The organism is Pseudomonas sp. BIGb0176 (assembly GCF_024810175.1).
GTDB lineage: Bacteria > Pseudomonadota > Gammaproteobacteria > Pseudomonadales > Pseudomonadaceae > Aquipseudomonas > Aquipseudomonas protegens.
On sequence record NZ_JANUEC010000002.1, the window covers coordinates 1421856 to 1476860 of the forward strand.

At 63.8% G+C, this 55005-nt stretch carries 57 protein-coding genes, 1 other RNA gene and 1 pseudogene (2 of these 59 running past the window's edge); 36 read left to right on the plus strand and 23 right to left on the minus strand.

All coding sequences use genetic code 11. The annotated features are described in order from the left end of the window. Window positions 1-446, plus strand: the 3' portion of a protein-coding gene (locus M2395_RS17535; RefSeq protein ID WP_011059184.1) for an outer membrane protein assembly factor BamE. Its footprint begins 82 nt before the window's first position; the window shows 446 of its 528 coding nt (coding positions 83-528); the start codon falls outside the window, past its left edge; it ends in the stop codon at window positions 444-446. Window positions 447-506: 60 nt separating this feature from the next. Here the strand turns inward: M2395_RS17535 and M2395_RS17540 are convergent, their stop codons facing one another. The 3 genes from M2395_RS17540 to M2395_RS17550 are packed head-to-tail and all read right to left on the minus strand — an operon-like array spanning window position 507 to window position 2659. Further along, a complete protein-coding gene (locus tag M2395_RS17540; RefSeq protein WP_123430065.1) occupies window positions 507-821 on the minus strand; it encodes an RnfH family protein in 315 nt (104 codons plus the stop codon). Continuing rightward, window positions 814-1248: a type II toxin-antitoxin system RatA family toxin gene (locus M2395_RS17545; protein ID WP_011059182.1), complete on the minus strand. Its 435-nt coding sequence runs from the start codon at window positions 1246-1248 to the stop codon at window positions 814-816. Before M2395_RS17545 ends, M2395_RS17540 begins: the two co-directional genes overlap by 8 nt. Before the next feature lie 7 nt (window positions 1249-1255). Next, window positions 1256-2659 (minus strand): sodium-dependent transporter, encoded by a 1404-nt coding sequence (locus M2395_RS17550; protein WP_123430064.1) that lies wholly within the window; start codon window positions 2657-2659, stop codon window positions 1256-1258. 117 nt (window positions 2660-2776) lie between these two features. Between M2395_RS17550 and smpB the strand changes: the two genes are divergently transcribed. Then, window positions 2777-3259, plus strand: coding sequence for an SsrA-binding protein SmpB (gene smpB, locus M2395_RS17555; protein WP_011059180.1), 483 nt, complete (start codon window positions 2777-2779; stop codon window positions 3257-3259). 81 nt (window positions 3260-3340) lie between these two features. On the opposite strand, the gene M2395_RS17560 is transcribed toward smpB, so the two are convergent. Then, the gene (locus tag M2395_RS17560) at window positions 3341-4108 is read right to left on the minus strand and encodes an FCD domain-containing protein (RefSeq protein WP_015634108.1); all 768 of its coding nucleotides are present in this window, start codon (window positions 4106-4108) and stop codon (window positions 3341-3343) included. Between the two features lie 261 nt (window positions 4109-4369). Between M2395_RS17560 and M2395_RS17565 the strand changes: the two genes are divergently transcribed. The 8 genes from M2395_RS17565 to M2395_RS17600 all read left to right on the plus strand — a co-directional run bounded on the left by M2395_RS17565 (window position 4370) and on the right by M2395_RS17600 (window position 13767). Next, on the plus strand, window positions 4370-6064 hold the full coding sequence (locus tag M2395_RS17565) for a lactate permease LctP family transporter (protein ID WP_123430063.1): 1695 nt from the start codon (window positions 4370-4372) through the stop codon (window positions 6062-6064). A 151-nt stretch (window positions 6065-6215) separates the two neighbouring features. After that, window positions 6216-7040, plus strand: a complete 825-nt coding sequence (locus tag M2395_RS17570) for a (Fe-S)-binding protein (RefSeq protein WP_015634106.1) — start codon at window positions 6216-6218, stop codon at window positions 7038-7040. Continuing rightward, on the plus strand, window positions 7037-8491 hold the full coding sequence (locus tag M2395_RS17575) for a LutB/LldF family L-lactate oxidation iron-sulfur protein (protein ID WP_123430062.1): 1455 nt from the start codon (window positions 7037-7039) through the stop codon (window positions 8489-8491). Before M2395_RS17570 ends, M2395_RS17575 begins: the two co-directional genes overlap by 4 nt. Next, window positions 8491-9162: a lactate utilization protein gene (locus tag M2395_RS17580; RefSeq protein WP_123430061.1), complete on the plus strand. Its 672-nt coding sequence runs from the start codon at window positions 8491-8493 to the stop codon at window positions 9160-9162. The genes M2395_RS17575 and M2395_RS17580 overlap by 1 nt, the downstream gene beginning before the upstream one ends. Beyond that, window positions 9159-11969 carry an FAD-binding and (Fe-S)-binding domain-containing protein gene (locus M2395_RS17585; protein WP_123430060.1) on the plus strand — a complete coding sequence of 937 codons (2811 nt, stop codon included), beginning with the start codon at window positions 9159-9161 and terminating at the stop codon, window positions 11967-11969. The genes M2395_RS17580 and M2395_RS17585 overlap by 4 nt, the downstream gene beginning before the upstream one ends. A 210-nt stretch (window positions 11970-12179) precedes the next feature. Further along, window positions 12180-12467, plus strand: coding sequence for a hypothetical protein (locus tag M2395_RS17590; RefSeq protein ID WP_015634102.1), 288 nt, complete (start codon window positions 12180-12182; stop codon window positions 12465-12467). Window positions 12468-12555: 88 nt separating this feature from the next. Next, window positions 12556-12949: a transfer-messenger RNA gene (ssrA, locus tag M2395_RS17595) on the plus strand. Between the two features lie 431 nt (window positions 12950-13380). Beyond that, window positions 13381-13767, plus strand: a complete 387-nt coding sequence (locus tag M2395_RS17600) for a DUF6124 family protein (protein ID WP_123430059.1) — start codon at window positions 13381-13383, stop codon at window positions 13765-13767. 65 nt (window positions 13768-13832) lie between these two features. Here the strand turns inward: M2395_RS17600 and M2395_RS17605 are convergent, their stop codons facing one another. Together M2395_RS17605 and M2395_RS17610 are read right to left on the minus strand one after the other, a co-directional pair. Continuing rightward, window positions 13833-14357 carry a helix-turn-helix domain-containing protein gene (locus tag M2395_RS17605; protein ID WP_123430058.1) on the minus strand — a complete coding sequence of 175 codons (525 nt, stop codon included), beginning with the start codon at window positions 14355-14357 and terminating at the stop codon, window positions 13833-13835. Between the two features lie 100 nt (window positions 14358-14457). Next, entirely contained in the window at window positions 14458-15312 is an 855-nt protein-coding gene (locus M2395_RS17610; RefSeq protein ID WP_123430057.1) for an AraC family transcriptional regulator, read from the minus strand. A 156-nt stretch (window positions 15313-15468) separates the two neighbouring features. On the opposite strand from M2395_RS17610, the gene M2395_RS17615 reads away from it, so the two are divergent. Next, a complete protein-coding gene (locus M2395_RS17615; protein ID WP_015634094.1) occupies window positions 15469-16017 on the plus strand; it encodes a GNAT family N-acetyltransferase in 549 nt (182 codons plus the stop codon). Window positions 16018-16310: 293 nt separating this feature from the next. Further along, window positions 16311-16748 (plus strand): GNAT family N-acetyltransferase, encoded by a 438-nt coding sequence (locus tag M2395_RS17620; protein WP_053149000.1) that lies wholly within the window; start codon window positions 16311-16313, stop codon window positions 16746-16748. Window positions 16749-16846: 98 nt separating this feature from the next. Here M2395_RS17620 and M2395_RS17625 read toward each other — a convergent pair whose 3' ends face one another. Then, a complete protein-coding gene (locus M2395_RS17625) occupies window positions 16847-17476 on the minus strand; it encodes a helix-turn-helix domain-containing protein (RefSeq protein WP_123430056.1) in 630 nt (209 codons plus the stop codon). Between the two features lie 165 nt (window positions 17477-17641). Here M2395_RS17625 and M2395_RS17630 point away from each other — a divergent pair, with 165 nt between their 5' ends. From M2395_RS17630 to M2395_RS17640, 3 genes are all read left to right on the plus strand, one after another. Continuing rightward, window positions 17642-18778 (plus strand): FAD-binding oxidoreductase, encoded by a 1137-nt coding sequence (locus M2395_RS17630; protein WP_123430055.1) that lies wholly within the window; start codon window positions 17642-17644, stop codon window positions 18776-18778. 26 nt (window positions 18779-18804) lie between these two features. Beyond that, complete coding sequence (locus M2395_RS17635) at window positions 18805-19182, plus strand: RidA family protein (protein WP_015634090.1); 378 nt, start codon at window positions 18805-18807, stop codon at window positions 19180-19182. Between the two features lie 102 nt (window positions 19183-19284). After that, window positions 19285-20340, plus strand: a complete 1056-nt coding sequence (locus M2395_RS17640) for a hypothetical protein (protein WP_123430054.1) — start codon at window positions 19285-19287, stop codon at window positions 20338-20340. 78 nt (window positions 20341-20418) lie between these two features. On the opposite strand, the gene M2395_RS17645 is transcribed toward M2395_RS17640, so the two are convergent. Continuing rightward, window positions 20419-21294: a LysR family transcriptional regulator gene (locus M2395_RS17645; protein WP_011059166.1), complete on the minus strand. Its 876-nt coding sequence runs from the start codon at window positions 21292-21294 to the stop codon at window positions 20419-20421. Window positions 21295-21445: 151 nt separating this feature from the next. Here M2395_RS17645 and M2395_RS17650 point away from each other — a divergent pair, with 151 nt between their 5' ends. From M2395_RS17650 to M2395_RS17675, 6 genes are all read left to right on the plus strand, one after another. Then, window positions 21446-22897 (plus strand): aldehyde dehydrogenase family protein, encoded by a 1452-nt coding sequence (locus M2395_RS17650; RefSeq protein ID WP_123430053.1) that lies wholly within the window; start codon window positions 21446-21448, stop codon window positions 22895-22897. Continuing rightward, the gene (locus M2395_RS17655; protein WP_123430052.1) at window positions 22894-23943 is read left to right on the plus strand and encodes a membrane dipeptidase; all 1050 of its coding nucleotides are present in this window, start codon (window positions 22894-22896) and stop codon (window positions 23941-23943) included. The genes M2395_RS17650 and M2395_RS17655 overlap by 4 nt, the downstream gene beginning before the upstream one ends. A gap of 122 nt (window positions 23944-24065) precedes the next feature. After that, window positions 24066-25625 carry a BCCT family transporter gene (locus tag M2395_RS17660; RefSeq protein WP_019092820.1) on the plus strand — a complete coding sequence of 520 codons (1560 nt, stop codon included), beginning with the start codon at window positions 24066-24068 and terminating at the stop codon, window positions 25623-25625. Next, on the plus strand, window positions 25626-27320 hold the full coding sequence (locus M2395_RS17665) for a hypothetical protein (protein ID WP_077933321.1): 1695 nt from the start codon (window positions 25626-25628) through the stop codon (window positions 27318-27320). Beyond that, entirely contained in the window at window positions 27301-27954 is a 654-nt protein-coding gene (locus M2395_RS17670) for a DUF3726 domain-containing protein (RefSeq protein ID WP_011059161.1), read from the plus strand. Before M2395_RS17665 ends, M2395_RS17670 begins: the two co-directional genes overlap by 20 nt. A 43-nt stretch (window positions 27955-27997) precedes the next feature. Continuing rightward, window positions 27998-28357, plus strand: coding sequence for a RidA family protein (locus M2395_RS17675; protein ID WP_176707075.1), 360 nt, complete (start codon window positions 27998-28000; stop codon window positions 28355-28357). Window position 28358: 1 nt separating this feature from the next. Here the strand turns inward: M2395_RS17675 and M2395_RS17680 are convergent, their stop codons facing one another. From M2395_RS17680 to M2395_RS17690, 3 genes are all read right to left on the minus strand, one after another. Next, on the minus strand, window positions 28359-28838 hold the full coding sequence (locus M2395_RS17680) for a GNAT family N-acetyltransferase (RefSeq protein ID WP_041115866.1): 480 nt from the start codon (window positions 28836-28838) through the stop codon (window positions 28359-28361). A gap of 69 nt (window positions 28839-28907) precedes the next feature. After that, window positions 28908-30548, minus strand: coding sequence for a glycosyltransferase family 39 protein (locus tag M2395_RS17685; RefSeq protein WP_123430051.1), 1641 nt, complete (start codon window positions 30546-30548; stop codon window positions 28908-28910). 267 nt (window positions 30549-30815) lie between these two features. Further along, on the minus strand, window positions 30816-31700 hold the full coding sequence (locus M2395_RS17690) for an EamA family transporter (RefSeq protein WP_053156296.1): 885 nt from the start codon (window positions 31698-31700) through the stop codon (window positions 30816-30818). Window positions 31701-31815: 115 nt separating this feature from the next. Here M2395_RS17690 and M2395_RS17695 point away from each other — a divergent pair, with 115 nt between their 5' ends. Further along, window positions 31816-32598: a helix-turn-helix domain-containing protein gene (locus tag M2395_RS17695; RefSeq protein WP_123430050.1), complete on the plus strand. Its 783-nt coding sequence runs from the start codon at window positions 31816-31818 to the stop codon at window positions 32596-32598. A gap of 50 nt (window positions 32599-32648) precedes the next feature. On the opposite strand, the gene M2395_RS17700 is transcribed toward M2395_RS17695, so the two are convergent. Next, window positions 32649-32966, minus strand: coding sequence for a hypothetical protein (locus tag M2395_RS17700; RefSeq protein ID WP_011059155.1), 318 nt, complete (start codon window positions 32964-32966; stop codon window positions 32649-32651). Window positions 32967-33332: 366 nt separating this feature from the next. Here M2395_RS17700 and M2395_RS17705 point away from each other — a divergent pair, with 366 nt between their 5' ends. Both M2395_RS17705 and M2395_RS17710 read left to right on the plus strand, forming a co-directional pair. Further along, a complete protein-coding gene (locus tag M2395_RS17705; protein ID WP_123430049.1) occupies window positions 33333-33803 on the plus strand; it encodes a hypothetical protein in 471 nt (156 codons plus the stop codon). Between the two features lie 85 nt (window positions 33804-33888). Continuing rightward, window positions 33889-34407: a hypothetical protein gene (locus M2395_RS17710; protein WP_185057755.1), complete on the plus strand. Its 519-nt coding sequence runs from the start codon at window positions 33889-33891 to the stop codon at window positions 34405-34407. A gap of 100 nt (window positions 34408-34507) precedes the next feature. On the opposite strand, the gene M2395_RS17715 is transcribed toward M2395_RS17710, so the two are convergent. Beyond that, window positions 34508-35542 carry a zinc-binding alcohol dehydrogenase family protein gene (locus tag M2395_RS17715; protein WP_123430048.1) on the minus strand — a complete coding sequence of 345 codons (1035 nt, stop codon included), beginning with the start codon at window positions 35540-35542 and terminating at the stop codon, window positions 34508-34510. A gap of 106 nt (window positions 35543-35648) precedes the next feature. On the opposite strand from M2395_RS17715, the gene M2395_RS17720 reads away from it, so the two are divergent. From M2395_RS17720 to M2395_RS17740, 5 genes are all read left to right on the plus strand, one after another. Beyond that, entirely contained in the window at window positions 35649-36002 is a 354-nt protein-coding gene (locus M2395_RS17720) for a helix-turn-helix domain-containing protein (RefSeq protein ID WP_123430047.1), read from the plus strand. A 31-nt stretch (window positions 36003-36033) separates the two neighbouring features. Next, window positions 36034-36399, plus strand: a complete 366-nt coding sequence (locus tag M2395_RS17725) for a hypothetical protein (RefSeq protein ID WP_172621739.1) — start codon at window positions 36034-36036, stop codon at window positions 36397-36399. 133 nt (window positions 36400-36532) lie between these two features. Next, window positions 36533-37999, plus strand: a complete 1467-nt coding sequence (locus M2395_RS17730) for a glycosyltransferase family 39 protein (RefSeq protein WP_123430046.1) — start codon at window positions 36533-36535, stop codon at window positions 37997-37999. A gap of 148 nt (window positions 38000-38147) precedes the next feature. Further along, on the plus strand, window positions 38148-38345 hold the full coding sequence (locus M2395_RS17735) for a hypothetical protein (RefSeq protein WP_015634073.1): 198 nt from the start codon (window positions 38148-38150) through the stop codon (window positions 38343-38345). An 85-nt stretch (window positions 38346-38430) separates the two neighbouring features. Next, entirely contained in the window at window positions 38431-38889 is a 459-nt protein-coding gene (locus M2395_RS17740; RefSeq protein ID WP_015634072.1) for a hypothetical protein, read from the plus strand. Between the two features lie 42 nt (window positions 38890-38931). Here M2395_RS17740 and M2395_RS17745 read toward each other — a convergent pair whose 3' ends face one another. Continuing rightward, window positions 38932-39489 carry a pesticin C-terminus-like muramidase gene (locus tag M2395_RS17745; protein WP_011059147.1) on the minus strand — a complete coding sequence of 186 codons (558 nt, stop codon included), beginning with the start codon at window positions 39487-39489 and terminating at the stop codon, window positions 38932-38934. Between the two features lie 168 nt (window positions 39490-39657). Between M2395_RS17745 and M2395_RS17750 the strand changes: the two genes are divergently transcribed. The 3 genes from M2395_RS17750 (at window position 39658) to M2395_RS17760 (ending at window position 41445) form a co-directional block, all read left to right on the plus strand. Next, complete coding sequence (locus M2395_RS17750) at window positions 39658-40041, plus strand: hypothetical protein (protein WP_011059146.1); 384 nt, start codon at window positions 39658-39660, stop codon at window positions 40039-40041. Window positions 40042-40123: 82 nt separating this feature from the next. Next, on the plus strand, window positions 40124-40783 hold the full coding sequence (locus M2395_RS17755; RefSeq protein ID WP_011059145.1) for a DUF2589 domain-containing protein: 660 nt from the start codon (window positions 40124-40126) through the stop codon (window positions 40781-40783). Between the two features lie 80 nt (window positions 40784-40863). After that, complete coding sequence (locus tag M2395_RS17760) at window positions 40864-41445, plus strand: DUF2589 domain-containing protein (RefSeq protein WP_053148965.1); 582 nt, start codon at window positions 40864-40866, stop codon at window positions 41443-41445. Between the two features lie 50 nt (window positions 41446-41495). Here M2395_RS17760 and M2395_RS17765 read toward each other — a convergent pair whose 3' ends face one another. Beyond that, a complete protein-coding gene (locus M2395_RS17765; protein WP_123430045.1) occupies window positions 41496-42173 on the minus strand; it encodes a histidine phosphatase family protein in 678 nt (225 codons plus the stop codon). Window positions 42174-42207: 34 nt separating this feature from the next. On the opposite strand from M2395_RS17765, the gene M2395_RS17770 reads away from it, so the two are divergent. The 4 genes and pseudogenes from M2395_RS17770 (at window position 42208) to M2395_RS17780 (ending at window position 45654) form a co-directional block, all read left to right on the plus strand. Next, window positions 42208-42537 carry a hypothetical protein gene (locus tag M2395_RS17770; RefSeq protein WP_148077472.1) on the plus strand — a complete coding sequence of 110 codons (330 nt, stop codon included), beginning with the start codon at window positions 42208-42210 and terminating at the stop codon, window positions 42535-42537. Window positions 42538-42668: 131 nt separating this feature from the next. Further along, window positions 42669-43547: pseudogene (locus tag M2395_RS31840) on the plus strand (methyl-accepting chemotaxis protein); the annotation flags it as partial. Between the two features lie 201 nt (window positions 43548-43748). Beyond that, complete coding sequence (locus M2395_RS31845) at window positions 43749-44453, plus strand: methyl-accepting chemotaxis protein (RefSeq protein ID WP_373366100.1); 705 nt, start codon at window positions 43749-43751, stop codon at window positions 44451-44453. A 172-nt stretch (window positions 44454-44625) separates the two neighbouring features. Further along, window positions 44626-45654, plus strand: a complete 1029-nt coding sequence (locus M2395_RS17780) for an AraC family transcriptional regulator (protein ID WP_053156284.1) — start codon at window positions 44626-44628, stop codon at window positions 45652-45654. Window positions 45655-45660: 6 nt separating this feature from the next. Here M2395_RS17780 and M2395_RS17785 read toward each other — a convergent pair whose 3' ends face one another. From M2395_RS17785 to M2395_RS17820, 8 genes are all read right to left on the minus strand, one after another. Continuing rightward, window positions 45661-46029 (minus strand): glyoxalase superfamily protein, encoded by a 369-nt coding sequence (locus M2395_RS17785; protein WP_011059140.1) that lies wholly within the window; start codon window positions 46027-46029, stop codon window positions 45661-45663. Between the two features lie 116 nt (window positions 46030-46145). Then, window positions 46146-47612, minus strand: a complete 1467-nt coding sequence (locus tag M2395_RS17790) for an amidohydrolase family protein (RefSeq protein WP_065364662.1) — start codon at window positions 47610-47612, stop codon at window positions 46146-46148. Between the two features lies 1 nt (window position 47613). Next, window positions 47614-48474, minus strand: a complete 861-nt coding sequence (locus M2395_RS17795; RefSeq protein WP_123430044.1) for a MurR/RpiR family transcriptional regulator — start codon at window positions 48472-48474, stop codon at window positions 47614-47616. Then, the gene (locus M2395_RS17800; protein ID WP_011059137.1) at window positions 48475-49824 is read right to left on the minus strand and encodes a gluconate:H+ symporter; all 1350 of its coding nucleotides are present in this window, start codon (window positions 49822-49824) and stop codon (window positions 48475-48477) included. A 190-nt stretch (window positions 49825-50014) separates the two neighbouring features. Then, window positions 50015-51460, minus strand: coding sequence for a SulP family inorganic anion transporter (locus tag M2395_RS17805; RefSeq protein WP_053156275.1), 1446 nt, complete (start codon window positions 51458-51460; stop codon window positions 50015-50017). A 228-nt stretch (window positions 51461-51688) separates the two neighbouring features. Continuing rightward, complete coding sequence (gene ggt, locus M2395_RS17810) at window positions 51689-53356, minus strand: gamma-glutamyltransferase (protein WP_019095172.1); 1668 nt, start codon at window positions 53354-53356, stop codon at window positions 51689-51691. Window positions 53357-53577: 221 nt separating this feature from the next. After that, a complete protein-coding gene (locus M2395_RS17815; protein WP_011059134.1) occupies window positions 53578-54489 on the minus strand; it encodes a LysR family transcriptional regulator in 912 nt (303 codons plus the stop codon). A gap of 67 nt (window positions 54490-54556) precedes the next feature. Continuing rightward, on the minus strand, window positions 54557-55005 hold the 3' portion of the coding sequence (locus tag M2395_RS17820; RefSeq protein ID WP_015634065.1) for an NAD(P)H-dependent oxidoreductase. 142 nt of this gene lie beyond the right edge of the window; 449 of the gene's 591 nt are visible here — the last part of the coding sequence; the start codon falls outside the window, past its right edge; the stop codon is at window positions 54557-54559.

Below are 55005 nucleotides of genomic sequence, written 5' to 3' on the forward strand. Positions count from 1 at the left end.
ACAAAATCGACATCCAGCAGGGCAATGTCGTCACGCAGGACATGATAGACCAGTTGCGCCCCGGAATGACCCGACGGCAAGTACGGTTTATCATGGGCAACCCTCTGTTGACCGACACGTTCCATGCCGATCGCTGGGATTATCTCTACAGCCTGCAGCCTGGTGGTGGTGAACGCCAACAGGAACGCGTGAGCCTGATCTTCAACGGCAACGACCAGTTGGTCAGCTTGGCCGGTGACTTCATGCCAGGTGTAAGCCGCGACGAAGCCCTGCTGGGCAAGGACAGCGCCAACACCGTGACAGCGCCTGCCGAGAACGTCGAGAAACCAAAAGCCGAGAAACCAGCCAAGCCTGGCTCGCTGCTCGACCAGATCCAGAAGGACGTGGATGGCGTGAAAACCGTGCCAGTTCCTACGCCTGAACCACTGGATACTTCGCCGGAATAATTTGTGCCGAAATAAAAAAGCCCGGGCATGCCCGGGCTTTTTATTGCCTGTCACCATCAATCACGATTCGCGCTTGCGTGCCTCGGCCGCTTTCGCCGCCCGCAGACGCCGAACCTCTTTCGGATCGGCCAGCAATGGGCGATAGACCTCGATCCGATCCCCCGCCTGAATCACATGCTGTTCAGGGTCACTGACCTGCTTGCCGAAGATCCCCACTGGACAAGCCGCCAGATCCAGTTCGGGAAACTGTTGCCCGATGGCTGAGGCCTGCAAGGCTGCACGCAGCGTCGCCCCCTGGGGCACCTGCACACTGATCAACGCCTGGCGATCGACAGCCGCGTAGGCCACCTCAATCGAAATCATCGGCTCAGCCATGCAACTGCTTGGCCCGCTGGCAGAAAGCGTCCACCAGGGTATTCGCCGCCTGGTTGAACAGCGGCCCCAAGGTCGCTCGAACCAAAGGCCCCGCATAATCGAAAGACAGATCAAGGCTGATCTTGCAGGCCTTCTCGCCCAGCGGCTTGAACACCCACACGCCATGCAACTGATTGAATGGCCCCTCCTCCAGATTCATCTCGATCGACTGCCCCGGCACCAGATTGTTGCAGGTCACGAAGCGCTGGCTCATGCCGCCCTTGGCCACCGCCAGGCTCGCGCGCATCCGCTCTTCGCTGCTTTCCAGCACCTCGGCCGACGAACACCAGGGCAGAAACTCCGGGTACCGGGCCACGTCATTGACCAGGTCGTAAAGGAACTGCGCCGGATAGGGCAGAAGGGCCGAACGTTGAATATGGGTCGTCATGTGAGCTTCATTTCCACAACTGGGCGGCAAACACCACAAGAATGCCGACGGGCGCCACATAGCGCATCAAAAACAAGGCCAGAGCGAACAACAGCGGGCTACGTAACGACAGCTCATCACGAACTGCCTCACGGCCCATCACCCAACCTGCAAATACCACGAAGCACAAACCGCCAAGAGGCAACATGATCCGCGAGGTGAAAAAGTCGATCACACCAAAGAAGTCCAGACCGCCGGCCGCGCCCCATTGGTAGAGATGAAAAACGCCGCCTTCGTTCACGAAAAATTTGGCCTGTTGCCAGATGTTGAAAGAGAACACCGTTCCCAATCCCACGAACCAGCAACTGAACGCCAGCCAGAATGTCACCCAGCCGCGGCGGATTTTAGTCCTCTCGACGAGATAAGCCACCATCGGCTCCAACAAGGAAATGGCCGAACTCCAGGCAGCGATCGCCACCAGGATAAAGAACACTACGCCCATAAGCTGGCCGAACGCCACATTCCCGAAGGCAAACGGCAGGCTGATGAACATCAGCCCCGGCCCTTCGCTGGGGTTCAGCCCGGCGGCAAATACAATGGGGAACAGGGCCATCCCAGCCACCAGGGAAACGAAGGTATCCAGCAGCGCCACCCCGACCACAGTGCCAGACAGGGACGAATGCTTGGGCATGTAGGCGCCATAGATCATGATCGAGCCGACCCCCACGCTGAGGGAAAAGAACGCATGCCCCATGGCCGGCAGCAACCCATCCAATAGCCGGTCCAGGCTGAAGTCGAACATGAAATGCAGGCCCTGCATGAAATGCCCGGTGGTCATGCTGTAGCCCAGCAGCACCAACAGCATCACGAACAGCAGCGGCATCATGACCCGCAGGCTGCGCTCAAGCCCGGCCACCACACCCTTGGCAATCACCAGCGCCGACAGCAGCATGAACAGCGTGTGCCACAAGGTCAGGCGCCAGGGATCGGCAGTCACTGCAGCGAAATATGCCCCGACCTGGTCCGCTGCAACCCCTTGGAAGTCGCCACGCCCCATATCGATGATGTAGTCCAGGGACCAACCACCCACCACGCTATAGAAGGAGAGAATCAGCAGCGCCGTGATCATTCCGGCAAAGGCGCCCCAGGACCACTTGGCCGAGTGCCCGGCCTCCAGGGCCAGCACCTTCAGGGCATTCGCCGGACTTTGTCGCGCACGACGGCCAATCAGGGTTTCCGCCAGCATCACCGGCAACCCGATCAGCGCAATACACGCCAGAAACACCAGGACAAAGGCACCACCACCATAGACGCCGACCATGTAGGGGAATTTCCAGATACTCCCCAGGCCCACGGCCGAACCAGTTGCAGCGAGTATAAAGACCCAGCGGCTTGCCCAGCCGCCGTGGACAGAGACCCTGTCTGTCGACATCGTTAACGCGCCCAACCGAAAAAAAAGAGGCCGCATTGTCCGGGATTCAATCAACCTGCTCAAGCACGCTGCGTCACCGTAGCCGACGCGCGCGCAACTCCCTATAATGCCGCCCCTATGGCTAAACAGAAGAAACACCCAACAGGGACCATCGCGCAAAATAAAAAGGCGCGTCACGATTACTTCATCGAACATCGGTTCGAGGCTGGCATGGTCCTGGCCGGCTGGGAAGTAAAGAGTCTGCGTGCAGGCAAGGCACAGCTGGTGGACAGTTATGTGCTGCTCAAGGATGGTGAAGCCTGGTTGCTCGGCAGCCACTTCACGCCATTGACCACCGCCAGCACCCACGTCATTGCCGACCCTACGCGCTCGCGCAAGCTGCTGCTCAACCAGCGCGAGCTGGAAAAGCTGTTTGCCGCCGTGCAACAGAAGGGTTATGCCTGCGTATGCCTTTCGCTCTACTGGAGCAAGCACCTGGTCAAGTGTGAGATCGCACTGGGCAAGGGCAAGAAGGAATACGACAAGCGTCATACCGAACGCGAGCGCGATTCCGATCGCGAACTGCAGCGTGCGGTGCGGACCAAGGGCAAGGAAGACTGATCTTCCTGCCTTGAGGTCGCTTTCGCCGGCAAGCCGGCTCCTACAACACCCAGGTAGGAGCCGGCTTGCCGGCGATTTGCATTACATGCCCTTGCGCCGTTCGGCCCGGGCCACTCGCTGCACTTCCTGACGCACTTCTTCGAGCACTTCCTGCACATAGAGAATGTGCCGGCTGGAGATTTCCCGCGCCTCTTCGGCCCGCCCTTCGATAATTGCCTGGTACAGGTCGCGGTGCTGGCTGATCAGCATGTCGCGGGTTTCCGTGCGCTGCTTGTACATGCCACCGATGTTGGTCACCACGTTGCGTTTGAGCAGGTCGAACAGCCCGCGGATGGTGTGCAGCAGCACGGCGTTGTGGCTGGCCTCGGCAATTGCCAGGTGGAATTTGGCATCCGCCGCGCCTTCTTCGATACGACTGACATCGTCGGAGCGGGAATAACAATCCTGCAGCTCCTCGAAGGCTTGAGTCAGTCGCTCACGATCCACCGCCGTCGCGCGCAACGCCGCGTAATAAGCGCAAGACGCCTCCAGGGTATGACGGAACTCCAGCAGATCGCGCTGGGCATCCGTGTTGTTTTCCAACAGGTGCAGCAAAGGATCGCTGAAGGTCGAGCCCAGGGATTCCACCACGTAGTTGCCGCCACCCTGGCGGCTGATCAGCAGCCCCTTGGCCGTGAGCTTCTGGATCGCCTCGCGCAGTGAGGGCCGGGAGACACCAAACTGCTCGGCCAGGGCGCGCTCGGCCGGCAGCCGCTCGCCGGCCGTCAAGGTGCCTTCAAGAATCATCCCTTCCAGACGCTCGACGATATCGTCGGACAAACGGCGCTGGCGTATCTGATCAAACCCCATAACTCACTCTCCACCCTCCCGACCCTTCGCCGGGGGGCTCTATTCTGGCCTATTCATGGCGCGCCAACACCTGTCAGAACACGGCCATTTGCACCGATCAGATGCCCGCGCCATAGCGCATTCGACAAAAGTTTTAGGGCGGCAAATTGACACACCGAGCACAAGGCTTTTACCCTAGCCAACAGCGATTGTAAATTGGTCTTACCAATTAACCAAGACGCTAGCAGTGCCTGACCAACAACAATTAGGGGCCACCCCATTATGCAAACCTGGCAACAGCTCTATAGCCCGCTTGGCAGCCTCGGCCTGTCCGCCCTCGCCGCCGTTATCCCGATCGTGTTTTTCTTCCTGGCTCTGGCCGTGTTCCGTCTCAAAGGACACGTCGCCGGGAGTATCACCCTGGCCTTGTCGATCCTGGTGGCGATCTTCGCCTTCCAGATGCCCGCCGACATGGCCCTCGCTGCCGCTGGCTATGGATTTGCCTACGGTCTGTGGCCCATCGCCTGGATCATTGTCGCCGCCGTTTTCCTCTACAAGCTGACCGTGAAGAGCGGCCAGTTCGAAATCATCCGCAGCTCGGTGCTGTCGATCACCGACGACCAGCGCCTGCAGGTGCTGCTGATCGGTTTCTGCTTCGGCGCCTTCCTTGAAGGGGCTGCCGGCTTTGGCGCGCCGGTGGCGATCACCGCCGCCCTGCTGGTGGGCCTGGGCTTCAACCCGCTGTACGCCGCCGGCCTGTGCCTGATCGCCAACACCGCGCCCGTGGCCTTCGGCGCCCTGGGGATTCCGATCATCGTCGCCGGCCAGGTGACGGGCATCGACGCCTTCAAGATCGGCGCCATGACCGGCCGCCAACTGCCGCTGCTGTCGCTGTTCGTGCCGTTCTGGCTGGTGTTCATGATGGACGGCATGCGTGGCGTCAAAGAGACCTGGCCGGCCGCTCTGGTGGCAGGCCTGAGCTTCGCCGTCACCCAGTACTTCACCTCGAACTTCATCGGCCCGGAACTGCCGGATATCACCTCGGCCCTGGCCAGCCTGATCTCCCTGACCCTGTTCCTGAAAATCTGGCAGCCCAAGCGCACCGCCGGCGCGCAGATTGCCGGTGCCACCTCCAGCGCGGCCATCACCGCCAGTGCCGGTGGCTTCGGCCAGCCACGCCAAACCCAGGCCTCACCCTACAGCCTGGGCCAGATCTTCAAGGCCTGGTCGCCGTTCCTGATCCTCACCGTGCTGGTGACCATCTGGACCCTCAAGCCCTTCAAGGCGATGTTCGCCGCCGGCGGCTCGATGTACGGCTGGGTGTTCAACTTCGCCATCCCGCATCTGGATCAGCTGGTGATCAAGATGGCGCCGATCGTGACCACGCCAACGGCCATCCCGGCGGTGTTCAAGCTCGACCCGATCTCCGCCACTGGCACGGCGATTTTCTTCTCCGCGCTGATCTCCATGCTGGTGCTGAAGATTAACTTCAAAACTGGTCTGACCACTTTGAAAGAGACCTTCTACGAGCTGCGCTGGCCGATCCTATCCATCGGCATGGTGCTGGCGTTCGCCTTCGTCACCAACTACTCGGGCATGTCTTCGACCATGGCCCTGGTCCTGGCGGCGACGGGGGCAGCATTCCCGTTCTTCTCGCCGTTCCTGGGCTGGCTCGGGGTGTTCCTCACCGGTTCCGATACCTCGTCCAACGCTCTGTTCAGCTCGCTGCAAGCCACCACCGCGCACCAGATCGGGGTCAATGACACCCTGCTGGTCGCGGCCAACACCAGCGGCGGCGTGACCGGCAAAATGATCTCGCCGCAATCGATCGCCGTGGCCTGCGCCGCCACCGGCCTGGTGGGCAAGGAATCGGACCTGTTCCGCTTCACCCTCAAGCACAGTCTGTTCTTTGCCACTATTGTCGGTCTGATCACCCTGGCCCAGGCCTACTGGTTCACCGGCATGCTGGTGCACTAAGCAACACCTGCGACACCGATGGAACCGACGCCGCCCTCACCCGCGGCGTCAGTCATTCACCACCCGGTCTGCAAGGCTGCTGAAAGCTTGCTGGTTTATCTTTCAGCCGCCTCGACGGACGAATAACCGGGACCACCCGGAGACACGCCTGATGAGCGAGCTTTTCTACAACGCCGTGCCCAATGCGACCCGTGTCGCACCGCCGCTGGCCGAACCCCGGCAGTACCCCAGCGCGAAGCCGTCGCGGGTCTACCTGTTCGGCACTTGTGTGGTCGACCTGTTCTATCCCGAAGCCGGGATGGACGCGATTCACCTGCTGGAGCGCGAAGGCATTCGCGTGGAGTACCCGCAAGGGCAAAGCTGCTGCGGACAACCGGCCTACACCTCGGGTTACACCGAGCAGGCGCGCACCGTGGCCCGCTCGCAACTGGCGCTGTTTGCCGGCGACTATCCGGTGGTGGTGCCGTCGGGTTCCTGCGCAGGCATGCTGCGCGAGCATTACGCGGACTTGTTCAAGGACGAGCCCGAGACGTTGCAACAAGTGCAGGCCCTGGCCGCCCGCACCTATGAACTGGCCGAGTTCCTCCTGCACGTGTGCAAGGTGCAGCTCAAGGACAGTGGCGCTCCGGTCAAGGTGGCCTTGCACACCTCCTGCTCGGCACGCCGGGAAATGAACACCCACCTGCACGGCCGTGAGTTGTTGTCACAGCTGAGCAACGTGGAACGGGTAGAACACAGCCACGAAAGCGAATGCTGTGGCTTTGGCGGGACTTTCAGCGTCCGAATGCCGGACATCTCCGGCGCCATGGTCGCGGACAAGACCCGGGCGCTGAAGGAATCCGGCGCGCATCAGGTACTGAGTGCCGACTGCGGCTGCTTGATGAACATCAACGGCGCGCTGGAGAAACAACAAGAGGCATTGCGCGGCCAACACCTGGCGAGTTTCCTCTGGCAACGTACTGGAGGTGCACAATGAGCACCCCAGAGCTGATTCCGACCACCAACGTGGCGGACGATTTCCGAACCCGGGCCCACGAAGCCCTGGGGGACAAACAACTGCGAAACAACTTTCGCAGCGCCATGGACTCACTCATGGCCAAGCGTGCGGCCTCGTTCAGCGATGCCCACGAAAGAGAACACCTACGCGCCCTGGGCAACGCGATTCGCGCCCGGGCGTTATCCAAGCTGCCCGACCTGCTCGAGCGCCTGGAACAGAACCTGACCCGCAACGGTGTGACAGTGCACTGGGCGGAAACGGTGGACGAGGCCAATGGCATCGTCCTCTCGATCATCCGCGCTCACGAGGCGCGGCAAGTGATCAAGGGCAAATCGATGGTCAGCGAAGAGATGGAAATGAACCATGTCCTCGCTGAACAAGGCATTGAATGCCTTGAGTCGGACATGGGCGAGTTCATCGTCCAGCTCGACCACGAGAAGCCTTCACACATCATTATGCCGGCGATCCACAAGAATGCCGGTCAGGTCGCGTCCTTGTTCCACGACAAACTCGGCGTGGAGTACACCAAGGACGTTGACCAACTCATTCAGATCGGTCGCAAGGTCTTGCGGCAGAAATTCTTCGAAGCCGATATCGGCGTCTCCGGCGTCAACTTCGCCGTGGCCGAGACCGGCACCCTGCTGCTGGTGGAAAACGAAGGCAACGGGCGCATGTCCACCACCGTGCCGCCAGTGCACATCGCCGTCACCGGGATCGAGAAAGTCGTCGAGAACCTGCGGGACGTGGTGCCGCTGCTTTCACTGCTGACCCGCTCGGCCCTGGGCCAGCCCATCACCACCTACGTCAACATGATCTCCGGCCCGCGCAAAGAGCATGAGCTCGACGGCCCCCAGGAAGTGCACTTGGTGCTGCTGGACAACGGCCGCAGCCAGGCGTTTGCCGACAGCGAACTGCGCCAGACCCTGAACTGCATCCGCTGCGGCGCCTGCATGAACCACTGCCCGGTCTACACCCGGGTCGGCGGCCACACTTATGGCGAGGTCTACCCGGGGCCGATCGGCAAGATCATCACCCCGCACATGGTCGGTCTGGCCAAGGTGCCGGATCACCCCAGCGCCTCGTCACTGTGCGGCGCCTGTGGCGAAGTCTGCCCGGTGAAGATCCCGATCCCGGCGCTGCTGCGCCGACTGCGGGAAGAAAACGTCAAGCCCCCCGACAGCCCCCATCAAGTAATGCGCGGCCAGGGCAGCAAGTACTCGCGCAAGGAACGTTTCATCTGGAACGCCTGGGCCCGTCTCAACAGCTCACCGCGCCTGTATCGCCTGTTCACCCTGGCCGCCACCCGGCTGCGCGCCCTCACCCCGAGCAAGGTCGGCCCCTGGACGCAGAACCACAGTGCGCCCAAACCCGCCGCCCGGTCGCTGCATGATCTGGCCCGTGAGCACCTGGACACGCAGGGAGACCGCTGATGAGCGCGAAACACAACATCCTCGCCAAGCTGCGCAACAGCCTGAGCGGCACCACGCCGATTGTGGATAACTTCGACGAGGCGCTGGTCACCGAGCCTTACACCTACAGCGCGGAACAACGCATCCCGCAACTGCGCAAACAGATGGAAGCGGTGCACACCGAGATTCACCTGAGCACCGCCGCCGACTGGCCGGAGCTGCTGGCCCGCCTGCTACAGGAACGCCAGTTGCCCAGCCTGCTGATCGCCCCGAGCACGCCCCACGGCCAGCGGGTCACCCAGTACTGGGCCGAGCAGCCGCAACTGCCGGCGCTCAAGGCCTACGACCGCCCGGTGGAAGAATGGAAAGCCGAGCTGTTCAACGACACCCCGGCCAGCCTCACTACCACCCTGGGCGCCATCGCCGCCACCGGCAGCCTGATCCTCTGGCCGACCCGGGAAGAGCCGCGGCTGATGAGCCTGGTGCCGCCGGTGCATTTCGCCCTGCTCAAGGCCAGCGAGATCCGCGACAACTTCTATCAGGTGCAGCAACAGATGAACTGGGCCGCCGGCATGCCGACCAACGCGCTGCTGGTATCCGGCCCGTCGAAGACCGCTGATATCGAGCAAGTCCTGGCTTACGGCGCCCACGGCCCGAAAGACCTGGTGGTGCTGATCCTGGAGGACCAATGAGCCTACCGACCGCTTTTCTGCGTGACGCCCAGCAACTGATCCCCCCGGAGCGGCGCTTCGACGACCCGCTCTCGACCCTGGCCTTCGGCACCGACGCCAGCTTCTACCGACTGATCCCCAAGCTGGTGATCCGCGTCGAATCCGAAGATGAAGTGGTGACCCTGCTCCAGCTGGCCCAGCGCGACCGGGTGCCGGTGACCTTCCGCGCGGCGGGCACCAGCCTTTCCGGGCAAGCCATCAGCGACTCGGTGCTGATCGTTCTGGGGGATAACTGGAACGGCAAGGAGATTCGCCACCAGGGTACGCAGATTCGTCTGCAGCCTGGTGTGATTGGCGCCCAGGCCAATGCCTGGCTGGCACCTTTCGGGCGCAAGATCGGCCCCGATCCGGCCTCGATCAACGCCTGCAAGATCGGTGGCATCGTCGCCAACAACGCCAGCGGCATGTGCTGCGGCACCGCGCAGAACACCTATCACACCCTGGCCGGCATTCGCCTGGTACTGGCCGATGGCACGCGTCTGGATACCGAGGATGAGGTCAGCATCGCCGCCTTCCGCGCCAGCCATGGTCCGTTGCTGGAGCGCCTGGCCGAACTGGGCCGCAGCACCCGTGCCAACAGTGAACTGGCCGCGAAAATCCGCCACAAATACCGGCTGAAAAACACCACCGGCCTGTCCCTCAATGCCCTGGTGGATTTCGACGAGCCGCTGGACATCCTCAGCCACCTGCTGGTGGGCTCCGAGGGCACCCTGGGCTTTATCAGCGCGGTGACCTACGACACGGTGATCGACCACCCGAACAAGGCGTCGGCGCTGATCGTCTTTCCCGATGTGGAAACCTGCTGCAACGCGGTGACCGTGCTCAAGAGCCAGCCGGTGTCGGCGGTGGAACTGCTGGACCGCCGCAGCCTGCGTTCGGTGCAGGACAAGCCCGGCATGCCGGCCTTCGTCCAGCAACTCTCGGCCAACGCCTGCGCGCTGCTGATCGAGTCCCGCGCCGCGTCCTCATCACTGCTGCATGAGCAACTGGCGCAGATCATGAATTCCCTGGCCGCCTTCCCGGTGGAAAAGCAGGTGGACTTCACTGAAGACCCGCAGGAAAACGCCAAGCTCTGGGCGATCCGCAAGGACACCTTCCCGGCGGTAGGCGCGGTGCGCAAGACCGGCACCACAGTGATCATCGAAGACGTGACCTTCCCCGTGGAACAGCTGGCCATCGGCGTCAACCGCCTGATCGAGCTGTTCGACAAGCACCACTACGACGAAGCGATCCTGTTCGGCCACGCCCTGGAGGGCAACCTGCACTTCGTCTTCACCCAGGGCTTCAACAGCAGCGAGGAAGTGAACCGCTACCAGGCGTTCATGGACGACGTGGCGCAACTGGTGGCGGTGGAATTCGGCGGTTCGCTGAAGGCCGAGCACGGCACCGGGCGCAACATGGCACCTTTCGTCGAGCTAGAATGGGGCAGCGATGCCTACCAGCTGATGTGGCAGCTCAAGCGCCTGCTGGACCCCAACGGCATCCTCAACCCGGACGTGGTGCTCAGCGAAGATCCGCAGATCCACCTCAAGCACCTCAAGCCACTGCCGGCGGCCGACGAGATTGTGGATAAGTGCATCGAGTGCGGCTTCTGCGAGCCGGTGTGCCCGTCCAAGGGGCTGACCCTGAGCCCGCGCCAGCGCATCGTCATCTGGCGCGACATCCAGGCACGCAAACGGGCCGGCATCGACACCACGGAACTGGAAGCGGCCTATCAGTACCAGGGCATCGACACCTGCGCCGCCACCGGGCTGTGCGCCCAGCGCTGCCCGGTGGGCATCAACACCGGCGAGTTGGTGAAAAAACTGCGCGGCGAGCACGCCACCCACAGCGGCACCGCCGACTGGCTCGGCTCACACTTCGCCAGCACCTTGCAGGGCGCCCGCTTCACCCTGCACGTGGCCAACGGCGCGCGCATGCTCCTGGGCGCACCGCGCCTGAGCAAGCTGTCGGCCAGCCTGACGCGTCTGTCCAAAGGCCGGGTGCCGCAGTGGAGCAACGCCATGCCGCAGCCGGAGAAGGCCATTCGCTTCAGCCCGACGGTGAGCGATTCGCGTCCACGGGTGGTGTACCTGGCGGCCTGTGTGTCGCGGGTCATGGGGCCGGCGGCGGGGGACAAGGAACAGAGCTCGCTCTACGAGAAAACCCGCGGCCTGCTGGAAAAGGCCGGCTACCAAGTGGTGCTGCCGGACAACCTGGACAACCTGTGCTGCGGCCAGCCGTTCGCCTCCAAGGGCTACGCCACCCAGGCCGAGGACAAGCGCCAGGAACTGATCGGAGCCCTGCTCCACGCCAGCCGTGGCGGCCTCGACCCGATCTACTGCGACACCAGCCCCTGCACCCTGCGCCTGGTGCAAGACCTGGGGGACGTGCGCCTGGACCTCTACGACCCGGTGCGTTTCATCCGCACCCACCTGCTGGAGCGCCTGGAGTTCACCCCCCAGGAAGCGCCGATCGCGGTGCACGTCACCTGCAGCACCCAGCACCTGGGCGAGAGCCAGGCGCTGATCGAACTGGCCCGGCGTTGCAGCAACAACGTGGTGATCCCCGAAGGCATCCACTGCTGTGGTTTCGCCGGCGACAAGGGTTTCACCACCCCGGAACTCAATGCCCACTCCCTACGCAGCCTCAAGGACGCGGTGCAGTATTGCAGCGAAGGCATCTCCACCAGCCGCACCTGTGAAATCGGCCTCAGCCAGCATGGCGGGATCGACTATCACGGGCTGGTCTACCTGGTGGATCGGGTCACCCGGGCCAAGGCGGTCTGAGCCATCGAATCGCGCAACCAAGGGGCGTTTTCGCCCCTTTTTTGTGCCTGGCGGAAGACGCCCCTGGCTTTTTCATTTCTTCGAAAAAAAAACAGAACCCCAGAGCGCGGCTACAGTCCATTTTCTAGGCCCGCAAAAAAGGGCTTAGCCCACTCGGCAGCCGGCCCTGTTGACCGGCAACACCGAGCCCCTGCGATCAAGGAGATAACCATGAAGCGTTCCGCACTGGCTGGACTGTTCATTACCGCCGCGATGCTGGCCTCCCCGGTGTTTGCCGCCGGGCAAGAGGACCTGTGCCAGATCAACCTGCAAAAAATCAAGGATGCCAAGGTCAGCACCGAAGCCATGAGCTCGGACCTGAGCAGCGACATCGACGCCAAGGTCCAGCAAGCCACCGCCGAACACGCCAAAGGCACCGAGGAAGGCACCAAGAACTGCATCTCCCTGACCACCCAGGCCATCCAGCAATTGCAGAACAACACCAAGGGCGATCAGTAGGCCGATGCATTGGGCCAACCTTCGGGTTGGCCTTCTGGCCTCGGTTAGCGTAGAATCCGTCCACCTGTTGGTAATGCACAACAGGTTCGGGGCCGTTTAGGATTCGACGCCGGTTGCGAAACTTTAGGTGCATGCCGAGTTGGTAACAGAACTCGTAAATCCACTGTTGCAACTTCCTATAGTTGCCAATGACGAAACCTACGGGGATTACGCTCTCGCTGCGTAAGCAGCCTTAGCCCTTCCCCCCTGGTACCTTCGGGTCCAGCAATCATCAGGGGATGTCTGTAAACCCAAAATGATTGTCATATAGAACAGAATCGCCGTGCAGTACGTTGTGGACGAAGCGGCTAAAACTTACACAACTCGCCCAAAGCACCCTGCCCGTCGGGTCGCTGAGGGTTAACTCAATAGACACGGCTAAGCATGTAGTACCGACAGCGGAGTACTGGCGGACGGGGGTTCAAATCCCCCCGGCTCCACCAAACGAAGCACCAACAAAGCCCGCCTTGTGCGGGCTTTGTTGTTTCTGGCCTTAACGTTCCGCCACCATCGCCAACCGCCCCTCCCCGCTTTCACGGACCGAGCATTGGTTGCCCCAAAGCAGCGTTAAGTCTCTTTCTATTGTGCGAACTTTCCTAGAAACTCCTAGCCGCTTGCGCCTGGTGTACCCGCTGGCTAGCCTCGATCCGTCACTGCACATTCAGTGACCGGGTTTAGCAGCCCGCAATCGATTAGGCGCACAGCGCCGCCATCTACGTGGCGTTTTTGGGCTCCGTTTTATGGCGGCCGTGCGCAGGGCATCTTCGGGTGCGCCGGGTTCCTAATCGACCGGTACTGCTAACCTGCGAACGGCCGCCACCCCATCGTTTAGCAGCGACGGTGAAGGCTCCTACCATCGATTAGGAGTTACGCCATGAAAAAGCTCGTCCCCGATCCGCCCCTCACAGCTGCCCAGCGCGGCAGAAACCCCGAGCACGATCTGGCCAATCAGCAGATCCGGCAGAAGCTGTCACTTCAGCCTGCCGATGCCTCTCTGATCCAGTCACTGAAGCAAACCATCAGTACCCCGGTGAGTCGCGATTCTCTGTTCTCGGTACGCGGCGGCATCAGCGCCGAAGAAGCCCTGCTCCACGTCTCCCTGCTGCTGAAAAGCGCCGAAGAGGTTTCCGATGAAATCACCGAACGCGGCAGTGGCATCGAGCGCGGTCTGATCTGGTCCCTGGTGCACTCGGTGGAGATGGCCCGGGCCGTGGTGGATGCCTTGCTCGACGGTAGTCGCCACAGGCCAACGCTGAAGTAGAACTTCCCGCGACAACACGACGCGGCAGCACAGTCTGTCGTGCTGTCGCTTGATGAGTGGGGGCTTCAGCGCTCCGACATAACCACCATCACCTCCGCACCCTTCTGCCCTTCCGCTAGGTAGACATGGCCAATGCTGCTGTTGAAGTAGGCCGTTTCCTGCGGGCCAATGCTCACCGCTTCCCCGGTCTCGAACTGAATCCGCACACGCCCCGACAGCACCAGGGCAAATTCCTGCCCGGGGTGACGGATGTAATCCTCGAACTGCTGCAGCTCGCGAGCAAAGATCCGCGCGTACATGGGGGTCATGCTGCGCCCGGGAAAATCGCCGGCCACCTGGTGGTAGTCGTAGTGGCCGGTGCTGTAGCCGGGGGCGTCGGCGATGGTGGTGCTGACCACGGTCGGTTGCACCTGGGCGCTGCGGGTCTGGATCAGGTTCGGCGCCGGGCTAAACAGTTGGGCAATGTCGACGCCCAGGGCGCGGGCCGCGGCGGCGAGTTTTTCGTAGCTAACCGAGACCTGGGCCAGCTCCATTTTCGACAGGGTCGACAGCGCTACGCCGGAGCGTTCCGAGAGCTGTTTGAGGGTCAGCTCGTCCTATGGACAACCGATCGCGCGCTGGAATCAGTGTTATATCCAGGAGGGAAACCTTTTCCATAGTGCGCCTTCCCTTCTCTATTCCGATTGCAGGTCAGTCCTGCTCCCCCTCCTCTCTCTTGTGCTTACGATAACGGGAGAGCGAAATTCCCGTTTGGCGCTTGAAGTAGCGACACAAGTAAGACGCGTCGACGAAGTTCAGTTCGTCGGCCACACGGCCAATAGCCAAGTCACTGTATGAAAGAAGAGCCTTGATCTCCAAGGTTACCTGCCGATCGATCAGGCCCTTGGGAGTGTCATTGAAAAACGCTTTTGTCAACTGCGACAGGTAGAACGGCGTGATATTCAGTGCGTCGGCGTAGAACTTCACATCTCTGTGGCGCACACAATGTTTGCCTATCAATTCCCAGAAGCGCCAACTGAGCATTTCCTTCCGGCTGAATCCCCTGTTTTCTATCTGGTTGGCTGGAAGTTGCTCGGCTATTTTCAGAAAGAGGTTCTGCAGCTGATTGCGCAACATGATGCGTTGGTAGGTGGGACAGGTCTGCGCAATGTTCCGCATCTGCGTCACCCAGCTCTCTATCAGCGGCATGTCGTCCTTGGATGGAATGCAATGAGGATGGTCATGCAGAAATACGAACAAGGTATTGGGTAGCGGGTAGGCAACCTCTGCGGCAAAACTTTTCGGCATAAGGCAGAAAAACACCTTGAAGCGGCGCGAGCGACGTTTGAGCAAGGCAATAGTGTCCTCAGCCAGCAGCATCACACCACCGCGCCTAACCGCATGCTCTTTGAAGTTAAGTGTGAAGTGGGCACTACCGCAGAGGCATACCAGTAGCGTCAAGTAAGCGTGACCGAAGGAGAGCGGTAAACCGAGCCCTTCCGCTAGCGTGGTTTCTCCCATCCGCATCGAGTCGTCAGGAGCGGAAAGTTTCGGAATGTGATGCATAGTGCCCCAGCGCTACAACAAACAAGAGCTAAAAGCCTATCACCGCTTGGCGCAGCTGTTTCGAAAAGTACCGAAAAAGCCGAGGTACTGGCGTGTACCGATGATCTGTCTCCCAATACTCTGTCCCGAACGAACCAATCCATTCGGGTACAGGACATGACACTTGAAACAGAACGACTCTTGCTTCGCCCCTGGCAGGCCACAGACGCCGCCGATCTATACGAATATGCCAAAGACGCCCGAGTCGGTCCCATCGCTGGCTGGCCCCCCCATACCAGTGTGGAGAACAGTGCCGACATCATCCGTACGGTCTTCAATCACCCCGAGGTGTACGCGGTCGAACTGAAGGAAAATCGCCGTGCTGTTGGTTGTGTGGGCATTCTCATAGGCAGCAACAGCAATTTTGAAATCAGTGAGCAGGAAGGGGAAATCGCCTACTGGATCGGCGTGCCGTACTGGGGCAAAGGCCTGACTCCGGAAGCAGTACGTGAAGTGATGCGACACGCCTTTGAAAACCTGAATCTCAAAGCACTTTGGTGTGGTTACTTCGCCAACAACATCCAGTCCTATGCTGCTCAATCCAAGTGTGGCTTTCGCTTTCATCACACGGAAGAAAACAAATACAACCAGTTCCTCCAAGACTATCGGACAGAACACATTAGCCGTATCACCTACCAAGAATGGCTGGACCATACGAAAGAGTAAGGGCACAAACCAAAGGTACCGGTGAATGTCGGCCACAACCGACGGACGCAGCCTGGTGACGACGTATACCGCACGAACGCCGCAGAGGAGTTCAAACCTTACTTGGAACTGCACGGAGAGCTAACCGGAATCCCACGCCGCCCCAGCACTGCCGCGAACTGCAACAGCTAGAGTGCGAAGCCTGCCGCAGGACAGCGCCGAACTGTTCGTGGCGCTGCTGGCGAAGGCGCAGGAGGAACTGAATGCCCGTGAAAGTTAATTGAGCCTTATCCACACCCCAGTTCAGGAGACTTATGAAAATCTCGCTTACCCAAGTAACGCAAAAAAACTATGAAGCGATTTGTGAACTGGAGGTTACTGAAGAACAGGAAGACTACGTGGCAAGTAATACCTGGTCGCTCGTTGAGGCTGCGTACAACCCAGGTTACTTCACACGCGCCATCATCGCGGATGGAGAGCCCGTAGGCTTCTTTATGTGGGTGCAAGAGTCAAAAGGCAAAGTTTCTATCTGGCGCTTTATGGTGGACAAAGAACATCAGCGAAAATCCATCGGTAGAGTAGCGCTGGGCCTCGCCCTACATGAAATAAAACAGATCGCGGATTTGGAAGAAATTGAAATCTGCTACAACCCCAACAACATCGTAGCTAAAGGGTTCTACTCCAGTTTCGGGTTTGTCGAGGTTGGTATGGATGCAGACGGCGAAGATATGCTGGCGAGGATCAGGATTTGAACTGCGCCAAATACAATTCGAGCGTTGCACAACAGTTCTAATTACCTTCAACTCCAACCGCTTATGGCTCAGGAGGGCGCAGAGGATGATCAGGGGCTTCAGCGCTCCGACATCACCACCATCACTTCCGCATCCTCATCCCCTTCCGCCAGGTAGATATGGCCAATGCTGCTGTTGAAGTAGGCAGTCTCCTGCGGGCCAATGCTCACGGCTTCTCCGGTCTCGAACTGGATTCGCACACGCCCCGACAGCACCAGGGCAAATTCCTGCCCGGGGTGGCGGATGTAATCCTCGAACTGCTGCAGCTCGCGGGCAAAGATCCGCGCGTACATGGGGGTCATGCTGCGCCCGGGAAAGTCGCCGGCCATGGGGTGGTAGTCGTAGTTGCCGGTGCTGTAGCCGGGGGCGTCGGCGATGGTAGTGCTGACCACGGTCGGTTGCACCTGGGTGCCGCCGGTCTGGATCAGGTTCGGCGCGGGGGTGAACAGCCGGGCGATGTCGACGCCCAGGGCGCGGGCTGCTGCGGCGAGTTTTTCGTAGCTGACCGAGACCTGGGCCAGCTCCATTTTCGACAGGGTCGACAGCGCCACGCCGGAGCGTTCCGAGAGCTGTTTGAGGGTCAGCTTCTGGTTTTTACGAATGGTCCGCAGGCGTGCGCCGACCTGGGTCCGGTCGATCAGTGGATGGGCGTGGGAGCTCGAGGCGGGCTGGGCTCGGTCGGAACTCATTGAGGCTCTCTGTCTGGCAAATAAGGGCAACCGCGACGCTAGCCGGGGCACGTGGCGAAATATTAACCCATGACCCCGGGTTGACTGGAAAATTCTCATATCTTACATTTCTCGTATGTGAGAATTTTGACCCCTGTTATTTCCCAGCGATCCAGGAACCCCGGCATGCACGACACCCAATGCTTCGACTTCGTCATCATCGGCGCCGGTATTGCCGGTGCTTCCCTGGCCTATCGCCTGGCCGGGCAGGCCAGCGTGCTGGTGCTGGAACGTGAATCGCAGCCGGGCTATCACGCCACCGGGCGCTCGGCGGCGATGTTCATGGAGGCCTACGGCACCCCGCAGATCCAGGCCCTGACTCGCGCCAGCCGGGCTTTCTACCAGCGGCCGCCGCAAGGTTTCTGCGAACACCCGCTGATGGAACCCCGTGGCTGCCTGTACGTGGCCAGCGAGGAACAGCTGGACCAATTGCAGCAAACCTACGATGAAACCCGCGCCCGCTCCGCCAATGTGCGCCTGATCACGGCCGAGCAGGCCCGGGCCCTGGTGCCCTGCCTGCGCCCCGACACCGTCGCCGGGGCGATGCTGGAAACCGCCGCCCAGGACCTGGACGTGCACGCGCTGCACCAGGGCTTCCTGCGGGCCATGCGCCGCGCCGGTGGGCTGCTGGAGTGCGACATACAGATCGTCGAGGCCAGCCGCGAAGACCGCCACTGGAACCTCACACTCAGTGATGGCCGCGCACTGCAGGCGCGCAATCTGGTGAACGCTGCCGGTGCCTGGGTCGATGACGTGGCCCAGCTGTGCGGCGTGGCCCCCATCGGCCTGCAACCCTGCCGGCGCAGCGCCTTCACCTTCGACGGCCCGTCGGATGAAGACTTCAGCCGCTGGCCGGCGGTGATCGGCATCGACGAAAGCTTCTACTTCAAGCCCGACGCCGGCCAGTTGCTCGGCTCCCCGGCCAATGCCGACCCGGTGCCGCCCCAGGACGTGATGCCCGAAGAGCTGGACATCGCCACCGGCATCTACCACATCGAGAACGTCACCTCCCTGAGCATCCGCCGCCCGCGCCACAGCTGGGCCGGCCTGCGCTCCTTCGTCGCCGACGGCGATCTGGTGGTGGGCTGGGATGACCGTTGCGAAGGCTTTTTCTGGCTCGCCGCCCAGGGCGGCTACGGCATCCAGTCGGCGGCCGGCGTCTCGCAACTGGCCTGCGCCCTGCTGCTGGGGCAACCGGTCCCCGAAGAACTGCTGAGCCAGGGCGTCGATGCCCAGGCCCTGGCCCCCGCTCGCTTGCGTTAACCCACCCAACCCACGAGGCCCTTGCCATGTCCAATGACATCCAGCGTTACCCCAGCCACCTGCCCTACCCCTTCTCCCGGGCGATCCGGGTCGGCGGCTTCCTGTTCCTCTCCGGCCAGGTGCCCATGAGCGCCGAAGGCGAAGTGGTGCACGGCGACATCCGCGTGCAGACCGAAGCCGCCCTGGCGCGCATCGGCGAGACCCTGGCCGAATGCGGTGCCAGCTTCGACCAGGTGGTGAAGAGCACTGTCTGGCTCACCGACATGCAGCACTTCGCCGGCTTCAACGAGGTCTACCAGCGCCACTTCAAGAACGGTTTCCCGGTGCGTTCCACCGTCAGCGCCCAACTGGCGCTGGGGGTCGATGTCGAGATCGAAGTCCAGGCCTGGGTCGGCGAAAACTGAGTCACCCGCCCCAGTCCTCAAGTGCGATGCCCAGGACCACCACGGCCATAAATGCCGGGGTGGTCCACCCCACATAACAACAAAAAATCGAGGCTAATCGTCATGAAAGAAAGTCTGAAGATCGCCGGCGCCTTCGTCGGTGTGATTGTCGGCGCGGGGTTCGCCTCCGGTCGTGAACTGCTGTTGATGTTCGTCGACTTCGGCGCCTGGGGCCTGGCGGGTGCGGTGGTCAGCGCGGCGCTGTTCACCTTCCTCGGCATGGCCCTGGCCAGCATGGGCAGCCGCCTGCGAGCGGCGTCGCACAAGGACGTGGTGCAGGCCCTGTGCGGCAAGCACCTGGGGGCCCTGGTGGACCTGATGATCACCTTCTTCATGTTCGCCGTGACCGTGGTGATGCTGGCCGGTGGCGGTGCCCTGCTGGAGCAGCAGTTCGGTATTCCGGCCATCGCCGGCAGCGTACTGGTGACGCTGATCGTGGTCGCCATCGTGTGCCTGGACGTGCACAAGGTCATCGGCATGATCGGCGCGGTGACGCCCTTCCTGATCATCACCGCGGTGGGCGTGGCCCTGTATGGCGCCGCGACCCGCGACCTGAGCTTCGGCGAACTCAATCAACTGGCGGCCAAACAAGAAGCCGGCGCCAGCCACTGGCTGCTGGGCGCCTTGCTCTACGTCTCCTATAACATCGTGGCCGGGGTGCCGATCCTGGCGATCATGGGCGGCGCGGCCAAGGGCGAAAAACAGGCGATGTGGGGCGGCATTTTCGGTGGTGCGCTGCTGGGCCTGCTGATGCTGGTGATGAGCCTGGGCCTGCTGTCGCGCCTGGACAGCGTGGCGGACCTGCCGATGCCCATGCTGTCGATCGCCAGCGAAGTATCCCCGGTCCTGGGGCTGCTGATGGCGCTGATCATCTTCTGCATGATCCTCAACACCGCCGTGGGCACCCTGTACTCCTTTTCTGCGCGGCTGTTTCCGGCGGGCACCCGACAGTTCCGCCTCGGCTCCATCGCCGCCGGCGCCCTGGCGTTTGTCGGCAGCCTGGTGGGTTTTATCAGTTTGGTGGGGCAGGTCTATCCGTTCTTCGGCTACCTGGGGTTCCTGCTGATTGCCGCGGTGGTGATCGGCTGGCTGCGACCACGGCGGGTGGTGGTGGCGTAGGCATCGCTCGATGGAGCAGGCACCCGGGAGTCATCCCAGGTGCCTTGAGTCAAGCCCGGTGCCGTAGGAGCGGCCCGCTCAAGCAAACCGACTGCCCTTGAGCGCCTTCAAGAAGGTATAGGACGCATGGTTCAACGTCTCTCGCGGGGCGGTGATCACGCTCACCGAGCGCACGATGCGCTGGTCTTCCAGGCGCAGGAAATTCAGCTGGTCCCCCGCTGCCGAACGGCTGAGCAGTTCCGGTAGCAAGGTCACGCCCATGCCTTGGGCCACCAGGGCCAGCAAGGAGGTGGTGTTTCTGACGCTGAGGGTCGAGTGGTCGCGGATGTGCCGGAACTCGGCGGCGTTGATCTCGGCGCCCAAGCCGCTGTTGATGAAGTTCTGCCCGTCCAGGTCGCTCCAGCGCAACGGGCGCGCCAGGCGGTTGAGGGGGTTGTCGCTGGCGCAGACCACGCAGAAGGCGTCGGAGAACAGGAAGTCCTGATCGATGTTGGGGATGCTCGCCGGTACGGTGCCGATGCCGATGTCCACGTCGCCGCTGAGCACCGCTTGCACCACTCGCTCGGAATCCATGTCGCGGATATCCAGGTGGAACTGCGGGTGCTGTTCATGGAATTGCTTGAGCAGCGGCGGCAGCAGGGTGATGGCGAAGGACGGCACCGCCGCCACCCGCACCAGGCCGGTCTCGGCCTTGGCGTAGGTCTTGATGGTGCTGATGGTGCGGTCGAAATGCGCCAGTTCGCGCTGGGCTTCCAGCAGCACGAAACGCCCCAGGGGGCTGAGCTGGTTCTTGCGCTCGCCTTCGAACAAGGCGCCGCCCAGTTCCTCTTCCAGTTGCTTGAGCGAGAGCGACACCGCTGCCGGTGTGCGGTGCAGGCGCTGGGCAGCCTGGGTCAGGCTCTGGCTGGTGGCCACCGCGACGAAAAACTGCAAATTGGAGATCTTGATGCTCATGGCGGCGCGTCCTGCTGGCAAAGGCATAGCTTAAATTTTACTTAAACAACCTTAAAATTTATTAGATTTACTTAATACAAGGCCGACTCATAATCCTCCCAGAACCGCACAAAGGCAACGCCCCGCCTGGCGTGCCGCCCTGGAGGATTTCATGAGCGACAACCATCACAACTACATCGCCGGCCAATGGCTCAAGGGCGCCAGCGAGATCGAGAACCGCAACCCGTCCGACACCCGCGACCTGATCGGCCTCTACGCCCAGGCCTCGCGGGCGCAGTTGGACAGTGCCCTTGCCGCCGCCAGCGAGGCCCAGCGAATCTGGGCCCGCAGCGGCCTCGAGCAACGCTACAAGGTGCTGATGGCCATCGGTCAGGAGCTGATGCAGCGTTCTGCGGAAATCGGCAGGACCCTGTCCCGGGAAGAAGGCAAGCCCATGGCCGAAGGTGCTGGCGAGGTGTACCGCGCCGGGCAGTTCTTCACCTACTACGCTGCGGAAACCCTGCGCCAGTTGGGGCAGACCGCCGACTCGGTGCGCGACGGCATCGAGATCGATATCCGCCGTGAACCCATCGGCGTGGTGGCGATCATTTCGCCATGGAATTTCCCCATGGCCACCGCCTGCTGGAAGATCGCCCCGGCCCTGGCCTTCGGCAACGCCGTGGTGTGGAAGCCGGCCAACCTGACCCCGGCCAGCGCAGTGATTCTCAGCGAGATCATCGCCCGCCAGGACTTGCCCGCGGGCCTGTTCAACCTGGTGATGGGCGCCGGTTCCGAGATCGGCCAGGCGCTGATCGAGCACCCGGGCATCAACGCCATATCCTTCACCGGCTCGGTGGACGTGGGCAAGGGCATCGCCGCCTCGGCCGCCGCCAACCTGACCAAGGTGCAACTGGAAATGGGCTCGAAAAACGCCCTGGCAGTGATGGACGACGCCGACCTCGACCTGGCGGTGAGCTGCGCGGTGAATGGCGCCTTTGGCGGCACCGGGCAGAAGTGCACCGCCTCCTCGCGGTTGATCGTGCATGAAGGCATCCACGATGCCTTCGTGGAAAAACTGCTGGCGGCAACCCAGGCGCTCAAGGTCGGCCACGCCCTGGAAGCCGGCACCCAGATCGGCCCGGTGGCCAGCGCCGCACAGCTGGAGGCCAACCTGGCGAACCTGCAACTGGGCCAGCAGGAAGGCGCCGAACTGCTCACCGGCGGCCAGCGCCTGGAGCTGGAAAGCCCCGGTTACTACCAGGCACCGGCGCTGTTCATTGGCGGCAGCAATGCCATGCGCATCAACCACGAAGAGCTGTTCGCACCCATCGCCTGCGTGATCAAGGCCGGCAGCTACGAAGAGGCCCTGAGCCTGGTCAACGACACCCGCTTCGGCCTTACCGCCGGCATCATGACCCGCTCCCTGGCCCGCGCCAGCCACTTTCGCCGCAATGCCCGGGTCGGCTGCGTGATGGTCAACCTGCCCACCGCCGGCACCGACTACCACGTGCCTTTCGGCGGCCGTGGCGAGTCCAGCTACGGCCCGCGCGAGCAGGGGCGCTCGGCGGTGGAGTTCTACACCCACGTGAAGACCGGCTACATCGCCGCGGGGGCGCCACTATGAGCCTGCCCCAGACCTTCGCCAGCCGCGGCCCGCGCATCGATGCCATGCAGTACGACAACTGGTCGGAAAAGATCTTCCAGCAGATGCGCGAAGGCGGCGTCGATGCGGTCCACGTGACCATCGCCTACCACGAGACCTTCCGCGAAATGGTGGCCAATATCGAAGCCTGGAACCGCAGGTTCCAGCGCTACTCGCACCTGATCCTGCACGGCAAGTGGGCCAGCGACATCGCCCTGGCACGGCAGACCGGGCGCACGGCGATCTTCTTCGGTTTCCAGAACCCCTCGCCCATCGAGGACGACATCGGCCTGGTGGAAGTGGTGCACAGCCTCGGCGCACGCTTCATGCAGCTGACCTACAACAACCAGTCGCTGCTGGCCACCGGTTGCTATGAACAGGAAGACCCGGGGCTGACCCGCATGGGCAAGCAGGTGGTACGGGAGATGAACCGGGTCGGCCTGGTGGTGGACATGTCCCACTCCGCCGAACGCTCGACCCTGCAAGCCATCGAGCACTCCGAGCGCCCGATCGCCATCACCCACGCCAACCCGGCGTTCTGGCACGCGGCGCTGCGCAACAAGTCCGACACCGTGCTCAAGGCCCTGGGCCAGAGCGGTGGCATGTTCGGTTTCTCGCTGTACCCGCACCACCTCAAGGACAAGAGCGCCTGCAGCGTGCAGAGCTTCTGCGAAATGATCGCGCGCACCGCCGAGCTGATGGGCGTCGAGCACCTGGGCCTGGGTTCCGACCTGTGCCAGGACCAGCCCAACAGCGTGGTGGACTGGATGCGCGTCGGCCGCTGGACCCTGGATGTCGACTACGGCGAAGGCTCCAAGGCGCAACCGGGCTTCCCCGACCAGCCGGCCTGGTTCTGCGACAACCGCGACTTCCCCAACATCGAGGCGGGCCTGCACGGCGTGGGTTTCAGCGCCCAGGAGGTCGCCGCGATCATGGGCGGCAACTGGCTGCGCTTCTTCGAGAACAATTTTGTTCCGGCCAAGGCCCAGGCAGGTGCCGCCGTCCACCCTCACGAGATCGCGGTCTGAGGCCCCCGACTGTTTCCTGATTGTCCTGACGTCCGGCCTGAACAGGGTCATCGCCAAGCACTAACAACAACAAATGCGCCCATAACAATTATTAGCGATCGACAACGCAACACGGAGGCACCATGGAAATTCCAGGCGAAATCAAAGCGGGGATCGACACCCGCTCGCTGCACAGCCGCGCCGCTGGAACCCTCGACTGGTCGATTTTCTGGATCAGCGGAGGTTTCTTCCTGCTGTTCCTGGTCATTGCCCTGATAGACCTGAACACCCTTTCCAGCCTGATCGGCCACGCCTTCACCTGGAGCACCCACTACTTCGGCCTGTACTGGCAGGTGCTGATGCTGGCGACCTTCGGCGCCAGCCTGTACATCGGCTTCACCCGCCTGGGCCGGGTGCGCCTGGGCGGCGTCGGGCACAAGCCCAGCATCAGCACCTTCAACTGGGTATCGATGATCATGTGCGCCCTGCTGGCCGGGGGCGGCGCCTTCTGGGCCGCTGCCGAACCCATGATGCATTTCATCGCCCCACCGCCGTACTTCGGCGCCGTGGCCAAGAGCGACGCCGCCGGCGTGGCCGCGCTATCCCAGTCGTTCCTGCACTGGGGCTTCATGGCCTGGGCGGTGCTCGGCAGCCTGCTGACCGTGGTCTACATGTACCTGCACCACGAAAAGAACCTGCCGCTGATGCCGCGCACCCTGCTCTATCCGCTGCTGGGCGAGCGTGCCCTGAAGGGCCCGATCGCCGTGTTCGCCGATGCCTCGGCGATCATCGCGGTGGTGGCCGGCACCATCGGCCCGGTGGGTTTTCTCGGCCTGCAGATCGCCTTCGTCCTGCACTCGGTGTGGGGCGTGCCGAACACCATCATGGTCCAGGCCATGGTGATTCTCTCGGTGACGGTGATCTACACCCTGTCCTGTGTGGTGGGCCTGGGCGGCCTGCGCCTGGTGAGCAAGGTCCACGTGTGGCTGATGCTGGGCCTGGCGGCGTTCCTGTTCATCTTCGGCCCCACCCTGTTCCTCAGCGAAACCCTGGCCCAGAGCCTGGCGGTGCACGTCACCAGCTTCTTCCAGACCGCCCTGTACCGCGATGACAACGCCTGGCTCAACAGCTGGACCCTGTTCTACTGGGGCTGGTTCATCGGCTACGCGCCGATGATGGGTATCTACGTGGCCAAGGTCTCCCGCGGGCGCAGCATCCGTGAGGTGATCACCCTGATGTCGGTGGCCGCCCCGCTGATCACCATGCTCTGGTTCACCCTGGTGGGCGGCACCGGGATCGGTATCGAACTGCAGTCGCCGGGCCGCGTGATCAGCCACGGCGTGCAACCTGAGGCGCTGCTGCTCGGGGTGGCCCAGTCGATGCCGCTGCCCAACCTGATTTCGGCGCTGTTCCTGTTCCTCAGTTTCTTCTCGGTGGTCACCAGCGCCGGCTCCATGTCCTATACCGTGGCCATGGCCATCAGCAGCAACCACGCCGAATCCCCGGCCTGGCTGCGGGTGTTCTGGGGTGCCGGCATGGGCCTGGTGGGGGCGACCCTGATCACCCTCGGTGAGGGCGGCATCAGTGCCTTGCAGTCGTTCATCGTGATCACTGCGGTGCCGGTGTCGCTGCTGATCCTCCCGGCGGTCTGGGACGCGATCCGCATTGCCCGGCAAATGGCCCGTGAACAGGGGGTGCTCTGAATGAACCTGCGACCACCCGCCAGCGTCATGAAGGCGGCGCGCCTGGGGGCCTTCCACCAGTCCCGGCTGTCGTTCATGCGCCAGTTGCTGCGCCGCCTCAAGGCTGAAAACTGGCAGTTCCAACGCCCGCTGTGGACCCTCGACAGCCAGGGCGTGGGCCGTGCGGTGTACACCGCCACCGGCCCGCAGCGCAGCTACAGCCTGGTGGCCTTCGCCCATGACCTGGACCCGGCACTGCGCTCGGACCGGGTCATCGCCACCGCCTGGGATGCCACCTTCGCCCTCTTCGACGGCATCCCCGATGCCGCCGACCTGGACCGCCTGGAGGCCAATGTGCCGAAGCAGGAAGCCGGGCGCATTTCCTCCCGCGAGCTGTGCATGGCCCGGGCCAACCGTTCGGTGCGGCTGTTCGACCATGTGATCGAGGCCCTGGCTGCCGGCCGCCAGCCGCAACGCGAATTCATCGATGAAGTCGGCTACCTGATGCGCACCACCGCGGTCTACGGCAGCGGCAAGTTCGGCGCTGCCGACCGTGAAAGCATCGCCCAGCGGCCGGAGCTGGCGGCACCCTTCCAGGCGGAAATGCTCACCGTGTTCCTGATCCGCGCCTTCACCCTGGACCTGGTGGAGCACCTGGCCCAGGCCCGGGCGCCCCGGCAGGCGGTGACCCTGGAGCCGCAACTGCGCCGGCGCCTGGGCATCGGCAACTCCACGGGGCTGGGCATGGCGCCGTTCCTGCTGAACCATCCGGTGCTCTTGAACAACTGGGTACAGGCCCGGGAAACCGCCCTGCAACGGGTGCGCGCCGTGCGCCAGCCATCGGCTGCGGAGCGCCAGCGGTTCGTCGAATTCCTCACCCGGGCCCAGGCCGGCATCGGCCACTGGCACTCCGAGCACGAACTGCAACACGGCCGCATCCTGCAACTGCAAGGTGACCTGCAGCGCCTGGAGCACCATCTCGCCAGCGGCATCCTGGAGCAGGATTCCCCCTGGGACGAACTCTATCGCTGGGCCGAAGGCGCGCTGTCGCTGGAGGCGCAGGAATGCCTGGTGTCGCTGCTGCTGGAGCCCTACGGCCACCTGGTGGATGAGCTGGGCGCCGGTATGCAGGCCGATGAGCAGGCCAGCTTCAGCGTCGACGGCAGCATGAGCATCGGCCGCCTGCGGCAGATACTCGACGAGCATTATTCCTGGGTCGCGGCCATCGACTTCTCCAGCCAAGCCAGCCGCGCGCTGTTCTGGTACGTCTCCGAGGAAAAACTCGAACCGCGGATCGGCCAGCGCTTTGCCGAGCCCGGGCAAGACCTGGAGCAGCCCCTGGCAGTGGCCCGGGACATCGCCCAGTTGCAAGCCGCCCTGCCCGGCTGGAGCGACTCGCAAAGCGTCGCCAGCTTCCTGCTGCGGCACCCGGAACACCGCCACAGCCTGCGCCGGGTGCAACTGGCGCCAGCGTTCCCCTACGCCGACATCCAGGACAACCTGATCGACCAGGCGCTGCTGCCCATCGACCTGCTGCGCTGCAAGCTGTCGTTCTTCGGCGCCACCCACTTCGACCCGCGCTCGGATCGCTGGGTACGCATCACCCTCTACCAGAACGCGCCCTTCCCCCATGAGCTGGGGCAGATGGCCGCGGACGACTGGTCCTACCCCAACCTCGACAGCCAGGAGCAGCGCCGTGCATGCCTCGTTGAATGAAATCGAAAGCCTGTGCAAGAAAGCCGCCCGCGGTGCCGGGCTGTCCTGGGGCCTGGCGGAGGAAGCCGGCAAGGCCGCGCGCTGGCTCTCGGCCCACGGCCTCGACGGGCCCGGCGTGCTGGCCACGCAGCTGCGACAGAATGACGGCTGTGCCTACCAGCAACTGGCCCCGGATGTCAGCGCCGAGCCCTGGCAGGTGCCAGGGCATGCCCTGTGCCCGCTGATTGCCGGGGCGACCCTGAGCGACCACGCCTACCTGCTGCGCAGCAACGGCCGCATCGAGCTCCGGCAGGTGGCGCACCCGCAACTGCTGCTGCCCTTTGCCAGCGCCACCGCGCGCCAGCTCGGCCTGTGGCTGGAGCTGTCCTGGAACGGCTGCTGCCTGAAGTTTTCCCCCTCGGGCGAAGCCTGGCTGGTACGTGCGCAGAACCTCGGCGCCGCCACAGCCGCCCAGGTGCGCTGCGCTTGCACCGATCCTGCCGGCACCCTCGGCAAGCCTCTGGCGGGCAGCATTCCGGACCTGGGCGACAGCCCCCAGCACGACCTCGATCACCTGGCCGCCCGCACCTACGTGCCGGCCTCCGAAGCCTCGCGCCTGCTGGGCGCCGGGGCCGGCCTGAGCGACAACAACTGACCTTTCCACCCTTGAACCAATGGACGAACCAATGGACCTCGACATGACCTCATCCCTCCAGCGAATCGGCACCACCGCGCGCTTCAGCCAGGCCGTGATCCACAACCGGACCGTGTACCTGGCAGGCCAGGTTTCGCAATTGACCGAAGGGGACATCCGCGCCCAGACGCAGGATGTGCTGCAACAGATCGACGCCCTGCTGGCCAGGGCCGGCACCGACAAGGGCCACCTGCTCAGCGCGCAGATCTGGCTCAAGGACATGGCCGACTACCCGGCCATGAACCTGCTCTGGGATGCCTGGCTCGAAGGTGTCCAGGCACCGGTGCGGGTTTGCGTGCAGGCGCCCATGGCCAAGCCGCACTACCGCATCGAAGTGTTGGTGATTGCTGCGCAACCGGCCTGAATCAGCCCAGCCCTGGCCCGGTCTCGGCGGCCACCAGGGCCCGCTCCATGATCAGCGTCAGCTCCTCGCCCTCGTAATGCTCGCGTACCCGGACAAAGCCCAGGCGGGCATAAAAGCCTTCAGCGGTGACCGACGAGGGCACCACCAGCGAGGTCTGGCCCGAATCCAGCGCCGCCTGCTCGACCGCGGCCATCAGTTGCCGCCCCAGGCCCTGGCCGTGGTAGGCCGGGTCGACAAACACCGAACGCACCGCACGCCCGTCGAGGCTGGCGGTGCCCCGCAATTCCCCGTGCACCAGGGCGACAAACATCTGCCGGCGCTGCATCAGTTGGCGCACTGCATCGGGGGTGAAGCTGGCCTGGACCCGCTCGATCACACTGGCGGGGTAGTCCTGGGCATTGCTGGCGAGCAAGGCCGCCAGGATCACCTGGCTGACCTGTGGAGCATCGGCCGGCACGGCCGGACGAACCTGATATTGCATGACCACTCCCTGGTTATCCCGCGGATGCCAGTGGCCAAAATACGGCCCGCCCCAGGCCCTGCCAAGCACTTATTGCAACTGGAACACCAGGCAGGGGTTGTCGTTGAGCCGCCCCTCGAACACCGGCAATTGATTCTCCAGGGAGGTGTTATCCAGCAGCCCCCGGTCCTTGCGCGCGATGATCACCCAGGAGTCATGGGGCAGCGAGTCCAGGTGCCCGGGGTCGTCGCCGCTGACGAACAGCGGCTGTTCGTCGTGGGCCAGGTTCATCATGTAGCGCACCGCCCAGGTGTCCTGGCCCAGGTTGAAGAACACCAGCGGCCCGGGGCTGGCCTGGCGCAACTGCTCCACCTGGGAAACGAAGGTCCTGGTGTCGAACTGCAGATCCTTGGCCGGGTCCACCACCGCCACCAGCAGCGTCCATTGCGCCGCCAGGGCCAAGCCGCTGAGCAGTACCAGGCGCCGCCCGAAACTGCCCAGGGTCCTGCGCCAGCCATACAGCGCCAGCAGCTGCAACACGACGAAGATCGCGATCAGCAGCGGCATGGACACCGGCGGCCAGTAACCGTGCTTGTGCCAGCTATGGCGCAGGACGAACAGCACCAGGATGCACAACCCCGGCAGCAGCCCCACCAGCCACAGGTAGCCGCTGCGCACCTTGCCCAGCCAGCCCCGGGCCGTGAGCAGGCCGTAGGCCGCCACCGCAGCGAACATCGGCACCATGGGCAGGATGTAATAGGCGCGCTTGAAGTGCGGCACCGACAGGCCCAGCAGGATCATCAGGCCACAGGCCCCCAACCGAAGTACCAGGCGCAGCTGCGGGTTCACATGGCGCTGCGACCATTGCCGGCGCAATACCCAGAGCGTCGCCAGGGCCAGGGGCACCACCGGGAAGTAGCGGTACAGCGCCAGCTGGAAGTAGAAGTAGAACGGCTCGCCGCTTTCATCCAGGCGCCCGACCACCTGCATGTTGTAGACCTGACGGACGAAATCTTCGCCACCAGCGAGATAGGCCAGTTGCATCAGCAGCCACCAGCAGCCGGCCAGCAACAGGAGGCCACTGACGCCATAGGCGAGCACCCGTTTGATCAGCGTCAGGCGCGCCTCGCGGGTGCGGCTGTCCCCCAGCAGCCAGTAGGTGCAGGCCACCCCGCAGACTTCCACCAGCCCCAGGGGCCCGCGAATGGCAAAGGCCAGCACCAGCAGCGGCAGCACCGCCCACAACCGCAGCCGGGAGCCCAGTTGCTCGCCGCTGTGCAGCAGGTAGAAGGTGCCCAGGCACAGCAGGGAAACCATCTGGTCCAGGCACACCGAGCGGGACTTGTCCAACAGCTGGCTGGTCAGCGCCGTGAGCAGCACCGCGAGCAGTGCCCAGGTGCGCCCCGAAGGCGCCAGCAAGCGATACAGCAGCGCCAGCACCCCGGCCGAGGCCAGCGCGGTGGGCAGGATATTGGCCAGGTGGTTGGGGGCGCCGAAAGCCTGGGCGAACAGGTAGCTGAAGAAGGTCGCGGTGCCCGGGTAGTCCGGGTATGGCTGGCCGTAGGTAGTGGGGAACAGGCTGGCGCCGTGGCGGAACATTTCCTGCAGGAACAGCGCCCAACGGCCGTCGAAACCCTGGGGCTGCTGGTCCCAGATGCCAAAGGTGAACAGCAGCAGGGCCACCAGGTAAATACCCCAGGCCTCACTACTCAAACGCGTTTCTCGAACCATCTTCGCCCCACCAGAAAGCGCCACACCCAAAGCGAGGCATAAGGCTGAACATGTTGCTCGCGCAGCCCCTGAACGGTGCCTGAACAAGGATAAAAAACCCGCTCCGCACAGCCGACTGTCACCGACTGTAGCCGCTGCCGAGCCCGCGAGGCTGCGAAAAGGCCCGCAGGGCCTTGCCTGGCGATCTCCTGGCAAACCTCTGGCGGCCTCAGGGTCCCTGCGCTTCCTGCGACAGTGCCCCAGAGCGTTCGCAGCCTGCGGCAGCGGCTACAGGGAACGGCGACCCAGGGTGAAAAACCGGCGCCAGTCGAACTGCCCCACCGCCAGCGCCAGCAGGATCAGGCCCATGGAAATGCCCTCCTCGACCCCAAGCCGCTGCCCCAGGATCAACACCGAACCGGCCATGCCGAACACCGGGATCAGCAGCGACAAGGGCGCCACCCGGGAGACCGGATACTCGCGCAGCAACAGGTTCCAGCCCCAGTAACAAAAGTGCGTTGCAGCATAGACCTGAAACATCAGCGACAAGGCCGCGCCGGCGGACACTTGCCCAGCCAGTTGCAGAAACGGCGCCGCACCATGGCTTATCCAGGTCAATGCCAGCAGCGGCAATGGCGCAAACAGGCTGGCCCAGACCACGAAAGCGAACACCTCGCGCACCCCGCAGCGCTTGATGATGACGTTGCCCACGCTCCAGCTGAATGCACTCACCAGCAGCAGGGCATAACCCAGGCTGGTGGCATGCCCGGGGCTGTCGCCAATGATCCGCAGCAGCCCCCACAGAGCAATGGCCGTGGCCAGCACCTGTTGCAGGCGCAGGCGCTCGCCGAACAGCAGCACGCCCCAGCCCAGGGAGAAAAAGGCGCTGAACTGGATCAACAGCGCAGCCGTGCCCGGAGCCACACCCTGCTCGATCCCCAGGTTGATCAGGGCCCACATGGCGACGCCGAAAATCAGCCCGTAGGCCGCCAGCCAGGCGAATGCCACCGGCGGGCGCGGCACCAGGAACACCCAGGGCAGCGCCGCCAGGGTGAAACGCAGGGCGGTGAGCAGCAACGGATCGATACTGGCCAGGCCCAGTTTGGTGATGGGAAAGTTCAGGCCCCACAAGGCCGTCACCAACAGGGCCAGGAACAGGTGTTTTTTCTGCATGTCGCGCGATCCAGGAAAGGCGGCCGCGAGCAAATCCCCGGCCGGGGCCGCACTATCGCTGCGTGAAGCCATGGCCCGCTTGCAGTATCAGGTCAACTATCAGTAGATTCGGGCCATGCAACCCATCGATATCGATCCTTACGAAAATACCCCGCGGGATGTGGTGGTCACCGCCATCGACTACCCCGACGGCCTGTACTTCGCCGAGCACCAGCACCGGCGCGGGCAGTTCGCCTATGCGGCCACGGGGGTGATCAGCGTCTTCAGCGACCAGGGCAACTGGGTGGTGCCGCCGCAGCGGGCCATCTGGGTGCCGGCCGGCGTGCCCCACGCCATGCACATGAGCGGGCCGGTGACCATGCTCAACACCTATGTGCGTCCCCAGGCCATCAAGAACCTGGGCTTGCCCGGACATTGCCAGGTACTGGAGGTGTCGGAACTGCTGCGCCAGTTGCTGCTGCGAGCCGTGGACATCCCCGCTCTCTACGCCGAGGACAGCGCGCAGGGCCAGCTCATGAACCTGCTGCTGCATGAAATCGCCGCCATGCCGGCGCTGTGCCTCAACGCCCCATTACCGTCCGAGCCGCGCCTGGCCAGGGTCTGCCGGGAAATGCTGGAGCAACCGTCGCTGGAGCTGGGGATCGATGCCATGGCCGAGCGCGCCGGGATGAGCCGCCGTACCTTCACCCGCCTGTTCCGGCAACACAGCGGCATCAGTTTCGTCGAATGGCGTCAGCAGGCCTGCCTGTTGGCTGCAGTGGTACGCCTGGGCCAGGGACAACCCATCACCCGGGTTGCCACCGACCTGGGCTACAGCAGCCCAAGCGCGTTCAGCGGTGTGTTTCGCAAGGTATTGGGCGAGCCGCCCAGTCGCTACTTTGCCCAGGGCCGGGTCTGAACGACCCGGGCCCGGCAGCTTGCCTGCCAGGCCGGACCTGCGCGCCTGTGCTACAGGAACACGGCGGACAACATCCCCAGCGCACCGAGGCAGAAGCCGATCAAGGCACCGCGGCCGGGCGCCTGCTGGAACAGCGCCCAGATCACCAGCGGCTCCAGGAGCAGCAGCGACGTTACCGAGACCACGGTGATGATCCAGATGTCGCCCACCGCCACGTAACCCAGCCAGTAGGCCGCCAGCAGGCAGATACCGCCCAGGCACATGATCAGCACCGGCAACGCCAGTTCGGCACCCGAGGTGTTGCCGGAATGGGCCAGCCGCGCCACCACCACTTCACTGTAGATGGCGCAGAACTCGCCCAGCACCATCAGCCCTACAGCAGAAACTCCGAGTAATTCTTTGGACATGTAACAAACCCCTTCGTATTGAGAGCCCGATTTTTCAGCTCCCAGGCATTGATCGCTCCGCTGACGGAGCCTCCATCACGATGCGCAGGGGTACGAGGCAACTCGGTCATAGTCAGGAACTTGAACATGTCCATCTCCTTCTGGGTGGGTGGTGCAAACCGGGCTCGTGCACGACCGACGGGCCGCTGCCTGTATAAGGGATTTTCTGCCCCGGCGTCATCCACCAGAGCGCGTCGACCGCGAAAAAACCACGCAAACTCCACAAACAGACAGGCTCGCTGCCGATAGCCTTGCTCCGGTCATTCTCAGCCTGAAGCCACTGCCACCATGCCCCAGCCGTCCACATCCCTTCGCACCGTTGAGCCCTCTGATTGGGTTGCCACCTATTTCATCAGCGTCGCGACGCTAGCCCTGGTCCTGACATTGCTGGTCAACCTGGTCGTGCAGTTCAGCAGCCGGGACCCGTGGAGCAATCTGCTCGATGTCCTGTCTTTCAGCGTGGTGGCACTGCTGGTGAGCGTGGTGGTGATAGGCGTCGTCGCCGCCCTGCCCTGCATCCTGTTCTTCTGGCTGGCCCAGCGTTTCACCTGGCGCCATCTATGGATCTACCTGTTGGGCGGAGCCCTGGCGGCGCTGCCCGCCATTCCCATGGTGGTGAGCCTGTCTCCCGGCTTTTTCAACCTCCCGCACGGCGTCAACATCCTTGAGCGCTATGCGCCGTTGGCACACTTGTTCGGCGCTTGCGGGGCCTTTCTGGGAGCGATGTCCTGGTGGCTCAGCGGGCGTCATCTGTGCTGACTACTTCCTGCAGGAGCCGGCATGCCGGCAAAGAAAGCTCACACGGCCTCGGCCTTGTCACTCACCTCAAGAAGCGATAGTTCCCATGCCCGCAAAAACGCCAACCCTTCGTACCGTGCAGCCTGAAGACTGGTTCGCCGCCTACTTCATCGGCGTCACGGCCCTGGCCACGCTCGTGGCCGTGCTGATGATGCTGGGGATGCTGGCCGGTGCCGGCGCGTTGAACACGGACATCATTCTCCAGACGCTGTTCGTGGGCCTGCTGACCCTGGTGTTGAGCGGTGTGCTGATCGGCATTTTCACGGTCCTGCCCTGTGTGCTGTTCTTCTGGCTGGCCCAGCGCTTTGCCTGGCGCAATGTGCTGATCTATCTGTTCTGCGGTGCACTGGCGGCGATGCCGACCATTCCGCTGGTGATGAGCCTGGCCCCGTCGAGCTTCTACACCGACTCGCCGGATGAAGAACCCGAGCCCGAAGGGCTGGCGCGCTACCTGCCGGTGGCGCCGCTGTTCGGCTTTTCTGGGGCCTTCCTCGGCGGCATCTTCTGGTGGCGCAGCGGGCGCCACCTGCCCCGATCAGTCCTCCCCGACACTCCACTCCCGTAGGAGCCGGCTCGCCGACGAAGAGGCCCTGCGGCCCTGCGCCAGAGGTGGTGCCGCCTTCGCTGGCAAGCCAGCACCCAATCAGCGCCCACCCAGCCAGCGCCTACAAGGAGGCGATGGCCTGGGCGTCGCGGGCCACTACCACCTTGCCCGGCAGGCCGCCCTGCTCCACGCGCTCATGGGCCCGGCGCAGGCTGTCGGCGTTGAACGGGCTGAAGACTTCATTCAGGGTGCAGCGGATCAGCCCCTGGTCCAGCAGTTGCGCCAGCCGGTTGAGGATGCGGTGCTGCTCGATCATGTCCGGGGTCTGGAACAGGGCACGGGTGAACACCATCTCCCAGTGCAGGGACACGCTCTTGGCCTTGAGCGGCACCGCATCGAAGAAGTCGTGATCGTCGATCAGCGCGATATGGCCATGGGGCACGATGATCCGCGCCAGCTCGGCATAGTGCCGCTGGGTATGGGTCAGGGCGGCAATATGGGTCACGGGTGGCAGGTCCAGGGCCGCCAGTTGCTCCACCAGCGAACGGGAATGGTCCAGCACCTGATGGGCCCCCAGGTCCAGGCACCACTGGCGGCTGTCCGGCCGCGAAGCCGTGGCGATGACGGTCATTGCGGTCAGCCGGCGCGCCAGTTGGATCAGCACCGAGCCAACGCCACCGGCACCGCCGACAATCAGCAGCGTGCCCTGTTCAGCGAGGTCACCGGGCACCCGGCCCAGGCGCTCGAAGAGCAATTGCCAGGCGGTCAGCGAGGTCAGCGGCATGGCGGCCGCCTGGGCGAAGGACAGGCTGGCCGGCTTGTGCCCCACCAGGCGCTCGTCCACCCGGTGCAGCTCGGCATTGGCGCCATCGCGGGTGAAGGTGCCGGCATAGAACACCGCATCCCCAGGGGCGAACAGGGTCACCGCGCTACCCACCGCGCGGACCACGCCACTGGCGTCCCAGCCCAGGGTCCGCACGCAGTCGGGCACCGCCACCTGGCCGGCGCGGACCTTGGTATCCAGGGGGTTGACCGACACCGCCTCGACCGCCACCAGCAGGTCATGAGGTTCCAGTGGCGGCGGGTCCAGTTGCACCTCGCAGAACGCGTGGGGGTCAGGCAGGTGCGAGCCTTTGAGGTAGGCGATGGCCTTCATTGCAGAGCTTCCTTGGCGGTTGAAAGCGCACACTTAAATCCCTCATGCCCTGCCCGCACAAGTAGGGTACTTTTGCGTACCAGCTACGCAAAAGGGTCGTCAGACAATGAAAAACAAACACTATCAGGACATTCCAGGCTGCCCGGTGGAGGTCACCCTGGACCTGATCGACGGCCGCTGGAAAGGCGTGGTCCTGCACCAGTTGCTGGCCAACGAGTTCCTGCGTTTCAACGAACTGCAACGGCGCCTGCCGGGGATCTCCCAACGTCTTTTGACCAAGCAGTTGCGGGACCTGGAAGCCGCCGGCCTGGTGGCGCGCACGGTGTACGCCGAGGTGCCGCCGCGGGTGGAATACCGCCTGACCGACGAGGGGCAATCGCTGCAGCCGGTGATCGAGGCGCTGTCGGCCTGGGGCCGCGGGCGCATCAGCCGGCAACAGCAGGAAAGCGCCCTCACCTGATCCCTCACCTGATCCCTCACCAGAGCCCCCCATGCCCACCCACCTGGATGCTCCAGCAAGGTTCAAGGTCTACCAGGGCTCGACCCTGCTCGGCTGGTCGGCCCTGGAGTCGGCCGACCCGCCCATGGGTGTGGCCTTCGGCCAATTCATCGCCGCCCCGGCCTATGCCGGCCTCCAGCAGCAGGTACGCGCGCTGGCAGGAGCGAGCCAGAGCGGGCTGCACCTGGTAGTACACCACCTCGACCAACCCGTGCCGGCCCTGGGCGTGAGCATTCAGGACTACTCCGCCGAATGTGGCGCCGATGCCATCGAGATCACCGTGCTGGGCATCGCCTACCCCCTCTACGAACAGCTGTTCCCGCAAGCCGTGGCCGCCTACCAGCAGGCCATGGGCTAACCCGCGCACAGCCGGCGAACATCCGCACGTTTTACCCCTACTTGTTCACAATTCGTTAAGACTTGCCTACGTATACTTTCGGGCTTGCCCGCGGCCTTCCGGCTGCGCCCCTCGACCTGCCGGCGCACAACTCATGTCACGACCCGCTCTGCTACTGTTTCTGCTGGCCTGCCTGCTGTTCTTCTTCGCCCTGGGCAACCACCAGTTGCAAGGTTCCACCGAAGCCCGGGTCGCCGGGATCGCCATGGAAATGCACCTGGATGATGACTGGGTGACGCCGCGCCTGTTCGGCACGCCGTTCCTGGAAAAGCCACCCCTGAGCCTGTGGCTCGACGCCGGCGCCATCCGCGCCTTCGGCGGCACGCCCTTGGCGGTGCGCCTGGCCTCGGCCTTTGCCGGGCTGTTCAGCGTGATGCTGCTGTACGTCATGCTGCGCCGCTTCGGCCGGCCAGCCACTCTGGCCGCGGTGGCCGGGCTGATGCTGGCGACCATGGCCAGTTACTGGAGCAACGTGCGCGGCGTGGGTGAAGATGCCCTGCTCAGCCTGGGAGTGACCCTGGCCCTGCTGGCGTTTTTCCAGGCCCATCGACGTCAGGCCGCGCAGCAACCAGCGCTGCTGGCCTGGCTGGCGTTCGCCGTCGGCATCGCCATCGCCACCCTGAGCAAGGGCGTGCTGGGCCTGGCCATGCCAGGGGTGGTGATCTTCGCCTACCTGCTGGCCGACAGCCTGATCGACAAGCGCTTCACCTTCAGCCACTGGCTGCGCCCCGGGTTGCTGACCCTGCTGGGGCTGGTGCCGCTGATGATCTGGCTGTACCTGCTCTACCAGCGCGGCGGCCTGCAGGCCCTGGGGGAAGTGCTGTGGACCAACAGCGTCGGGCGCTTCGGCGGCTCCTTCGAGGAGGCCGGGCACTACGAGCCCTTCTACTACTACCTGGCCAAGCTGCCCCAGGCCTTCCTGCCGTGGAACATCCTGGTCTACCTGGGGCTGTGGCACTTCCGTAAAACCCTGGTGCAGAACCGCTACCTGCTGTTTTTCAGCCTCTGGTTGCTGGCGCAGTTCACCCTGCTGTGCCTGGCGTCGAGCAAGCGCACGGTGTACCTGATGTCCCTGACCCCGGCCGCGGCGGTGCTGGCAGCGGAATATGGCGCAGTGCTCTACCAACGCCTGGCCCAACGAGCCCCGGGCACGGGTTTCTGGAGTGCCATGGGGCGCCAGCGCAAGGGCTTGCTGATAGCGCTCATGGCCCTGGTGATCGGCGGCTATCTGGCCAACGCCCAATGGGCCGCGCCCAGGGCCGACCGCGAACTGTCGTTCGTTCCAGTGACCGACCGGATCATGGCGTTGCAGGGTAGCGGGCACCAGCTGGCGCTGTACCAGGCCAACGAACGCATCGCCGGCGCCAGCGTGTTCTACACCCAGAGCCTGCTCAAGGACCTGCAGAACGAGGCGCAACTGCTGGCCTTCTTGCGCGAGTCGCCGCAGCACATGGCGGTACTGGGTGGCGCCGAGGCGCCCAAGCCGCCGCTGCAGATCCAGCAGACCCTCATGGTGGGCCGCCAGGCCTACTACTTCGTCAACCTGGCGCCGGCCGGCTGAACGCAAAAAAAACGGCACCTGAATCAGGTGCCGTTTGCCCATCCCTGCCGCCCATGCCCCTTGAACCCTTTCCCGCTGATACCCGCCCGCCGCCCTTGAAACCATGACTCCTGCCCAACGACGGGCTTTCCCCGAAAAGGAGTCAGACATGAGCATCACCGTTATCAGTAGCACCCTGAGCCGGGCCGTTGCCCAGAAGGCCGGGTTGCGCCAGCAACTGGCGGCGCAAAACATCCTTGGGGTGGAAAACATCAACGACAACGCCATCGGGAACACCGTGGCCAAGGAACTGATCGCCAAGAGCAGCAAGGAAGGCCTGCGTCGGGACTACCTCGACGCCCGCTGAGCCTTGCCCCCGGCGATACCCTCGTTGCCGGGATCTTCCCTATGTTCGTGTCGGGCCGTTACGGCCTGGAAAAGGAGATATTCCCATGTTGATTCTGCGTTCACTGATCCTCGGCCTGAGCCTGTTGGCCAGCGCTGCCCACGCCCTGGAAACCACCAATCTCCCACCCGCCACCCTCAAGGCCTACGCCGCCACCCTGAGCACCGCCGCCGGCAACAGCCAGTGGCAGCAGCTGTGGAAACGCTCTCGGGACCAGGGCGCGTTCACCCAACAGGGTGAACAACCGCGCTTCACCATCACCCAGGACAAACTGCCGGACATGGCTCGCAGCACCTTGATCAATGCCAGCAGCGTAACCCCGCAGAACACCACCCAGGCGCTGTACCGCTATGAGTTTTCCAACCCCATCGGCCAGGCCAAGGGCATTTCCCTCAAGGCCATGTGCCTGTTGGTGGACTGGCGCTCGCTGCCCAGCGGCACACAACCCGACGACACCAGCCACATGGGCAACGCCAGCCTGCTGCAAACCTACCCCTGCCCTTGAAACCGGCAAGCCGCCCAGGCCTTGAGCCTGGGCGGCGAGCACTTACGAGGTTAGCTGCGAGCCCAGCAGATCAGCCTCCTTGCGCCGGCGAGTGCCGTAGCTGTCGCCAAAGTTGCGCAGGTTGGCCAGGGCACTCTTCCAGTCGCGGGCCACCACCTGGGCCCAGAAGTTCGGTGTGCGACTGGCCAGGTTGCCGTACTGAAAGGCCACCGAGGCGATAACGGTCTGCATCGGTGCCGGCAGTTGGGCGAAGTCCACTCCGCTGGCCTGGGTGTAGTTCGCTGCCAGAAGATCGACGAAGGGCGCCTTGAATGCCTCGTCCACCAAAAGCGCCTCGTCACTGCTGATGTTCAAGGGCTGGCCGTCGAGAAACGCCTTGGCCTTGAGCCCCTTCAGCCCCAGGTAGGGGGTCAGTCGCCGGATCAGGTCCGCCGGCAGATTGAGCGCCTGCAGGTCCTCTACGTTCCGTTGCCCCAGATCGAAGCCTGTGCCCACCGTGACGCCACTCTTGCTCTTGTCCGGATCGGGCACATAACCGCGGGTAATGGCAGCTCCCTCCAGAGCGGCGATAAAGCTGAAATCAATCGCGTAGCGTGACATGGATTTTTCCTCATCCAGTTTAGGAAAATCCAGTGCACCACCAGCGACCGATACAACATCAGAATGTAATAGTTCCCCTTAATAGGGGGGAAATTTCCCACTGAACAGAGGACGAGACACCTCCTTAGGATCAAACCAGCCTTATCCATAATTCCAAGGAGGTACCAAATGGACGTGAAAGACCTCGTACTCATCGATGTTCGCCAGCTCCCTCACTCGCTCCAGGCCCTCATCGACTGCATCGGACTGGAAAATGCCTACCGCCTGACCCGTGAATACGGCGGCCGCCCCAAGTACATCCCCAAGCACGCCGAACGTACCTCCCTGGCTTTGATCCTGCCGCCCGACGCCCTCAACGCGCTGATCGAGCGTTTCGCCGGCCTGGCCCTGGAGATCCCCAAGGCCGACCACTTCTGCCGGCAGATCCGCAACCAGCACATTCAACTGGAAAGCCTGGGCGGTATTTCCCGCAGTGTGCTGGCGGACAAGTACGGCCTGAGCCTGCGGCAGATCGGCAACATCCGCCGCCTGGATGCCAACACTCACCGGTAATCGATTCCTGCTGAATCGGCCTTCACGGCTTTCTTAACCTGCAAGGGCGCATTTCGCGCAACAAAGAACAAGGAGCTAGACCATGGCAGATATCGATAAGGGCCTGATTGGCGGCGTGATCGCCGCCCTGCCCCTGGACAAGATGATCACCGGTCCGTTGATGGCGATGATTCAGGCGCAGGTCGCCGCGAGCAAAGCCTATGCGGACTTCCTGATGGGCGTGTGCATTCAGAACGGCCAGGCGGTTTCGGTGCAGTTCGACTATGACGAAACCCTGGTGGATGAGCAGGGGGTGTACAAGGGCACCGTGAAGAAGTCGATGCGCATCCCGTTGCTGGCGGCCATCAGTCACCCCAACATCACCATCGAGGAAGGCTCCATCGAGTTCGAGCTGACCATCAGCCAGATGGCCGAGGACACCAGCAGCACCGAAGCCTCCGGCAGTTTCGAGGCGAAGATGGGCTGGGGCCCGTTCAGCGTTTCGGTCAAGGGCGCGGCGAGCCACAAATCGACCCAGACCCGCAAGACCGACACCCGTGCCCGCTACGCCATCAGCACCAAGATCGTCCGCCAGGACCCACCGGAAGCCCTGATGCGGGTCATCGACTTCCTCACCGACGCAGCCACCAAGCCTGTGCGGCTGCCTAGCACTCAACCGACCGACACCGACAAGCTGCCCACCGCCAACGCGCTGAAAATGCCCGATGCCGCGGACGAGAAGAAAACCGGCACCGGCGGTTGATCCACATCGCGCCTTCGCCCCAGTAACCCGCCCCGCCTTCATGGCGGGGCACTTCAGCCACCGAACAAGGAGCGTGATCCATGGCGTTTTTTTCCCGCAGCAAGGAGCCCATGTCCGCCAGCGACCTGAGCCATATCACCCGCGGCATGCATCAGGCTGCAGCCGCCACCCACAACCTGATCGCCCAGCAGTACATCAAGTTGTTCGACCAGTTCTTCGACTACAACGTCGACGACCTGGGCACGCCGATGAAGGCCAAGATGGTCGAGGTGGCGCTCAACGAAGACCACATCATCAATGTGCCGCTGATTGCCCTGGTCTCGCCCAAGGGCCTGGCCCTGCACAAGATGACTGTCGACCTGTCGGTGCGCATGCAGGCCACCGAGCTGCAGAAGGCCAGCCACGATCTGGAGAACGGCGAGCTGCAGAGCGAGAAGTTTTTCGTCACCTTCGGCAGCGGCAAGCGTGACGGCCAGGAACGCGACCCGGACGAGGTACAGATCAGCATGGAGTTTCGCGACTGCCAGCCGCCGGAAGCGATCCAGCGCCTGATCGAGGAGTTCACCAACCTGATCAGCCCGCAGCGCATCAACGACGGCCCGGCAGCCACCCCGCCAGCGGCTGGCACGCCACCGGCCGAGCCGGACCTGCTGGCACCTTGAGCCGCTTCCTATGCCCCTGAAGGCCAGCCACACGGAGCGGCCGCCTGCGGTCAGGGCTTGAGGTTCACCGAGCGCCAGTCACTGGCCTCGATCAGGCCGAGCATCTTCGGCGCGCCATTGAGGGTATCGGTGGAGACGAACAGGGAAGCGCCGTACCCCAGGGTCGGGGTCGCCCGTTTCAGGTCCTGCTCCATCTGCGCCATGCATTCGCTGTGGGTCACCAGCACCAGGTTGCGCCCGGCGACCTTGTGCGCCATGACATCGCGCAACATGCTGTTCTTGCAGTTGAACAGCCAGCCATCGCCACTGCTGACCTTGCTGAACATGTAGCTCGCGGTCTGCGCGGTGCGCGTCAACGGGCTGTTGTAGATATCGGTACGCTCCAGGCCCAGGTGCTCGAACTGCGCGCCGAGCCCCACCGCCACCTCGCGGGCCCGGTCGGTAATGCCATCGGCCGGGCCCAGGCACGCGGCATTGGAGCGGTCGCAGCGCTCCATGTGGCGCACCAGCACAATCATTTCGCCCTTGTCCCAGGCGGCCGTCAGGGCCTGGAGCCCGGCCCCGTTGCCGTGGCTCAGGTCGGGCACCGAGGCCGGCCGGAGCAGGAACAGCCCCAGGGGAATCACCAGGCAAGCGCCCAGCAGCAGCGCCAGCAGGTTCTTGTAACGGACCAGGACGCGCCCCAGGAAGGGCCGCTTGCTCGCCGGCAACACCAGTCTTGTAGTCAATTCCCAGCCGCCCTTACGAGAATGGTCCGATGTGTTGAGCAGCGCACAGCAAGGCTACGAAAGCCTGATGACAATTGAACGCTGGCCGATGCCCGTGGCATCGACCGCCCAGACTCTAGAGCGCCGGGCGTGGGGCCCGAGTGAAATCAATGTGAAAAAAAGCTCAACGGACCGGCGGCACATCCCGCAAAATAGCCGTCCATCGCCTAAAACATTGTCTTGGGACAATGCCGACGAAATCGTTTCAGCTATGGCACATCCCGCCGATACACCCCCTACAAAACACCTTGCTGGTCACCAACAACAACAATCTTCCAGCCAACTCAAGATCAAGAAGAGCTACGTTCCTGGAGGAATTCAATGAGTAGTTGGTTTGCCAACATCAGCGTCAACCTTAAGCTGGGCCTGGGTTTCGGCCTGGTCCTGGCCCTGACCACCGTCCTTGCACTGACCGGCTGGACCAGCCTGGGCAGCCTGATCGACCGCAGCAACTGGATGAGCGACATCACTCAGCTCAACAGCGGCCTGACCAAGCTGCGGGTCACCCGCCTGCAGTACATGCTGGCCAACGGCGACGAAACCGCCGCCCAAGGCGTGCAGAACACCCTGGACGATTTCAGCGCCCAGCAGAAAAAACTCCTGGCCTCGTTCCAGAGCCCGGAAAACATCAAGCTCCTGCAAGGCCTGGGCGCGACCATCAGTGCCTATCAGGACTCGCTGAACAAGATGCGCAATGCCTACCGCAGCGGCGACGCTGCGCGCCTGGCGATGAACCAGAACGCCGAACGCGCCAATGACCTGATCAACGGGATCAACTCCTGGGTCAAGCAGTTGCCCCTGAGCGATGAGCGCTTCGAGCAGTTCCAGGCCATCACCCAGGCCAAGGAAGCCTTCCAGCTGGCGCGCTATGAAGTGCGCGGCTACGTCACCACCAACAACCCGGACACCGAACAGAAAGCCGTCACCCAGCTCAACGCTGCGATTGCCGAAATGGATCAGCTCAAGTCCCATTTCAGCAGCACCCAGCGCGATGCCCTGCAACAGCTCGAAACCGCCCTGAGTGGCTACCGCAGCTCGCTGCAGGCCTTCAAGGTCGCCTTCACCAACGCCGTAGAGGCGCGCAAGGAAATGACCGACCAGGGCGCCGACATCGTCAGCCGCAGTGACGCCCTGTACCAGATCCAGCTGGACCGCCGCGACATCGAGAGCGCCCAGGCCCGCAGCCTGCAGCTGATCAGCACCCTGCTGGCGCTGCTGGTCGGTGTACTGGCCGCCGTGATCATCACCCGGCAGATCACCCGCCCACTGCAGGAAACCCTGGCCGTGGTCGAGCGCATCGCCTCCGGCGACCTGACCGAGAACCTGCGGGTCACCCGCCGCGACGAACTGGGCGTGCTGCAACAAGGCATCGTGCGCATGGGCGTGACCCTGCGCGAGCTGATCAGCGGCATCCGCGACGGCGTGACCCAGATCGCCAGCGCCGCGGAAGAACTGTCCGCGGTGACCGAAGAAACCAGCGCTGGGGTCAACAGCCAGAAAGTCGAGACCGACCAGGTGGCCACCGCCATGCACGAGATGACCGCCACCGTGCAGGAAGTCGCGCGCAATGCCGAAGAAGCCTCCCAGGCCGCGGCCGCTGCCGACGGCGAAGCCCGCCAGGGCGACAAGGTGGTGGCCCAGGCCATCGAGCAGATCGAGCGCCTGGCCAGTGAAGTGGTGCGCTCCACCGACGCCATGACCGTGCTGCAGCAGGAAAGCGACAAGATCGGCAGCGTCATGGACGTGATCAAGGCCGTGGCCGAACAGACCAACCTGCTGGCACTGAACGCCGCCATTGAAGCCGCCCGTGCCGGTGAAGCCGGTCGTGGTTTCGCCGTGGTCGCCGACGAAGTGCGGGCTCTGGCCCAGCGCACCCAGAAGTCCACCGAAGAGATCGAGGAACTGGTGGCCGGCCTGCAGAACGGCACCCAGCAAGTGGCTACCGTGATGAACAACAGCCGCAGCTTGACCGACAGCAGCGTCGAGCTGACCCGCAAGGCCGGTGCCTCGCTGGAAAGCATCACCCGCACCGTGTCCAACATCCAATCGATGAACCAGCAGATCGCCGCCGCTGCCGAGCAACAGAGCGCCGTGGCCGAAGAGATCAGCCGCAGCATCATCAACGTGCGCGACGTGTCCGAACAGACCGCCGCCGCCAGCGATGAAACCGCTGCCGCAAGCGTTGAACTGGCGCGCCTGGGCGGCCAGTTGCAGATGATGGTCAGCCACTTCCGCGTCTGATTCGCGCAGGCCCCTTCGCCGGCAAGCCGGCTCCTACACCCTCCGTAGGAGCTGGCTTGCCGGCGAAAGGCGCCAATCCCCGGACCCGAGCATTTACACCCATCAGGGTTTGCCCTTACCTTTCCCGGTCTTCGTCCTGCTGTCCTAGGGATTAGTCACCAGGAACCCGTTCATGCCCAGCCTCGGTTTTACTTCGGTCCCGCCCCTGCTGAAATACCTGCTCTATGCGGAGCAATTGGGTATTGCCACCGAGCCGGCGCTGGCGGCGGCCGGGCTTAGCGCCGCGCAGTTGAACGACACCAGCCTGCGCCTGCCGATGGAGGTGCATGAGCGGCTGCTGGACTACTTCTGCCAGCACTCGGGCGATCCGCTGTTCGGGCTCAATTCGGCGCGCTTCGTCAAACCCAGCTCGTGGAATGTGCTGGGCTACATCACCATGAACTGCGCGACCCTCGGCGAAGCCATGGGCCGCATCATGCCGTTCGAAAAACTGGTGGGAGACATGGGCACCAGCCGCGCCGAAGTCGCTGGCAACCAGGTGCGGCTGATCTGGAGTTGCCGCCATCAGCGCCCGGACATCCGCCGCCACCTGGTGGAAAACGTCCTGGCGTCCTGGCTGTTGTATGCGCGCTGGATCGCCGATTCGCAGTTGTCGCCCAGCGCGGTGTGGTTCGAACACGCCCTGCCGGAACCCGTCGAGGCGGCGCAGTACGAGGCGTTGTTCGGCTGCCCGGTGCTGTTCCAGCAACCCTGCTCGGCGCTGGTGGCGCCGCTGGAGTACCTGCAGATGCCCCTGCGCCAGGCCGACGCGCGCCTGCTCAAGACCCTGGAAGAACATGCCCAGGCGATGATGGCTTCCCTGGGCGATGCGCCCCTGGCCTTGCAGGTGCACAACGTGCTGCGCCAGTTGCTCAAGGACGGCCTGCCGCGCAAGGAGCAGGTGGCGCAGCACCTGCACCTGTCGGTACGCACCCTGCAGCGCCAACTGCAACAGGCTGGCACTTCATACCAGCAGATTCTCGACGACCTGCGCCAGGAGCTGGCCGAGCACTATCTGCGCCACAGCGAGCTGTCGATCCAGGGCATCTCCGATTGCCTGGGTTTCACCGAACCGCGCTCGTTCCACCGCAGTTTCAAGACCCGCACCGGGCTGACCCCGGGGCAGTTCCGCCTGAGCGCGCAGAGCTCCGGCAAGGCCTGAAACCCGTTACACGCTGATGGCGTTGGTGAACACCAGGCGATTGCCGAACGGGTCGCTGATGGTCATGTCCTGACTGCCCCAGGGCATGGCCTGGATCTGCGGATGGGAGAAGCGGTACTGCTTGGCCAGCAACTGCTGCTGGAAGGTTTCCAGTTCATCGGTCTCGATCCGCAGGGCCGCACCCGGCGAGCAGTCGCCATGGTGCTCGGTAAGGTGCAGCACGCACTCGCCCCGCGAGACCTGCATGTACAGCGGAAAATCGGCTTCGAAGCGGTGTTCCCAATCCAGGGAGAAACCCAGGAAATCGAGGTAAAACTCCCGGGCCTTGGCTTCATCGAAGATCCGCAGGATGGGGGTGGTTTTGCCAAAGCTCATTGCGCGACTCCCTGACTGAAATGAGCCGACTATACAGACGGCGATTATCAGCAGTTCGGCGCCGCTCGGGGATTCTTTAATAGCACAGCGCCATCATTGTGATGGAGGTCAACAAATCAGCCAGCGGATGCAAATCCCGGGCGCAGGTCACCTTCCCGGGGCAGGAAGCGCCCCTGGCGTTCACCGTTGGCCCGGCCCTGGGCAAAACTGCACACGCCATTGACCCAGACCCCATCGATGCCTTGCGCGGCGCGCTGCGGCTCCTTGAAATCCGCCACGTCGCGCACCCGCGCCGGGTCGAACAGCACCAGGTCGGCCCAGTGCCCTTCGCGGATCTCGCCACGCTGGTGCAGGCCGAAGCGCGCCGCGGACAGCCCGGTCATCTTGTGCACCGCAGTGTGCAGCGGGAACAGGCCCAGGTCGCGGCTGAAGTGCCCCAGTACCCGGGGGAAGGCGCCCCACAACCTTGGATGGGGGAAAGGATCTTCCGGCAGGCCATCGGAGCCGATCATCGACAGCGGATGGGCGAGGATGCGCCGCACATCGTTTTCATCCATGCCGTAGTACACCGCCCCCGCCGGTTGCAGGCGCTCGGCGGCGGCCAGCAGGCTGACGCCCCAGTCGGCGGCGATCTCGCTCAAGTCGCGACCGCCCTGCTCGGGGTGCGGTGTGGACCAGGTGATGGTGATGCGGTAGGCATCGGTGACCTGCTTGAGGTCCAGGGTCGAGGAACTGGCGGCGTAGGGATAGCAGTCGCAGCCCACCGGGTGTTCCCGGGCGGCGTTTTCCAGGGCCGCCAGCAGTTGCGGGCTGCGCCCCCAGTTGCCGGCGCCGGCGCACTTGAGGTGCGAGACGATCACCGGTGCCCGGGCCGCGCGACCAATCAGAAAAGCTTCGGCCATGGCCTCCAGCACCGGCTCGAACTCGCTGCGCAAATGGGTGGTGTACACCGCGCCGAACGCCGTCAATTCCTGGGCCAGTTGCAGCACTTCATCGGTCTCGGCGCAAAACGCGCTGGCGTAGGCCAGCCCGCTGGACAGGCCGAGGGCGCCGTCCTCCAGGCTTTCGCGCAGTTGCCCGCGCATGGCGCTGATTTCATCGGCCGTGGCCGTGCGAAACAGGTCCGGCAGATGGTTGCTGCGCAGCGCGGTGTGCCCCACCAGCGCCGCCACGTTGATCGCCGGGCGCGCGGCATCCACCGCCGCGCGGTAGTCACGAAAACGCGGGTAGACGAACATCGAGCGCTCGCCCAGCAGGTTCATCGGGTCCGGCGGCTCGCCCTTGAGGGTCACCGGCGCGGCGCTGATCCCGCAGTTGCCGACGATCACCGTGGTCACCCCCTGGCTGAGCTTGGGCAACATCTGCGGCTGGCGAATCACCACCGTGTCGTCATGGGTATGCACATCGATGAAACCCGGTGCCAGCACCCGCCCGGCGGCGTCGATCTCTTGCTCGGCGCTGGCCGCGGACAGATCGCCGATGCGCGCGATGCGCCCGTCGAGGATGGCCAGGTCGGCGGGGTAACCGGGACGGTCGCTGCCGTCGATGATCAGGGCGTTGCGGATCAGCGTGTGGTAGCGCATGTCAGTCTCCCAGGGGCAGGCAATCGTCGCCGCCACGGTAATGGTCCAGGGCCAGCTTGATCCGTCGCAGGCGTTCCTGGTTGTCATCGGGCAGGGCCAGGGCCAGCTCGGTGGCCAGCACATCAATGGCCAACAGCATGCCGTAGCGGGCCGCGGTGGGTTTGTAGATGAGCGAGGTCTCGGCGCTGTGCAGCGGCAGCAGCACATCCGCCAATTGCGCCAGGGGCGAGTCGGGCAAGGTAATGGCCAGGATCCCGGCGCCGTAGGTACGGGCCAGGGCCACCGCCTCCAGCAGCTCGGGGGTGATACCGGTCAGCGAACAGGCGATCACCGCGTGCTGCGGCCCCAGGGCGGCGGCGGTGACACGCATCATCACCGGGTCGTGGCAGGCGGCAATGGGGTAGCCCAGGCGTACCAGGCGCACTTGCAACTCGCTGCTGCACAGGGTCGAGCAGCCGCCCATGCCGAAGGCGTGGATCATCCGCGCGCGCCCCAGCAGGCGCACCGCATCGGCGAATTGGGCCTCCTCGAAACCGGCCAGATGCTGGTGCAGCGCAGCTTCGATATCGCCAACGATCTGCCGGTAGAACCCGGACTGTTCCGGGGTGCCGGCAGGGTCCAGGAAGCGGCTGCCCACCCCACTGGCCTGGGCCAGCTGCAGGCGCAACTGGCGCAAGTCGCGGCAGCCGACGCTGCGGGCAAAGCGCGACAGGGTGGCGGTGCTGACTTCAGCGCGGCGGGCCAGTTCGTCGAGGCTGGCAGAGGCGGCAAAGCCCACATCGTCGAGCATCAGCCGGGCGATCCGCCCTTCCCCGGCGCTGAGAAAATCCAGGCGCGAGCGGATCTGGTAAAGGATGTCCATCTACAAAAACTCCGCGAGGACCAGGGTCAGGCCGAAGGCGATCACCGAGATCAGGGTCTCCAGCACGGTCCAGGTCTTGAAGGTCTGGATGACGGTCATATTGAAGTATTCCTTCACCAGCCAGAAGCCGCCGTCGTTGACGTGGGAAAGAATCACCGAGCCGGCGCCGGTGGCGATCACCAGCAGCTCCGGGTGCGGGTAGCCCAGGCCGACAGCCACCGGCGCCACCACCCCGGAAGCGGTGGTCAGGGCCACGGTGGCCGAACCGGTGGCGACCCGCATCAGCACAGCGAACAGCCAGCCCATCCACAGCGGCGAGAGCTGGAACTCATGGGCCAGGCCGACGATCTGCTCGGTCACCCCGGAGTCGATGAGAATGCGGTTGAGGCCGCCGCCGGCCCCCACCAACAGGGTGATGCTGGCGGTGGGCGCCAGGCATTCGTTGGTGAACTTGAGGATCGATTCGCGGTTCATGCCCTGGGCCAGCCCCAGGGTCCAGAAACTCACCAGGGTGGCCACCAGCAGGGCGATCACCGAGTTGCCGATAAACAGCAGGAACTGGTTGAGGCCGGTGCCGGGCTCGGCCAGCAGGTTGGCCCAGCCGCCGAGAAGCATCAGCACCACCGGCAGCAGGATGGTGGCCAAGGTCAGGCGGAAACTCGGCAGGCGCAGGCGCGGCTCGCGGGCGATGAACTGGCGCTCCAGGGGGTTCTGCGCCGGCAGGTGGATGTGCGGCACGATGAACCGCGCGTACAGCGGCCCCGCGATGATCGCCGTGGGCACACCGATCAGCAGCGCATACACCAGGGTCTGCCCCACCGACGCCTGATAGGCCTGCACCGCCAGCATCGCTCCCGGGTGCGGCGGCACCAGGGCGTGCACCACCGAGAGCCCGGCGACCATGGGCAAGCCCACCATCAGCAGCGACACCCCGACCCGCCGCGCCACGGTGAAGGCAATTGGCACCAGCAGTACGAAACCCACTTCGAAGAACAGCGGCAGCCCCACCAGGAAGGCGATGCAGACCATGGCCCAGTGGGCGTTGCGTTCGCCAAAGCGGTCGATCAGGGTGCGCGCCACCTGCTCGGCACCACCGGATTCGGCCATCAGCTTGCCGAGCATGGTGCCCAGTGCCACCACCAGGGCGATATGCCCCAGGGTCTTGCCAACCCCGGCCTCGTAGGCGCTCACCACTCCGGAAGGCGGCATGCCGGCCATCAGCGCCAGGCCCACCGACACCAGGGTGATGACGATAAAGGGGTTGAGTCGGTAGCGGGCGATCAACACGATCAGCGCAATGATGGCGACTGCGGCGTAGCCCAGCAGCCAAGAACCCGTAGCGGGAGCCATGGCGTCCTCCTTGAAAACAGCGTCACTTTCGAATGGTTGTGAAATTCATTAATCACTTAGAAAGGTGAACTTCAAACCGAGTGAAACTTATTTTCGTAAAGAGGCAGGCTTTGTCGCGAACAGCTAAGTGAAAGGCCGGCTTATGAAAATCGGCAGTGGGTATTTTCATCCACTGCCGCGGTGGCCGATCTCAGTCGTGATGCTCTCGGGCACGCTTGAGCAGCTTCTTGCAGCGCTCGGACAGGTGCAGCACCCGCAACTGCTTGCCGGCCTTGGCATAACGCTCGCGCAGGGTTTTCAGCGCGGCGATGGCCGAGTAGTCGACAAAACTCAGGTGGCGACAGTCGACAGTCACGTGCCGAGGATCGCCCGCCGGATCGAACTGGTTGAGAAACGGCGTGGTGGAGGCGAAGAACAGGGTGCCATGCAGTTGGTAGTGCTTGCTGCCGTCGGCTTCCAGGTGGCTGTCGGCGTACAGCTCGCGGGCCTGCTGCCAGGCGAAGTTGAGGGCGGCAATGACGATGCCGCAGAACACCGCCATGGCCAGGTCGGTGAACACGGTGATCACGGTCACCGCGAGGATCACCAGCACATCGTTGAGCGGCACCTTGTTGATCACCCGCAGGGACGCCCAGGCGAAGGTCTGCTGCGACACCACGAACATCACCCCCACCAGCGCCGCCAGGGGGATGCGCTCGATCAGCGGTGAGAGAAACAGCACGAACAGCAGGATCAGAGCGCCCGCCACCACGCCCGACAAACGCCCGCGGCCACCGGAACTGAGGTTGATCACGGTCTGGCCGATCATCGCGCAGCCACCCATGCCGCCGAACATTCCCGAGACCACATTGGCCGCGCCCAGGGCCACGCATTCACGGTCCGGGTAGCCGCGGCTTTCGGTGATTTCGTCGGTTAGGTTGAGGGTCAGCAGGGTTTCCAGCAGGCCGACCATGGCCATCAGGAACGCATAGGGTGCGATGATGCCCAGGGTTTCAAGGTTCCACGGCACCTGGGGCAGCGCCAGGCTCGGCAGGCCGCCGGCGATGTGGGCCATGTCCCCCAGGGTGCGGGTCGGCAGGCCCATCAGGTACACCAACGCGCCGACCCCGAGGATCGCCACCAGGGCCGGTGGCACCGCCCGGGTCAGGCGCGGCAGCAGATAGACGATGGCCATGGTCAATGCCACCAGCCCGGCCATCAGGTACAGCGGCTGGCCGCTGAGCCAGTGTTCGCCGCTCTTGAAATGTTCCAGCTGGGCCAGGGCGATGACGATCGCCAAGCCGTTGACGAAGCCCAGCATCACCGGGTGCGGCACCATGCGCACCAGCTTGCCCAGGCGCAGCAGGCCGAAGGCGACCATCACCAGCCCGCCCAGCAGCACCGTGGCCAACAGGTACTGCACACCGTGCTGCACTACCAGGGCGACGATCACCACCGCCATGGAGCCGGCCGCGCCGGAGACCATGCCCGGCCGCCCGCCGAACAGCGCCGTCAGGGTGCAGATGAAGAAGGCGCCATACAGACCCATCAACGGGTTGAGGTGGGCCACCAGGGCGAAGGCGATGCATTCGGGCAGCAAGGCAAAGGAGGTGGTGAGTCCGGCCAGGACATCGGCACGCAGACGTTTTGCTTTCATGATTGACCTGATAGACGGACCGGCAGGCGCGGCCCTGGGAAGTGCGGAAAGAAGGCGGGGAATGTTACGGAATTGAGCCGCCTCCGACCAGCCGGCCGTCGGCGCCTGCACAACGAAGGTAGGAGCTGGCTTGCCAGCGAAGAGGCCGCTCGACCTGGCGCCAGGCTTGCGGGCCCTTTCGCCGGCAAGCGGAACGCCGCCCGGCCAGCTCCTACAGGGGTTCAGCGGTTATTTGACGACCTTGCCGACACCGCGGCCACGTGGGTCGGAAGCGGTTTCAAGCGCGTTGCCATTGACCCGGATGGCCTGAATATCGCCCATCTCCCAGCCCTGATCTTCCAGGGTGTAGCCCATGGCCTTGAGCTCATCGGCCACCTTGCCGGTGAGCGGCGCATAGGCGTCGTAGTAGATGGTGTCCTTGGGCAGCAACTGGTGATGCACGCGCTGCGCGGCCACGGCCTTTTCCAGGGGCAGGTGGTAGTCGTAGAGGTTGTTCAGCACCTGGAAGATCGAGGTGAAGATCCGCGAACCACCGGGGGTGCCCAGCACCAGGGTGACCTTGCCATCGCGGGTCACCAGGCTCGGGCTCATGGAGGACAGCATGCGCTTGCCCGGGGCGATGGCGTTGGCGTCGCCGCCCACTACACCGAAGGCGTTGGCCACGCCCGGCTTGGCGCTGAAGTCGTCCATTTCGTCGTTGAGCAAAAAGCCCGCGCCCTTGACCACCACGCCGCTGCCATAGTCCCAGTTCAGGGTGTAGGTGTTGCTCACCGCGTTGCCCTGGGCATCGACGATGGAGAAGTGGGTGGTCTGGTGCGGCTCAAGCCCGGGGCGCACTTTCTCGGTAGCCGAGATGGCGTTGGGGTTGACCTCGGCGGCGCGTTTTTTCAGATACGCCGGGTCGGTCAGTTGCTTGACCGGAACATCGGAAAACGCCGGGTCGCCCAGGTAGTCGGCGCGGTCGGCGAACACCCGCTTTTCGATTTCCGCCAGCAGGTGAATGTATTTGGCCGAATTGAGCTCCACACCCTTGAAGTCCGCCGCGCGCTCTTCCTTGATGCTGATCAGCTGCGCCAGGGCCACCCCGCCAGAGCTGGGCGGCGGCGCGGTGTACAGGGTGTTGCCACGGAAGGTCACCTGCAGCGGCTGGCGCCACTGGACCTTGTAGTCCTGCAGGTCCTGCTTGGTGATCAGGCCCTTGTCGGCCTGCATCTGCGCCACCAGCAAGTCGGCGGTCTTGCCGCTGTAGAACTCCTTGGCGCCCTGGTCGGCGATGCGCTCCAGGGTCGCGGCCAGCTCCGGCTGGCGGAAGGTCTCGCCCGGTTTCATGCTGCCGAAGTAGTCGCCGAAGTTGGTGGTGCCGTTGAACAGCTTCAACGCATCCTCGCGGTACTGGTACTGCTTGTCGGCCACCTTGAAGCCGTTCTTCGCATAACCCACGGCCGGGGTGATCAGCTCGCTCCACGGCAACTTGCCGAACTTCTGGTGAGCCTCCCACAGGCCCATCACCGTACCCGGCACCCCGGCGGCGCGGGCGCCCACCAGGCTCAGGTTCTCGATCACCTCGCCCTTTTCATTCAGGTACATGTTCCGGGTCGCGGCCTTGGGCGCGGTTTCCCGGTAGTCGAGGAAGTACGGCTTGCCGTCGATGTACATCGTCATGAACCCGCCGCCCCCGATGTTGCCGGCCTCGGGGTAGGTCACGGCCAGGGCGAAGGCCGTGGCCACCGCGGCATCCACCGCGTTGCCGCCCTTCTTGAGGATCTGCGCCGCGACATCGGCGCCGTACTGGTTGGGCGCGGCCACCGCGCCGCCTTCCAGGGTCACGGCGAAGGCCGAGCTGCTGGCGGCGATGGCGGCCGTCAGGGCCAGGGTCTTGAACAACAGAATGCGCATAGGTCCTTCCTTTTCTTGTTATTGAACGGCAAGAACCTTAGGCCCGAGACGGGGGGTTGAGCAATCGCCAATCGTGGCACGAACGTCCCAAGCCTCAGCCATGGATAACCGTAGGAGCTGGCTTGCCAGCGAATGCAACTTCAAGAGTTGCGCAAAACCCGGGGGCCCCTTCGCCGGCAAGCCGGCTCCTACGGGGGATAGGCGGGGAATGGGGGGAGCCTTCAGCCCTGGAACTCGGGGTTGGCGTAATCGGCCAGCTTGCCCTGGATGAAATCCAGGAAGCACTGGATGCGCAGGGCCAGTTGCGAGTTGCGGTAGTACACGGCGTTGATCGGCTGGCGATAGCCGCTGTTGAACGAGGCCAGCACCGGTTGCAGGCGCCCGGCGCGGATGTCGTCGATGGTCATGAAGTGCGACAGGCAGGCAATGCCCTGCCCTTCCAGCGCCAGGTGGCGCAGGGTCTCGCCACTGGAGGCGCTGATGCCCGGCTGGATCTGCCAGCGGTCGCCATGCACATGGCGCAGCGGCCAGTGGTTGAGGGTCTCGGTCTGGGTGAAGCCCAGCAGGGTGTGCCCGGCCAGTTCGGCCACGCTCTGCGGCGTACCGTGGCGGGCCAGGTAGTCAGGGCTGGCGAGGATGTGCAGCGGGCTGCAGCCCAGGGAGCGGGCATGCAGGGTGGAATCCGCCAGCACGCCGATGCGGATGGCGATGTCGGTGCTCTGCTCCAGCAGGTCGATGATCAGGTCGTTGCTGTTGAGCTCCAGCTGGATATCCGGGTACAGGCTGCGGAACTCAGCCACGTAGGGAACGATGGCATGCAGCATGAAGGGCGATGCGGCGTTGATCCGCAGGCGCCCGGACGGGTTGCGCTGGCGCGAGGACAGGCGCTCTTCGAGCTCGTCCATCTGATCGAGGATCAGCTTGGCCTGTTCGAAGAAGTAGCGCCCTTCCTCGGTCAGGTCCATGCGTCGCGTGGTGCGGTTGATCAGCGTGGTGTCGAGCTTGGCCTCCAGCCGCGACAAGCTGCGGCTGACCGCCGAAGGGGTCTGGGCCAACTGCTCGGCGGCGGCGGAAATCGAGCCGCACTCGATGACACAGACGAAGACTTGCAACTCGTCGGATCGGGCTTTCACATGAGTCCTCTGGCGGCAGCGGGGCGACAACGCCCCTGAATTTCAAGGCACTCAATAGTAGCCGGATTCAGCCCGGCAGATTGAACACTGCCTTGAGGTGTTCCTCGTAACGCTGCACATCGCCTTCGATGTTCGGGCGTTTCATCACGTCCACACAGAGAAAGGTTGGCAGGGCGCTCATGCCCAGGAACTGGTTGGCCTTGTGGAACGGGAAGTAGACCGCGTCCACGCCCTTGGCCTCGAAGAAGTCGGTGGGATCGTCGAAGGCTTGCTGCGGGGCGTTCCAGGTCAGCGAAAGCATGTACTGCTTGCCCTGGATCAGGCCGCCGCTACCGTACTTCTGCGAAGCATCGGAGCGGGTCCGGCCGTCGCTGGCGTAGAGGCTGCCGTGGCCTTCGGTGAAGACTTCGTCGATGTATTTCTTGACGATCCACGGCGCGCCCATCCACCAGCCGGGCATCTGGTAGACGATCACGTCGGCCCAGAGAAACTTCGCCACTTCTTCCTGGATGTCAT

Bases quoted from the DNA above. Each gene is read 5' to 3' on its own strand.
- M2395_RS17540 (WP_123430065.1), bottom strand. From the start codon at position 821: ATGGCTGAGCCGATGATTTCGATTGAGGTGGCCTACGCGGCTGTCGAT.
- M2395_RS17545 (WP_011059182.1), bottom strand. From the start codon at position 1,248: ATGACGACCCATATTCAACGTTCGGCCCTTCTGCCCTATCCGGCGCAG.
- M2395_RS17550 (WP_123430064.1), bottom strand. From the start codon at position 2,659: ATGTCGACAGACAGGGTCTCTGTCCACGGCGGCTGGGCAAGCCGCTGG.
- smpB (WP_011059180.1), top strand. From the start codon at position 2,777: ATGGCTAAACAGAAGAAACACCCAACAGGGACCATCGCGCAAAATAAA.
- M2395_RS17560 (WP_015634108.1), bottom strand. From the start codon at position 4,108: ATGGGGTTTGATCAGATACGCCAGCGCCGTTTGTCCGACGATATCGTC.
- M2395_RS17565 (WP_123430063.1), top strand. From the start codon at position 4,370: ATGCAAACCTGGCAACAGCTCTATAGCCCGCTTGGCAGCCTCGGCCTG.
- M2395_RS17570 (WP_015634106.1), top strand. From the start codon at position 6,216: ATGAGCGAGCTTTTCTACAACGCCGTGCCCAATGCGACCCGTGTCGCA.
- M2395_RS17575 (WP_123430062.1), top strand. From the start codon at position 7,037: ATGAGCACCCCAGAGCTGATTCCGACCACCAACGTGGCGGACGATTTC.
- M2395_RS17580 (WP_123430061.1), top strand. From the start codon at position 8,491: ATGAGCGCGAAACACAACATCCTCGCCAAGCTGCGCAACAGCCTGAGC.
- M2395_RS17585 (WP_123430060.1), top strand. From the start codon at position 9,159: ATGAGCCTACCGACCGCTTTTCTGCGTGACGCCCAGCAACTGATCCCC.
- M2395_RS17590 (WP_015634102.1), top strand. From the start codon at position 12,180: ATGAAGCGTTCCGCACTGGCTGGACTGTTCATTACCGCCGCGATGCTG.
- M2395_RS17600 (WP_123430059.1), top strand. From the start codon at position 13,381: ATGAAAAAGCTCGTCCCCGATCCGCCCCTCACAGCTGCCCAGCGCGGC.
- M2395_RS17610 (WP_123430057.1), bottom strand. From the start codon at position 15,312: ATGCATCACATTCCGAAACTTTCCGCTCCTGACGACTCGATGCGGATG.
- M2395_RS17615 (WP_015634094.1), top strand. From the start codon at position 15,469: ATGACACTTGAAACAGAACGACTCTTGCTTCGCCCCTGGCAGGCCACA.
- M2395_RS17620 (WP_053149000.1), top strand. From the start codon at position 16,311: ATGAAAATCTCGCTTACCCAAGTAACGCAAAAAAACTATGAAGCGATT.
- M2395_RS17625 (WP_123430056.1), bottom strand. From the start codon at position 17,476: ATGAGTTCCGACCGAGCCCAGCCCGCCTCGAGCTCCCACGCCCATCCA.
- M2395_RS17630 (WP_123430055.1), top strand. From the start codon at position 17,642: ATGCACGACACCCAATGCTTCGACTTCGTCATCATCGGCGCCGGTATT.
- M2395_RS17635 (WP_015634090.1), top strand. From the start codon at position 18,805: ATGTCCAATGACATCCAGCGTTACCCCAGCCACCTGCCCTACCCCTTC.
- M2395_RS17640 (WP_123430054.1), top strand. From the start codon at position 19,285: ATGAAAGAAAGTCTGAAGATCGCCGGCGCCTTCGTCGGTGTGATTGTC.
- M2395_RS17645 (WP_011059166.1), bottom strand. From the start codon at position 21,294: ATGAGCATCAAGATCTCCAATTTGCAGTTTTTCGTCGCGGTGGCCACC.
- M2395_RS17650 (WP_123430053.1), top strand. From the start codon at position 21,446: ATGAGCGACAACCATCACAACTACATCGCCGGCCAATGGCTCAAGGGC.
- M2395_RS17655 (WP_123430052.1), top strand. From the start codon at position 22,894: ATGAGCCTGCCCCAGACCTTCGCCAGCCGCGGCCCGCGCATCGATGCC.
- M2395_RS17660 (WP_019092820.1), top strand. From the start codon at position 24,066: ATGGAAATTCCAGGCGAAATCAAAGCGGGGATCGACACCCGCTCGCTG.
- M2395_RS17665 (WP_077933321.1), top strand. From the start codon at position 25,626: ATGAACCTGCGACCACCCGCCAGCGTCATGAAGGCGGCGCGCCTGGGG.
- M2395_RS17675 (WP_176707075.1), top strand. From the start codon at position 27,998: ATGACCTCATCCCTCCAGCGAATCGGCACCACCGCGCGCTTCAGCCAG.
- M2395_RS17680 (WP_041115866.1), bottom strand. From the start codon at position 28,838: ATGCAATATCAGGTTCGTCCGGCCGTGCCGGCCGATGCTCCACAGGTC.
- M2395_RS17685 (WP_123430051.1), bottom strand. From the start codon at position 30,548: ATGGTTCGAGAAACGCGTTTGAGTAGTGAGGCCTGGGGTATTTACCTG.
- M2395_RS17690 (WP_053156296.1), bottom strand. From the start codon at position 31,700: ATGCAGAAAAAACACCTGTTCCTGGCCCTGTTGGTGACGGCCTTGTGG.
- M2395_RS17695 (WP_123430050.1), top strand. From the start codon at position 31,816: ATGCAACCCATCGATATCGATCCTTACGAAAATACCCCGCGGGATGTG.
- M2395_RS17700 (WP_011059155.1), bottom strand. From the start codon at position 32,966: ATGGTGCTGGGCGAGTTCTGCGCCATCTACAGTGAAGTGGTGGTGGCG.
- M2395_RS17705 (WP_123430049.1), top strand. From the start codon at position 33,333: ATGCCCCAGCCGTCCACATCCCTTCGCACCGTTGAGCCCTCTGATTGG.
- M2395_RS17710 (WP_185057755.1), top strand. From the start codon at position 33,889: ATGCCCGCAAAAACGCCAACCCTTCGTACCGTGCAGCCTGAAGACTGG.
- M2395_RS17715 (WP_123430048.1), bottom strand. From the start codon at position 35,542: ATGAAGGCCATCGCCTACCTCAAAGGCTCGCACCTGCCTGACCCCCAC.
- M2395_RS17720 (WP_123430047.1), top strand. From the start codon at position 35,649: ATGAAAAACAAACACTATCAGGACATTCCAGGCTGCCCGGTGGAGGTC.
- M2395_RS17725 (WP_172621739.1), top strand. From the start codon at position 36,034: ATGCCCACCCACCTGGATGCTCCAGCAAGGTTCAAGGTCTACCAGGGC.
- M2395_RS17730 (WP_123430046.1), top strand. From the start codon at position 36,533: ATGTCACGACCCGCTCTGCTACTGTTTCTGCTGGCCTGCCTGCTGTTC.
- M2395_RS17735 (WP_015634073.1), top strand. From the start codon at position 38,148: ATGAGCATCACCGTTATCAGTAGCACCCTGAGCCGGGCCGTTGCCCAG.
- M2395_RS17740 (WP_015634072.1), top strand. From the start codon at position 38,431: ATGTTGATTCTGCGTTCACTGATCCTCGGCCTGAGCCTGTTGGCCAGC.
- M2395_RS17745 (WP_011059147.1), bottom strand. From the start codon at position 39,489: ATGTCACGCTACGCGATTGATTTCAGCTTTATCGCCGCTCTGGAGGGA.
- M2395_RS17750 (WP_011059146.1), top strand. From the start codon at position 39,658: ATGGACGTGAAAGACCTCGTACTCATCGATGTTCGCCAGCTCCCTCAC.
- M2395_RS17755 (WP_011059145.1), top strand. From the start codon at position 40,124: ATGGCAGATATCGATAAGGGCCTGATTGGCGGCGTGATCGCCGCCCTG.
- M2395_RS17760 (WP_053148965.1), top strand. From the start codon at position 40,864: ATGGCGTTTTTTTCCCGCAGCAAGGAGCCCATGTCCGCCAGCGACCTG.
- M2395_RS31845 (WP_373366100.1), top strand. From the start codon at position 43,749: ATGACCGCCACCGTGCAGGAAGTCGCGCGCAATGCCGAAGAAGCCTCC.
- M2395_RS17780 (WP_053156284.1), top strand. From the start codon at position 44,626: ATGCCCAGCCTCGGTTTTACTTCGGTCCCGCCCCTGCTGAAATACCTG.
- M2395_RS17785 (WP_011059140.1), bottom strand. From the start codon at position 46,029: ATGAGCTTTGGCAAAACCACCCCCATCCTGCGGATCTTCGATGAAGCC.
- M2395_RS17790 (WP_065364662.1), bottom strand. From the start codon at position 47,612: ATGCGCTACCACACGCTGATCCGCAACGCCCTGATCATCGACGGCAGC.
- M2395_RS17795 (WP_123430044.1), bottom strand. From the start codon at position 48,474: ATGGACATCCTTTACCAGATCCGCTCGCGCCTGGATTTTCTCAGCGCC.
- M2395_RS17800 (WP_011059137.1), bottom strand. From the start codon at position 49,824: ATGGCTCCCGCTACGGGTTCTTGGCTGCTGGGCTACGCCGCAGTCGCC.
- M2395_RS17805 (WP_053156275.1), bottom strand. From the start codon at position 51,460: ATGAAAGCAAAACGTCTGCGTGCCGATGTCCTGGCCGGACTCACCACC.
- ggt (WP_019095172.1), bottom strand. From the start codon at position 53,356: ATGCGCATTCTGTTGTTCAAGACCCTGGCCCTGACGGCCGCCATCGCC.